The following is a 48,926-nucleotide window of genomic DNA, read 5'->3' as shown; positions in this document are numbered from 1 at the left end:
GTAGCGAGCTGCATGTCAACCGGCTTGGGCGTAACGATGCTCTCGATCATGACCAGCGACTTCTGTTGCCCAGGCCTTATGTGTAGTATAGCCTTCTTGACTATCGGCTGAAACTCGATAGCAATCACGTTGGTATACTGGGGCTGCGATGCCGGCTGGTACAACTTCTCAAAGACTCCGTGCATGCTTCTTGGCATAGATTAGACCTTCCACTGCCACTGGCAGCGTGTGTAATATGCCTTACTCTATTAAATAGATTATTCCTTTGAAGGGATGCACCCACCCACCGAGGGCGGGCAGCCCCCAAGTTCTTATTACCCTAGCGATATCGCTATTATGGCCAGTATGTAGATCATGGCCAAGCCGATATACATTCCAGCCCAGGTAATGTTGTTCTCCAGGTACTTGGTGGTTCGGAACATTCCTATGCAGTTAAGCACGGCCACCGGTACCAATAGGAATAGCAGGAGGAACGTGACCTGTACTAGCTCGAGCTCATACATCACCCAGAGGAATGCGAACGGAATCGGAGACAGGTACACCATGTACCTGGCTGCCCGCTTAGCACCGTACTTAACCGGCAAGGTCTTGATTTGGTAGGCTCTATCCGCTTCAACATCCGGAAAGTCCTTGGCGGCCTGCCAGTTTATAACCCAAAGTGTAGTGAATGTCCCGAGTATCCAGGGCAGTGGATCTGCTATATCCCCGAACAACGACCAGGTGGCCAAGAACGGCAGTACACCGCGTGAGGTAGCCATCCACATTAGGTTCCAGGGGAACCAGCGCTTCGCACGTATGGGTTCTAAATTGTAGAATATAGCCATGAACAGGATCACAGACACAATCGCCCCGAACATTGCCCCTAACGTCAATGCCCTACCCACTGCTATCAATGTCAGTGCTAACCCCAACCCCATGGCTTCATTGACGCTTACACGACCATTGGCAACTGGACGATACGGCTTGGACATCTTGTCTGGGCCAACATCAGCTGCATTATTGAATATTTGACCGACTGCCTGGCCTAGCATCAGAGTGATACCGACATAAACGATAGTGGCCCACTCTGTGAGTATTCTGTCTGCAGTCCCATCCCATGCCAGCTGGATCATCACGCCGAAGCAGCCAGCTATGAATGCCGGCAAGATTGTGAAAGGTCTTGTCAGCATTACATAATCTACTAACCGGCCAAAGTATTTTCTAGCAAGCGGGTACCCGCTCTTTATGCCTGGATCATCCATGTACACACCTCAGCGGAATGGTGAGGCGGCGGGAACGGATTACTTTCTATTAAGTATCCGCTCACCAGGAGTCCAGGTTTTGAACTCGTCTATGACCTTGGGAAGGATCTGGGGTCGGCGCCGTTCGATACCGTCGATAACGGAATTCACTATTGTACCGCTACCAAGCAATGGCTCCTCCTGCGGCTCCGACATCTTCCGTTTTAACTTTGTGCCCACATAGGCACCGACCCTTCTTCCTGGCATGTACCCGCCTCAGTTAGTAGCGGCGCTTGTAGCCGCCGCCGATCTTGCTCCTTACGGCGGCCCCCATCCCACGGATTGTCCTGCGGACATCCGAGACGATCCGGTCACCTGCTGTGAATGGACCGATCGGGGTCGTGACAACTGCGACTACGTCATTCCCGACTTTCTTGGCTCCGTCTACCGCCGTATCTATTATGCTGCCCATGTCAGTACACCTAGTAAGTATAAGCGCTGACCCGATATTTATACCTTCGCGGTGTGCAGGTCAGTGCTTGAGCCGTCGCAGGCCTACTTCTCCCCCTCTTTCTTCTGCTCAGTCGATGGTTCACCGAGTAGGGCTCTCTTAGCTAGGTTCATGAATGGCCCATCCCAATGGGCTATACCATCGGAGATGGTATCCTTGACGGCACCACCAACCTGACCTATGAGCTTGCCCCGCTCGAGGTCTTTTTTGGTGATTCCAAAGGACTCGTACAGTATCTCTGGGTGAGCTAGCACCGTGGCCAACTCCACCATCTCATCTCTGGTGAGCTTCGTCCAATCGATGCTTGTCTTGAAGAACTTGTTGAGCATCGAGGATATCTCTTCCTTAGTAGGACTATCAGCCATGTTTACCCTCCAACAACTTCCTGATCTGCACAGTCTCGTGCTCGATTACTTTGAGGTGCTGGTCCATCTCTTTGGCTACCGTGGAAAACGCTGCCACATCTCGACCGAAGGTACCCAGCATATCATTCATCGCCTTCATCTGCTCTATCACTGGGCCTACCTTACTCTCCACCTCTTTCATCACTTGATCTTTGAAACCGTCTAGTACTCCCATCGTATCACAACCAGTTGCCTAGCGTGCTCCCGTACTTGTCACGCACTTCGTTCATGATCTCTGGGTTGCTAAAGACGTTGTTGAACAGATGCACCGCCTTCGGCATCTGCCCTTCGCCCTTGACGTAGACATCGCCGTTCAGCCAGAAGTCTACAGGATCGCACATCCGTAAACCATCCGCGGTCTTCTTCTGCCCCATGATCATCCTGGCAAGTGTCCGGTAGCTGATATATATTTCATACCCACTTTGTGGATAGGGCTTCTTCAGTACTTTAACTTCGCCCCCTGTAATCCTAATGGCGAATGTCACTAGCTCGACAGTCTTGGTCTCGTCCAAGATGTGGAACACAACCGGTTGCGCCTCCGTAAACCCGGTGCTCTGAACGATCTTACTCACGGGCAAGTTGCGATTGATAGCCTTGAGTATGTAGCCTATCACCTTTACCATGTCTTCGCGGATGCCTTCCATGATCTTCGCCTTGAACTTGTTGAGGAAACCGGGTCTGACTTTCTCCATCATCTCCATACGGTTGATGGCCTTATTGAGAGTATCCAACCCACTACCTTCAATCCAAGGAGTGCCGGACAGTAACTTCTCACCCATCAACAAGTCCAACGGTATACCGCCCAAGTTCGGTACGTTGAACTTGGCTGATAGTTTATCGCCTATTGGTATGCCGAACGGAGCATAAGAGGAGCCGCAGTGGCCACAAGTGAGAGCGTGCATGTTCTCTATTATGCCAACTACGGGCACGTCGAAATATTGATGTAGGTTGAGTACTCTGTTGGCAGCATCCCACATAGACGGCTGGATCACGATGAGGTTACCAACTAGGTCGTCCGCGAAGACTTGAACGGAGGCTTTAAACACATCGCCACCGCCGCCAGGAAGATCTACGATTAAGTAATCTACATTCCAGCTCGACTTGTGTGCTATGTCCGAGACAAATTGCCAATACTGCTCTGCCGGCATCGAGACAGCTTTCTCTCTACCAGCTATCAGTGACATCGAGAACACCGATATGCCATCCCAGTTGTATAAGGTGAACCCTTCGACAGGATCGGCCTCCACCTTGCCGTCAATCTGAGTGAACTGGGCGAAGTTGGCGTTATCGAAGTCCGCATCCAGCAGACCTACTTTGTAGTTACGCGCCTTGAGCAACCTCGCTATGTTAAGCGAGATCATCGTCTTGCCCACACCGCCTTTGACGGCACTTACACAGATTACCTTCACTGGTTCTCCCCCATCTGTTCCTGTAGCATGTCTGTCACGTCTGCATCTGGAAGGATCTTCGGTGCAGGCGGTTTCTGCGGGGCGACCGCGTTGTTCTTGAGGATTACCTCAGCTATCTTCTCGACCGGTCTACGGTCAGCGATCGTGTCTGCAACCTTGTCCATGCCCTTCGATAGCAGGATGGACTCATCCTTCTGCAGTTGCCCCGGTACGGCATCTCTCCTGGCGAGCTCAAGCTGCTTTAGTAGCTCGTTACGTTCGTTGGACAGGCGATCGTTGTTAGATTGTAGCTGCGCCATCACCAGCTGGTTCATCTGCTTCATCATGTCTAGCTGATTCTGCATAGCGGTCTTGTCTGCCTCAGACCTCTGCTGGCTGAGCATCAACTGGATCTGCTCTATCGTTACCCCCTGCTGCACCTGTGCGGGTTTGGTTGATTCCCGTATGGCCTCGAGAGTACCCTGTGCCAGCTCCTGGATGCTCGACTTCATCTCGTTGCGTATGTTGATTATGTCCTCCCGCATCTGCTGGGCTTCTCGTTCGCGGCGATCCGCCTCCATGGCCTCTTGCATCATCTGGAATATCTGCTGAGGTGACATCTGTGGGTTCTGCTCAATCGCCCCGGCTAGCCGGTTGCTCATATCTCTAGGGTCGAACCCTCTGCTCCGCGCCTGGCCTGGTACGTTAGGCATCTGCTGCGGTATGGGTCGACCCCACTGATCGACACTCGGGACATGCGGGTACATACCACGGCTCTGTTCTTCGGCCTGTTGTATCCGCAGGTCCATCAGGCCCTGGTTGTAATCGCCTACGATATACTCTGCTTGAGCCTTCGATGTCATACCGGACTTTAGATCTTTGAGCATGCTCATGAACTCCATCGGCTGTAGACCATCCTGCAGTGCCATGGACTTTCTGGCCGCATATTGGATGAACTGCTCATTCAGACCGTGCAATGTGCACACTTCAACCAGCACATCGGTTGGAGTGCGTGGGGTCTTGAACAGTGTTTGCACACCAGGGCGGTCATCGACCGGTTCTTGATATGCTGTCTGCGGCTGTGCTACCTGCGGTGTGTCGACCGGCCTGGCTTTGGACAATAACTTTTGTACACTGCCGGCGGCGAACCCCTGCGGTAACGAAGGGGCTGGGTTCGATACAACCGGCTGCCCCGGTGTTCCCTTACGCTTGCGCTTCGGTTCTTGTACTTCCACGGGGAAGTTGTCCGGCATTAGCTCTTTCCTAATCGAAATACCGCAATACGGGCAAGACCGCCCCCATGACTTACCGTACTGCACAACATGGTCCAGAACCTTAGCGCAATTCGGACAGACTACAGGTCCCTCATTCTCGGGATCAGTCGGGGCCTGCATCTCAAACGGATTCTCCGGTTCACCTTCTAGGTCAAACTCATTCGAGCCCATTAGCACACCTCCTACTCCTTCATGTACTTCTTTAGAGCCTCAGCACCTGCAGGAGTGACTTGCCACCTACCCCACATAGGGGCGTGGACCAAACCTTCTCTTCGCATAGTTCCTAACAACTTTCCGACGGAGCCCCTCTTCTTGCCGAGTCGGCTCATGATATCGCGTAATGCGGCACATCGGAACTGGTCGTTAGCCGACAGCTCTGAAATAACCTGAAGAGCGTGCAACCGTCCTTCACTTAATCGTACTTCTGCCATCGTGCACCTCTATTGACCGTTATATTATATAAAGTCGTCTGCTATTAACTCGACAGTTGCCTACGGTAAGTATTTATACCCCCCTGTGGTTATATCTTAGTGGACCTATTATGGTATGATCGAGGTGACTTGAAGAATGATAGATGTTTTCAGCATAGTCTTACTGGCCTTCGTGCTAGAGCTAATAGATAACGGACTGGGCGGGGGATTTGGTACCATCTTATCTCCTGTGCTAATATTGTTCGGGTATTCGCCTTTAGTGGTAGTCCCGGCAATATTGTTGAGTGAGACTGTAAGTGGTCTATGGGGCGGTGGATGGCACGCGAAGTACAAGAATGTAGACTACAGAATGGTCGGGCTAACATTGGTCGGTGCTGTGTGTGGTATGCTAGCAGCTTCTGTTCTCTTGGGTGCGTACTTACCAGCTACGTATGTCAAGTGGTACATATCGATCGTGGCTATCGGGATGGGTATATTCGTCGTGATCCGCAGCTACCGTAAACTGTCCATCAACCCGGACAAGAAGTACTCGAAGCCGCTGACCATCGGGTTGGGGCTCTTGACCGGATTCAATAAGGGTGGCACAGGTGGCGGTTACGGCCCCCTGAGCGTTTCAGGGTATATGTGCCTTGGTATGTCGGCAGCCGTGGCGATCGGTACTACCACTGTAGCAGAAGGTATAGCTGCTGTCGTAGGAGTCGGGTATCACCTGGCAACCCTCAACGACTTCATATACCTGGCTATCCCGTTGGCATTCGGTGCCGCGATTGCTGATCCGATAGGCAGCTACATCAACAACCGGCTGAAGATAAGCCTGGAGCCTCCGTTCCACGGGCGGTTGATCGGGGTGGCTATGTTAGGGCTAGGCACACTCACGATAGTGAAGCTACTGGGGTGGATGTGACCATGCGCAACTGGCTCCGATTATTCAGGGCACAAACAGGAGTGGCCACCCTGCTCCTCCTGCTTGTACCATTCTTGTGCGACAGCTCGGTAGGACTGCTGGAGGTGGTGGCGGTGGCAGTGTTCGCACTGCTAGTACACTACGCGAGTTTCGGACACAATAGCCTGATGGACTTCGTGGGTGGATACGACAAGACAGACCCCGGCAAAGTGCACCACCCACTGAACACAGGTGTAATACAAATCGGCACCGCGCACCTGGTGATTCACTGGATGCTGATCCTCTCGGCTGTAGTAGCGGTCGGTCTGGTCTTCTGGATGTCGCCGGCTCCTGTCTACGCGCTGGTATTCATGATAGGGTGGCTGGCATTGGGGTTCGCGTACAACGACGGGTTGAGCAAACAATCCCGAACCGGTTGTTTCGCGATAACCGGAAGTATGGTGTCGGTAGCAGGCTTCGCGTGGTTTCTGTCTCATGAATCCATGACGGCAGTAGGCGCCCTGTTCCTCACGTACACGTATTTCGCAATCATGTACCAGATCGCCTGGAGTGGATTCATCAAAGAAATGGCTCAGTGGGAACCGTCGAACGTCCTGCACTGGATGGGTGCCCGACTGAAACGAACGGACGACGAACTGCTCCTGCTACTAGGTCCCGCTGCTGGTTTCGGCGCCTACTTGAAGTTCTTCGGGGTCGCAACCGGAATGATCTTGGTGGCGACAGTCTGGTCCCCCGTAGAAGGGACAATCGCGGCCATCTTGGCAGTTGTCGCGCTGTACCTCCTGTCGGGAACCATCCAGGATCGCAAGTATGAACGGCAACGCGAACTGCAGACGATGTCCCTCATGGAAATCGCGACTATTTTCCTGCCAATCCTGCCTCTACTGGGTCTCGCGAAAGGATCAGTGTTGATGTTGGCGACTCTCGCGTACTTCGTCCTGATGAACCGCCTACTTTGGGGAGGCTGGTACCCCAAAGTGTAAAACCCACATTCACCCCATCTTGAAACCCTATATTATACTATATATTATACATAGTAGTAGTAGGGCGCGCGTGGCGAGGCCAGGACCCTATGCTATGTTTTGTCCAACTGTGTGATTAACCCGACTAGTTAACCTGTTGTTTTCCAAATTCGGAGTCTTACCCCTCTCCCGGTAGCCCGCTGGTTTCGAAAAAAACATCGTGAAATAACCGCTTAGTCTAATCTACCTAATACCACCCCCCGAGCTTAACTGAGCCAGCGGTCCACTTACCATCACGTTATATGGTGGGTTGGGTCTTGTCGTGACCGTCGGTGACCGGTGGACCGGGCGGACCACCGGTGGAGGATTGAGGCTACCGCTATAAATCGACGAGGTTATTGCACGCTGTTCATCGGAACTATTCGGCGATTCATCAGAGACCTTTATATGCTCGATAGGCAGTGTTATTACGTGGTACTATGCCAACATTTCCGATTCTTGAGCGCGTAAGATCAAGGGGTCGTGTGTTCGGTCGAATAACCGAATGCATGGATGGAGACTCATGGTGCGATACCAGTAGTGGCAGGAAGTACGAGTGTTTAGGCGGGCGAGCTATCGATGTTGGTAGTTGTGCTACTAATACAATACAACCGATAGTATCGGTATCCCTATCCGCCGCCTCTGTAGCGCAGGGAGTACCGTTGACGGCCAAAGCTAAGGTCATGACAGCCGGTTTAGTCGCGATCCCCGGTATAGTCGTGAGCTGGCGCTACACAGGTGCCAGTGGATCGGTCGTAAGCCTTGACAACAAGACTACCGATTCGAATGGTGAGTGCAGCGTAACAATCCCGGCGCAGAGCGTATCTGGTGAGTACACTGTGTATGCGACGGTCCCGGAACAGACCCTTAACGGGGCCCCGGTCACAACTAACTGGAACTCAAAAGCATTCACGGTGACCTCGCCCGACCCCATAAGTACTAGCCTGACCATAAGCGCCAACCAGGCCGAAGTGTCTGTAGGCGGCCATGCCACCTTGACCGGTGTACTTAAGCAGGCCGGTGGTACTGGGTTATCGGGAAAGACAGTAAAGGTATACCAGTCCAGCGGGGCATCCACCGGCGGTACCTTACTGGGAAGTGCTACTACATCGTCTACGGGCAGTTGGAACTATAACCTATCCTCGGCTGTATTCAGCTCTGTAGGGACTAGGAAGTTCTACGCTGTGTACGAAGGACAGACCATAAGCGGTGTTACCTACAATGCCTGTACCAGCCCGTGCGCATCGATCAAAGTGATCTCGGCCACACAGAACATAACGACCACTCTTACGCTGAACACACCGGCTTCAAACCCGGTAGCTGGTGTGGCAGCTGGAATGAGTGCTCATATCGCAACCGGTTCGACCAGCTTAGGCGGACTGACCATACAGTTGCTCAATAACGCTGATGGAGCTGTGCTCGGTTCAGGAGTATCAGATGGATATGGAAATGTAGTCTTCAGCGTCAAGTTCACGGCAGCGGGTACGTATTCGTTGAAGGCAAAATTCGCCGGGGCTACCATAGATAACTATGTGTATACTCCATCAGAATCCATCAAAAGCGTAACGGTGAATGAGCCCGCGCCGACTACGTTATCAACATCAATACACGTTGAGCCCTATCAGGCGCCCGCCATTCAAGGCGTGCTCAAGGTGGCTGGGTGGTTCTTCACAGGGGAAGGTGCAGTTCCCAGTGGGTTCAAATTGGTATACGAGCTGATTGCGCCCAACAAGACGTACAAAGAATCGGTAGAGACCAACGCATCCGGTAGTTTCGGATTCACCGTTCCGCCTGCATACATAGCAATACCGGGCGAGTACACATTGAAGATCTACATGTACCCTACCAGCCAGACGATCAACAACAAGACCTACGTCAGGGCATCTAACGGTATAGCTACCGGGTCTTTCAGCGTACCCTCTGAATGTCTCAGCGGGCAGGTGGAGACGGAAAGTTGTTTCGACGGATCAACTATTATAAGGAGGAACTGCGTTGACGGTATTTGGGTTGCAACCGACGCCGCTTGCCCCACACCTGAATGCACAGAACCCCTGTATGTGGACTGCATTGACGGGACGAAAGTGATGGTCAAAGACTGCATTACCGGTAAATACTATGAGACAGGATCGGAATGTCCCATAAATGTTGGTGAGAAGTGTACCAAAAACGTCACCGGTACTTGCCCCGATGGGTCCACGATCACAGAATACGAGTGCGTTGACGGTAAATACGTCAAGACCAACGCCACGTGCCCGACAGAAGACGAGTGGTCGTTCGGGTACTACCTCAGGAAGCTGCTTGCAGCTCTAGGAGTGAGTTAGATGGTGGTCAGACCTAATATACTGAAGACTGTAAAGTCAAAGGTTGACTTGGACATACTGGACATAAGTGTCGTTCGTGGCGAGGCTAGTGCCCCGTCAGCTGGATGGACCAGGACAGAATTCGGTACAACCCTGAAGTCTGCTCAAGTCATCGCCGTGGGCGAAGTTCGCAACGCGACGTTCATAGATCGGAGCATCACCCGGTTGGATAACATCAACGTATCGCCGTTGTCGATGTTCAAGAACATATCCATCCCGAACCTGGCAGCGCTGCCAACAGTATCGTTCAGGCCGCTGGAAAGGATCACGAAGCCGGACTTCTACAACGACCTCAAAGCGAAGTTCAAGGCCTCTATGGGTGATTGGGGCGTGTTCAATGCTGTTCGGGATTGCGCAATCGAGCCTGTGGCTAGGACAACCGCCTTCGGCCTGAGCTTAGGGTGGGAGTTCATGATCCAACCATCATTGGACAAGGTTCAAAACTTCGTAGACGGCATAAGGTCTGAGATAGAGAGCAAAGTGAACCTACTCAAGACCACCGTGCAGAGCAACTTTGGTACGTTGACATCAACGATCAACACGCAGGTGAACGAGACCATCAACAACATCCAGTTGGTAATAAACAACGCGGTTGGGGCACTGGACGGTAAGATAACCACGCAAACTACAGCATTGCAGAACCGGGCAAACCAGACCCTTCGCGATCTGTATGACATGTGGGGTCTAACCCCAGGCATAGCGGCTACGCCGATTCACGTTCGGAACATAACGGAGACAGGGTTCGAATGGCTCTCTTTGGGGAACACGAAGATACACTTCATCGCGATCGGTGGCGTGTAGGACAGTTACTAGACTGGATCCGAAATGGGGGTAATTCCCTATCAGGAGCAGTTGTTAGTAGACGTACTACCGAAACGACCGTAGGGCTGTCGGAGGTATGGGTAAGCTACATGGGTGGGCCTCACCACCGGCAGGATGCGGCTAATCGGATACAGGCAAGCATGGTCCGGACCAACGGCGGAGCACCCATTACTAGATTCATCAGTCTGTTGGCATTCCAGGGGGAAGGGCTTGTGATGGAGGCAGACTACAAAGGTGGATTCAGAATTCATCACTACGACTACAAGCCCATCTGGTGTATGGGGTACAGCACCGGCGAACTAGTAATACTTACGGAGGGAGTACATTGAAGATGTCTGGTGTTATAAGCGACGTGTACCAAGGCGTGACTAAGTTGGTTTATAATCACTTCGCTCAGACCGTGGTACTGTATAGCGGCGACAAGCCTGCAAAAGATCCTATCAAGGTCAAGCACCTGATGAGCAGGGCAGGATTCCAGGCTGCTGCTGTGGATATGGTAGGTATGACTACCACCGTCTCATTCTTCAGGCCAACTACGGTAGAAGTGTTCAGGGAGGAGCTAGCATGGTAGGAGAGAGACTTAAGCGCCTTCTGGGTGGTAGCTACGGCCAGGTCACCCCGGACTCGTTTAGCGATGAACGGCTTATCAGCTCGATCCGTGGCGACCAACGCATGCGCCGGGCTGCATCAGACTTGTTAGGCGCGGTCAGGCTACGGCTGGCAGAATACGCCAAGGGTGAGGACCCGCCCCGTGTTGCCAGTGCGATCCGTAACAGTCAGGGATATCCGCCAGCGGCGAAGTGGTTGGCTGATCTGGAGTGGCAGTTGAGCGCAATAGCCGACGGCGATGTAGACGAGATCATCTATACCTATGGACGTGAGTGACATGGTAGGCAGCAGAGTGGTTAATGCGATACAGAACTTGAACAACGGTATGGCCCCGATCTACATCAAGACCATACTGGAGAACATGAGCGTGGACAGGGTGATCGCCGATGTAGTATCCACGCTGACACCGAAGCTTGTTCATATCAGTGGGTGGACCGACAAAGGGGTCCACGGTGAGTCATACGACTATGCCTACATCAGGACTAATTCTGGCGACGGGCGCGGTGACATGGATGCTTGGGTGACGATCGGTCACTCGGAAGGGGAGGATACTGTCACCGTTGGCATATATGGTAGTGGGCTGCAGGTAGTATACAACGGAGTCCTATTACAGAAAGGCATCTCCGGCCTGTACCTCTTCAAAGTGGAGTATACGGGGTGATACAATGGTAGGCAGACGTTTGATAGGGGTATTAGGCATTCGCTCGGCCAGGACTGCTGGCCGGGAGAGTATCATGGAAAGTTACAACCAATACGGTAACCCGTATGGCGGCCAGCTAGCCGTAGTTCACGATGAGGCCGTACGCATCATAGCAGAGGCCATTCGCCAGTGCAGAGATGTAGGCGTGAACGGTATACTGTTTCAGGACGAGATAGTCTCCGAGCAAGGGTACATGTTTTGCGCTGGACGGTCGGGTGTAGTTGCTATCCCCTCTGGCAACATATCGGCTATACCGATTGGTATTGACTGGGGGGACGAAATCCTTATGGCCGCTCAGTTCCTTAGGGAGGGCGGCATAAGCTTAGACTTCGTTGTGGATTACCTGGAGCGGACTCGCGGTGTGGGTGCCCTTACGAATCAGCAGCTACAAACAGCTACCAGGTTCTGCATACCGATCGTCAGCGCTAAAGACATTGCCATTCTGGGGGTTGAACCCTGTCAAAGGAGGTATTGAATACTATGTTCGAACGAGTTAAGAAACTAGCTGACATACGGCATACGCCGTATGCGGAGGTAAGCGACGACGTAGCGGAGTTGCTGGTCGAGCGAGTTGGTGATCCCGGAGCCAGTATGTCGGATACACTGGTCACGATCACTAAGTACGATGGCTCCAGCAGAACCGTTCGGGCGATCGGTGTCGAAGTGTACGGCCCGTGTTGGGTTAGCAGCCACAGGAGCGGCGGGTGCATAATCATGAACACCGAAGGTGAAGGCCCGCGGAAACTCGAGGTAGACCGGAGCGGCGGAGAGCCGATCGTTAGGGTCTGGCCGTAGGGGAGTACAATGGTAGGAGAACTGGCTAAGCAGTTGAAGGGCGAGATGGGCAAGCGCATAGTCAATATGCAGTGGAAGCCAGGATCTATGCTCACCGCCGCCATCCAGCAGACCATGAGCCAGTTCATGTTCCAAGGCCTGTCCAAAGCCATGACCAACGTGGGCAAGCGATTTAAGAGGGAGTAATCATGGCAACTATCAAGTGCGGGGCCGGCCCAGATGGTGCAAACGTGTACTACTGCACTTCTGCACCAGCTGGACTGTCTGGCAAAGCGTGCATGGTAACGCTCAAAGGCGACGTTAAGGTGAGAAGTATCAAAGCCAAGTACAACATACCCAGCGCTGGTAGGTTAGAGATCGCTGGTTACACCGGACAGTTGGGAGACCTCAAGACAAAGCTCGCCCTTCACCCGGCTGTTGAGGCCGGAAGTGGTATCTATGTCGTTGAAACTTCGGAGACTCTCCGCTGGGTAAGCTTGTCGGCCATAGTAGGGAAGAGCGTTATACCCTTAGAAGGGCAAATCAGAACCGCGGAGTGGGCGCCCGGTGACGTGCTCAAGGACTTACTCTACATCTGACAACCTATAAATAAGGCAGAGACTATATTACATGGGAGGACTGGGTTATGAATATAGAAGACGTCGAAGGCATATTGGGCAGCTGCCACTTATTAGCGATGCTGGCACCGGATCATGTGTTCATAACTGACGAACAAGTTCGTCAGGTCCACGGATCCATGACCTACAGAGGACTGGCCCCGAAGAAGAAACGCGGAGTTATCTTCTTAAGTGGTGCGGCCAACTTCTCGACGGTCCCTCATGAGGTTATGCACTCGGCGATCGGTATGGGTGAGGTAGGAGCATACCCTCTGGGATTTATCATGGGATTACGAGCGCAGCTTGGTCAGACTCTGGGGTTGGTGAAACCTGGTGGGGATCGCCGGCCGAGCTACAAAGAGGTCGATCCGCCTAAGGGATACGGCGGCAGGGTCAAGCATTACGTAAAGGTAGGGTGATGAAACATGGGAAGATTAATAAACGCCGCAAAGGCGCTTAGGGCAGGAATCAGGAACGCCAGGATCGCCCTGCTGCCCAGCACAAGTGGGCAGGGCTGTGTCCGGTGCAGGTACCACGGCCAGGCTGCCGTGAGCAAAGAGTACGACACCGGGCTGAGCATTGGCGACGTCGATGTCGACCGGGGTTGAGTATAAATAGACGGTAGGATATACAAGCACAGGAGGAACTAACTATGTACATGCCAGTAGTTGAGGCCGCTAAGGGTAGGGCCCAGGAAGTCGCCACGAAAGTGAGGACGCAGGTCCGGATGCAGACCGGCTACCACGGGGCCATGTCTGTTGGGAACGGACAGTTGATCACCAAGGCCAAGTCCAAAGTGTCCGGTATCCTTGGTACCGGCTCCACTTCGAGCCAGGTGATCGTCACTCCGCCGGTGAGGAAGACCGGTGCGGTCCTGAACGCTCAGCAGGCCCCTAGGGCTTACGTGAAAGAGACGATCGCAATCTCGCAGTAAACAACGTCTGTGCTTAGACAGACGTTACCCCCCGCGGCAGGTAACCCCTGCCGTCACCGGGTACACGATACGTCGACTGCAGGTTGCTCGTGCTCTAACCCTTTAATCAAGAGCTTCTCAATAGCTCGAGATCTGTTATTATCGCACTTGACTTTTGCATAAGCCTCTACCCGCTTGAGGACCTTCGTATCAATACTATGGGAAACTATGGTTCGCATACTTATCATAAGTTGATAGATACTATATAAACTCCCCTTGCGTTATAGTACCCGAGGAACTACAATGGTTAACGTAGCCGAAGTTAGAGACATGGAGGGCGACATCAACGCCACGGCAGATGGCCTGGGGCTCCAGATCGACGAGCTCACTGATGTCGAGGTAACCCGGCTGCTTCGATCGTTCGAGAGGCAGTTCGTGGTTGAGGGAACCCAGAGGGCCCTCATCGATATCTACAGGCGCCACTTGCCTGAGATCGTCCTCGGAGCAAAGGTCGCGAAGAAGCAGATGTCCGCTGAGATCGGTGGGCAAGAGCCCGGTCCGGGTAAGATCGGTGGACCCATCCCCATAAGGGCAGGGTTCTTCGGGATCGGAGACGACTGGACTGACATCCGCGGTATATATTCCGCAGCCCAGGATGCCTGGACTACGGGTGCACCGCAGGACTGGATACACTCCGGTACCACCATGATGGGCGGTGTCGACGGCAACCCGGTCAAGATCGGGGCCAATGGTGTCCACGTGGTCTTCGGTGTGGGTAGCCTACACCCGAACCCGAAGCTTGAGTCTGTCAAGTTCACCATCAACGGACGCGAGAAGCCGGTATACAACACCTGGTTCCAGCAGAAGGTCAACTCCACCCTCAAGGTCGCGGAGTTCGACAAGGCCTTCTTGTTCGCCAAGGGCGACACCGTGCTGGCAGAAGTGTTCTACTCCGCGGCTATCGGGGGAGCGGTTGCTCTGTCCGGGGACTACCCGTTCCTGATGGGCGCCTCCTTCGTGAAAGAGCCTCAGATGAGGCTGCAGGATCCCGCAGACCTGGATGGCACGACTCAGGACCTCATCATGGTTGTGTGAGGTGATTTGAGATGGGAGAGACTATCATCGGGCAGCTGGCAGACGGGAGGATTCTGGTCGAGGTCAGCCAGGAAGGGCCTAACCCCTACGCCACAGGCGGCATAACGATCAATGTTGCCTCCGTGGGCAAGATTGACGCTGTGCTGTCCGTGCGGAACGAGGATGGGTACAAGACCGACCCGGATGAGGCCACCATCAGCAACAACAGCATCCTCCAGCCGGTCAGGTTCCACGGGTACGCCTGTACTGGTGCTCCGAACAGCACCAGGGGGTACGAGGTACTCAACGGGGCGAACCTCAGTGCCACAACGTTCAAAGCGATCGTGCTGGGACACTAAACTCCTTCTTTTACCCTCTTTTTATCCGGCGACAGGTTTATATATTTGAGTAGACTATTACATTACCAGGTGTAACCTTTGGGATGGTTGATTGTCATAAAAGAGGGAGAGATCGTACGCGGGCTCATAGAGCTGGACTATACAAAACCGGTAGACATCTGGGATCCAGTTGGAATGCGTACCTCAATCGACATCGCGGACGGGGTTGACATACAGATATTAGAGTCGGTGCCCGATGGACTTAAAGTAGCCGACAAAGTACTCAAGTTGCCATCCGAAGATTCGGTGACGTACTCAAAGTCGTATGCGCCATCAAAAGCGAAGAATGTACCTGCTAAGGTGAACCTAATAACAACGGTTGGGGTCAAATGCGGTATCGCTACCTATAGCAAGTTCTTGGGAGAGGCTGTGCGTAAGAAGTTCCCCGTTGCAATACACAGGAACGTCATGGATGCCAACAGCTCCGGTATTATACATGTCCAGCACGAGTTCGGGATCTTCCCCCATGTCGATGAGCTGCTAACAAGGCAGCTGGAGACCTGTTACGGGATCGTGACATGGCATACTGTCTTCCGGGACCCCGGTCCGCAGCTTGGGGTATACCAGGCTATAGATGCAATTTACGATGGGCACATAGTGCATAGCGTCCTAGCCAAGAAGTGGTTATCACGATACGTCAGCAAGCCCATATACGTCATCCCGCATGGCAGCAGTGAGATCCAGCCAATATCGCAAGCAGCGGCAAGACGTATATTAGGCATATCACCTGATGGTCCGCTCGTGTTCATGTTCGGCTTTGCGGCTGACTCAAAAGGGTTCGCCGAGGTAGCCGAAGTGGCCGGCAGAGCACCGAACTTTGAATTCTATATATCCGGTGCAGTACACGGTGTCGTCGAAGAGCACAGCGAAGATTCAAGAGCTAAGTTGCTAGCGGCGGCACCGGACAATGTGATGCTTTTAGGTAGATACTTGACGGAGGAGGAGATCGACACGTGGGCCTGCGCTGCCGATATATTCCTGTTTAACTATAACACACCGCCGGGTATATCGTCTGCTTCCGGGGCGCTGCACCGTATACTTTGGGCAGGCAGGCCTGTTATTTGCACAAGCGATAATAGGATGTCTGACCTCGAAGATGGGTCGCAATGCTTGAAGTACGAACATTTCGATTATGATGAGATGCTCCGGCTTCTACGGTTAGTAGCATCTGACAAGCAGCTGGCCGTCCAACTGGGTCAGGCGGCCAAGGCGTTTGCCCAGAAGACAAGCTGGGATGCGGTAGCGCAGCTGCACTTGGATGCTTACGGAGCTATCATGGGGCAGGTGTACGGTCCGGCCTACTATGACGAAGAGTACTTCGTCGGCTCTGGTGGCGGGAAGGTGCATACACCCGATCAGGATAACGGACGATGGTCCTACTATAACACCACCGGAGAATGGTTGGGAGCGGAGGACGTCATGCTGGCTATCAGGGACGTGCTAACCCCTGATAGAGTGCTCGACGTCGGTTGCGGGCGGGGGACGTTCGTAGGATGGGGCTCCAAGCTAGGAATGGCTATCCGAGGTATAGACTTCAGTCCGTGGGCGGTGCAGCACCCCTACCCAGGCGCTACTGGATTGGTAGAATACGGAAACGCGGTAGACATACCATACCCCAGTAAGTCCGTTGACTTAGTATTAGCGTTTGACCTGCTAGAGCATATTTACGAAGACGAGCTGGCTACCGTGATCGGTGAGCTGGAGCGTGTTAGCAGTAAATACGTAATGTACAACATCGCCGTGTGTGAAGCAGGCCAGGAATACTCATTACGGAAAGATCAACTACCAGACAAGGAGCAGATGGTCACCGCGGTACCCGGGCACGTACACATGGAGACCCAAGAGTACTGGGAACGGGTACTGACCGCTTCTGGCGGTAAGTTACGGTATGACTTAGTCGAGCGGTTCCGGGGAATGGTGCCACCGGAAGTGCTAGGTAATTGGAAGTGCATCATCGTGGTGGAGCATGCGAAAGGAGACTAAAGTGGTATTGGTACTCATCGCCTGGTTGGCGGCGTGGGGCCTATTCACAATATGGATGATAATATGCTAAGCATAGTAACGAGTACAGCTAGACCAGACCACCCTATGGTCGATTACAACGCCTTCATCTACGAACCTACCATTCGCGGGCTTAATCATCAGAAAGAGGATTTCGAGTGGATCGTGGTAGACGGTTGTTGGAGTGAAGATCGCCGGCGGTACATAGCAAACCGGGCTAACTTCCCATTCAAGTACGTTGGTGCTAAGGGCAGCCGTTACCTGGATGCTGGTATGGTAGCCTTAGGCGGAATGAGGAACCGCGGCATAGCACTGGCCAAAGGCGATCACATTATGCTACTTGACGATTGCACCGAACCGCGCCCGGGTTGGATAAAGCGGATCGAAGATTACTGGGCACAGGGCAAGTCGGCGTTTAGCCTGACCTATTACTTCGAAGGCAATAAGCCGAAGATAATAGACCAGGGCATCCGTATAACGGAAGAACTATACGGGCGGGTTATAGATCACCAGGCTAGTTGGGAACAGATCATACCGCCCGGTCATTGGGTCCGAGACTCTAGGGCGAAGTTCGTCGATCAAGGCCTCAGAGTACCGTACCCGGAGTGGTTCTACAGTGGGTGCAGCTTCCCCACAGATTTGGCTTGGGCGATCAACGGGTTCGACGAGGCCTTAGATGGCAAGAAGGGACTGGAGGACGTAGACTTCGGGTACAGGATGCACAAGACCGGTAACTTACACGGAGTCCTTGACCCGGAGCTGTGGCACATAGAGCATCGTCATGGTCCGGTTGCTCCTGGACTGTTTACATACGTGGGCCCTACAACAGTATGCAATTACGGTCTGATGCAACTAAGCGAGAAAGAGGGTCGGTTGGTTGCCAATCAGACAATTATCGATCGTGATGCGCTAGAACGAGGCCGCGAGCTCTGTAAGAGCTGCAACAACTACGAACGATGTAAAGGCGAAGAGCTTGGTGGGAACTTCTATATAGAGTCACCGGGGTTAGAGACATGGCTAAAGTTACAAAAGAAGACGACGCTGGACATGTACACGACTGGGATGGTGTAGGCCGTCCGTGGGAGCCGCGAGAGCAGCTGACCTGCCTATCTTGCGGTGCACACTTCAAGGACATGGAGCACTACATCATAGCTCAGACCAAGAACATGCACGTTGCGAGCGTGATTGACTGTGGGTGCGGGCTGAAGGGTATAGTTGGACAAGCCTGGTGGAACTACCGTAACATAGACCGCGGTTGGGGTTGCGACATTTGGGTCGTAGGGCCGACGCAACGCAAGTGGCAGCCTCTGAAGATGGATGCATTGGACCTGTGGATGCTATTCGAGCCTAAGTCAGTCGATGTGGTACAAGCATTCGGATTCCTCGAACACCTGACCAAAGAGGACGGTCTCGCATTCCTAGAGATGGCGGAGACCATAGCATCGAAGCTGGTGATCGTGTCCGCGGCAACAGAAGTTCATGGGGTTGATGAGCTCGGTAACCCGGATCCACTTTACAAGGTCAAGAGGGATGGTAACCCCTATCACGCCTACAAATCCGAGTGGTTATGGGCGGAGTTCGAGTACATGGGGTATCAATCCAACTGGGATGATCACCTGGCAGGTACCTCTTTCGAAAATGAGGCAGTCGCCTGGAAACGCCTGGACGAAGTCTAGTTTCCCCAGGCTCTTATAACCTTCAACAATACATGTAATATCAGGCGCAGTGCCTGTTAACCCAGCACCCTATACTAAGTACTGGGTAAGTTCATCGCTGCGTATAACTTTTTACGTGGGTCTTGGATATTAATATTCGGGCGGTATGTGATCCTATTGAGTTGGGCGATTACAAGTTCCGGGTACTGGCCTGCCCGGCTGGAATATAATCTGCTCATTAGCAGTATATTTATACCGCCATAAGCCTACTTGTACATAAGACAACAGGTGGTGAAATGTTACCAGAGAACCGTATAGCGGACCGGTTCCTCTACCCCAACTACTTATTCGCGTTGGAGGGGGATGAAGGATTCCTGTTCGGTCGAGTGGTCAAAAGGAGAATTTGTGAGTACAGGCCCTACCCGCTCATAGATGCCGCTGGCACAGCTGTCAGTATAGCTCCAGGCGGGCATCAGCCCGAGCTAAGGTTTAGGGACCCGCGGAACACTCAGAACGACATCTTGTACCTGGACGGGACTACGAATACCGGGTACCCGTGGTTCATGCACGGAGCCATAGGGCTAAAGCCTCAACAGATCAGGATGTACGTCCGTAGCCCCGAGGGCAAAGACATCAACGGGAAGTTCCCCAACTTGGACCCGATACAGCCCACGGTTGGAGACGACTTCGGGTATGTGGATGAAGTCATCAGCCCGTACCTAGAACCGACTGACAGGGCTGAAGTTGTCATCCCGCCGTTGCAGCACATAGGTGCTGAGTATTACAACGACGATGCCGAGAAGACTATTCAGCCGGTACTGAACCTTTCGTTCGCGGTCTACTGGGCGGACTTCTTCCAAGTGGGCCACGACGATGAGATCATAAGGCGCATAGCCAGGAGGGAGATACCCGCTACTTACTTGAGGATCGGGTACGGGAACGACCCACTTGAGTTCGGCGATTCGCTACTCAGGGACTGGAAAGTCGAGGCTAAACTTCTGTCGGAGGTGATGTAAGTGCCTATCAGAGAGTTCGATGCTGACCTGATATCAGAGAAGCAGGCATTCCTGAGCCAGGAGATACCGGCAGCGGCGGCCGACGTATTCGCCACGGATGTGCCTGATGACAGGCAGAGGATGATCTACGGCTTCATCATTTCGGGGGACGCTGCAAACCCGGCGCTCCTGAACCTGCGTAAGCTGGAGGCCGACGGTGTTACCCTGACCGACTACGCTCTCGGTATCGCAATAGCAGCTGGCAGTAGCCAGTTCTGGCCTACGCAACCGGACCCGATGAAACCAATCTTAGTGCTCGAGGGTGGCACGAACCTTCAGTCCGATGACAGTATGGGCGCTGGCGCAGCTGCTCACTTGACGGTACTGTACTGGGACCGGTAGGGTGGTTCCGATGGTACTGGAGAATGCCCGTAGGAAGACGGGGGGGGTACGACAGGCAGCAACCGATCGGGTAGGAGCCCGCAAGGAGGATCTCCATGAGCTATTCGATGACAGACTGCCGTCGGCTCCCGCCGTACTATCAGTCGCGGAAAAAGCGAAACGACCGATGTACGGTGAGGAGCGATCGGCCGCTGCGACGGCTGCGGAGATTCGGGATGCAGTGCGGGTTTTACCAGTACAACTGCACGGTAAGCCCTCTACAGGGCATGCTGTCGTGACTACGGAACCTACGAAGATCCTGAAGGCCAACCCCCTACGATTATCCTTCACGCTGGTCAACATCGGGGCTCGTGACGCCTACATCGGGTTCAATGAATCTGTTTGTACTCCCGCCCAAGGCAATTCGGGTCACTGTATACCGGCTGGCGGGGCGTTTGACGAGGACAAGTACGCCGGGGAGATCTGGGGGGTCACTGCCGTAGGGAGTACCACTATAACTTTCTGGGAGGTTTAAGCTTGGGGCGGACTAGCGTAATGCCGATGTTCTCCAAGTGGGGTCTGCACGCCGACCTTTGGGAAGACGGGCAGGACCCCATGGACCCAGACCCAAATAAGCCGTACCGCTTCGGGCCGGGTATGCAGTTCGAGAACGATTGTAATTGTGCCGCCTACACCGGGTTCTTCGCACCACAGAAGATACTGAAGCCTGCCAAAGAGGGGGTCGACCTTACCATTAAGCTATGGCATTGGGAGAGTCGAAACGATTGGGACCCCACCAAGGTCGGGTGGTGCTTGGGGATGATGAACCTTTACGGCGATGATTGGAAGTCCGTCTTTGGCGGTGTTGCCCTTAGTGGTGCGGGCGGAATGTTCGACAACACCTTAGCGGGAGTTGATCCGCAGATAGCCTCGGTAAATTCTGATGGGCGGATCAGCTGGAAGCTCTGGGATGACTTCATGGGTGAGTACATAACATTCGAGCCAGACGCATTACAGTTCGCTATGGCATACCAGAGTGTAATTGCCCCGCCGCCAACCGCCACTACCATCTGGCAGGCGTTCGACCTCATGAGGACCGATTTCAGGCACGTATACTACAAGAACGGCGCAATCGCCACGGACGGCGGGGCCAGCCTCCGAGACTTTTATGATACTGAGCGTGACACCCCGCAGGGCATAATGATGTGCATCTGGAGGATGCGGGCCGGAGGTGGTGGCGTTCTATTGGATGGCGGAGCAGATTGGGATGGGGATGGGGTCGCAGATTTCGATACGATGGATGGAATGTTTGACCCCATATTCTTGGGCACGGAGATGGAGTTCCTCTGATCTGGAGAAGTGAGAACATGGACAACGGAGAGCTAGTAATGGCTTTGGGAGTCGTGATCGGCGCGATAACCATGATGCTTGGGCAGTTCCAAGCATACCTGGCTAAACTGGAGGCGGAGGGGAAGCCCCTGCCGAAGTTCAGCCTGAAGTACCTGGTGTCGGCACTGCTGTCCATCATCGTAGCGGTGATGGCTATACTGTTCGTCATAGCAGGACTTCCAGAGCCCAGTGGCGCAGAAGAGTGGATAAGCCTACTGCTTACCGGCTTCGTGGCTGGACTGGCCGTAGACTTCGTCTTCAACAAGCCGATGGATTGGCTGAACGCGAAGAGTGCAGGAAAAGCCAATCCATAAACCATTTCCGTTATTCTTTTATACGCTGATAATACCAAAGATGAAGCCTATGACTGTACAGGCTAGGGCTATGATCGTTATCCATTGCTTAAGCTTATCGTTATCGTGCTCGCGAATGTCTCTAACAGCTGCTTTGAAAGTGACGTTGATCTCTCCCACAACAGTATCGAGTTTGGTGTCTAACTCCTTCTGAGCGGTCTTGAGCTCGTCGAGAGAGTCGGCGACGGTATCGAATTGTGCCTCGTTCTGTATGCAGGCTACCTCAGTGTGTTGGAGCCGGTCCTCTACCTTAGCGTTGAACTCCGCCTGTCTGTGCTCTGCCTCCCGCTGGGCAACCACCAACTGATCAACTTTTGTAGACACTGATGAGATGTTGGAGGAGTTCTGGACCAGTAGGGAATACCAATCTTCCCGCTCAGCTCCCATGTATGTGAGTAGGGGTTCTAACGTATATTAATCTTACTTCGGCGGATACAATGGGGCCTAGCCGGAGAGGTGTGAGAGCCGGCAGGAAGGACGTGGTCTTCTTTTCGGCCTTGGATCTACAACCATCCCATAGGTATATTATGGTTTCCCGGTGGACAGTTTGAACCCGAGCAGATCACCCGCTACCTCTACCAGGTCCGCAAGTAATGATGGGGATACTTCTACTTCATAGGCATGGAACTCGTCCACGGTTAGCTTTATGGCACCATCATCTACTATAGCACGCCATCGACCGTCGAAGACCACCTCGAGGTCGTACTCCGTGGCTATTGCCCTCGCCACGTCCTGGGCCCTGGTCCCCAGAGGATCACAGATGGCGGGTGTACCTTCGAGATCGTGTATCAAGGAGTTCAAGGCCCTGATACACTTGTTGTACCCATCGATCAAAGCTCGGAGCTCGTTGCTTATCCACTGGTTCCCCGCGTTAGCAGCGGCCCAGAATATGTCGTCTACGGTTGGTTCTCCTGTCATTTTCTCACCACTTTCACATCATCGCCAGCATGGACTTGTTTACTAGAGTCTAATACACTATTGGCTATAAAAGGATCGTTCGCGTCGACCATGATTATCGCCCATCCAGTTGGTACGATCACCCCGGTGAGGTCCACCACGGCGCTACTCCTCAATTTGTTCGTGTAGAGCAGGTTGACCGACACCGGCGATTCTGTTACGTTCATGTTCATACCTCACTAGGTTCTCGTCTGCTATGGCTTGTGCGGATGACAGATATGTTAGGCGCTGGGTAGCGGCATAGTCACTTAGGAAATACTCGGCTTTTCCACCACGACGATAGTTCCTCACGACGTACTTTCTGTCACCCTCGGTGTTCTCCATTATTTCACAGAACACCCCGCACCTATCATCCAGCCTGAACTGACCCACGCGGGCGAACCCGCGGAGCTCTTCTTTGGCTTTGGTGAAGTCTTCATCGGTTAACCATTCCATGCTTACACCCCGATCGCTTTGACTACGAACTCGACAAGATGATCCAGGTCGTCTCTTGCGTCCAAACAGACCCAGGGGCCACCTAAGTTGGTTGCTGCCATCCACCTGTATACACGGTCACAGTGGTCCTGGACCTCTTCTACTTCGTACTTGCTTGTGCTGTGACGACTCGATACTCGTGATGCGGCCAGATCAATAGGTATGTCCAATAGGAATGTACACTCTGGCTCGAGGGATCCTAGCGACGCTATGTCGGTTATAGCATGCACCCCGCTCCAGGGCCGCTTGAAGTAACCAGCTTTGGCTAGAACGAAGCTCTGGTAGGCGATCGTTGAATAGTAGTATCTGTCGCACAGAACGATTTTACCGTCCCAGATGTCTTTCGCCATCTCCCTAGTATGCCTAAGCCGGTCCTGCATGAAGATTAGCATAGACTCTACCGGGTTGCAGATGTCTGGGTCGGCCAGCCGCTTTGACCCTTCGTCTGTAGGTTCTTTTGTGTAGGTGCAGCGAACATCACGCTTAGTCAGCTCTGCCTGCACCGCTTTGGCTAGAGTGGTCTTACCAGATCCATCGATGCCTTCGAACACGTATAACTTTCCTATCAATCGTATCCCTCCTGGGCCCAGCCCTTGAACTGGTTATACGCCTTCTGGATATTGTTCCAGCGCGGGTCGAACTCGGTACCCGGTGGTAGTTTGTAATACCGGCAGGCCCAGGGCTTGTTGGCCGGCCCAGCAGTACCAGCGACACGCCTGCTGTAGACTATCATCTTCATCTTGATCAGGGGTTCCCAATAGTTACAGAGGAAGTTACTGTAGCTGGTAACGGCTCGCTTACCCCTCTTACGCTCTCCGGGCTTATGTACCCTGACTGATTGTTCTCTTGCTATTTTCAGCTGCCGCCAGATCTCTTGGGCATATCCGTCTTTGTGCTCCGACAGATACTTGAAGATGAACCGACCTGTGCTGATTGTTGATGGATCGTCCCAACCTGGACCAGTCCGCACTCCAGTCATAGTATCATACTAGTGCAGGCGGATTAAGGTATATAAACGATCCTTAAGATCATACGACAATACCGAAACATAGGCCCAATAGGGGTATACCTGCCTATTACTACTTGAGTACCTTCAATATTCTATGATCTTTATATACTGATACAATTAACTGGTTAATTACATGTACGATACTGGGACAAGTAACAATAAAGTTACTTGTCTGTATTGAGTTCAGTATTCTAGCCATACGTTACTCTAGCTAAACTTTAGTTCGCAGTTGTACGCTAGGTACAACCTACCTAGATAAAAATACGATAGCCCCTAAGATGCTTATGTCTGGCGGTTTCGGGCCTGTGACCCGGGGATCAGGCGTAACCATAAGGGCGATACTGTGGGTACTTCTTCCAAATCTCCGAGTCGATCGGTGCTAGCTTCAGAGCCTTTAACCAACGATCTTTCTTAGTTGTGTCCGACAGGTACGAGCAGCACCTTAAGGGGTCCTTAAGATGATCCATCCTCAAGTGAACGTAGGTGGCCTTCATCCCCGGAAACTTCCATCCAGCGAACCGGTCTATGTCCATGTCGTTTGCGAAGTACGGTGCTACTTCAGTTAGGCGAGTATGGCGCCACTCATGCGGGTGGAACCCATGTTCCTTACAGATCTGCCAGCACCGGGTAGTGGTGATCGGGAAGAGCAGACCACTCTTGACCGTATGAACATACTTCGCTACCGGCTCCATGAACTCGTCACAGAGCGGTACTGGGATCAGGCGGTGGATGTCTTTCTCCTGGCGCTTTTCCGTCAGTAGGTTGACCATCATGAAGTCCTCCTCTCTACGCAGATCTTCTCGGGTTAGGGCGAGGACTTCACCATCACGACCGCCAGTCAAATGAAGCATAGCTACCATCGCCGCATTGCGGACGTTAAGTGATTCGATGATTTCCCAAGTAGTTTGGCGCGGTATGACCCTCTTAGTAGACTTCTGCCCAAGCGCTCTACTCATGATCATAGTAGGGGGTATTTTGTATATATAGATCACCGTTTTCAAAGGCTGTTGCAGCTGCAGCGCAATAAATCCGACCTATAGGCTCTTCATAATCTATAGTAGTAAATGAAATACAAATAACAAGCTTGTTACTTATGGAAAACAATGATTGTTCGAAAAAGTCGAATGAAAAAGCGAAAAGCTTTATATATCACATGTGAATAAGTCAACGAGCATCCGGTGGGCGGGTAAGGCAAAGGGCATAGCCCATACCCATAACACCACCCGGTGCCTGGAGTAGATAGACATGGAGAAAGACAACATAGAGGAGCCGATGGTACCCCTGCCGTACGTTACGGAGAAGTACCCTAAGGTGCAGACGATCGAGCTCCGGCCCGTAAAGACAGACGATGATACCATCGGGTTGGAGGCTACGCTAGTCTTCTATACAGGAGGTAAGACCAAAGTACACGTGGGAGAGGTGATACCCAGTAACGGCGCCAGAATAAGCGAGTCTGGTGGAGTGATCATTATCATACCTCCAGTCGACTGTGATGAGTTCGACCACGTGATACGAGACGATGCTACCGACTACCCCGTGCTGCTAGTGAAGGGTGAGTGAGATGGACACACCTGCCGTATGTAGATGTGGTCACCTAGGCGATCGAGACCGTAGCGACCACGAGAACACAGTCCAACCGGGCCACGGGGCCTGCGTGGAAGAAGGGTGCCAGTGCGAGAAGTTCACCTACATGGCACCCACGACGATCGTCTATCTCTCCGAGGCTGAGAGACAGTTCCTCGCTTACTACCTTAACGGAGCGGGCGAGGAAATGGCGATGGAGTGTGCCAGAGACTACGGTGAGAAGCGCGACTTTCAGACAATGCTCAGTACACTTGCCCAGAGGATGGGAGTATGGTAGACGATCTGAGAGACGAGTTGGTGTTCTGCCCCAGGTGTGGGGCACACACCGAGGTAGTAGCATCGCTACCGAGACCTAGTATGCACGGGGGGAAGATAATCGATCAGTACGCCGTTGAGTGCTCAGCGTGCGGAGGGATGTTCCTCGTCACACCAACAGACGACGACGAGGTAACGGAGATGGTGGATAATGATGAGTAAGCGAGAGGTATTGGACTACCTGAGCGACCTACAATTCGCTCTGGGAGGGTGCAAGGACGACATAGAGCGAGCCCGCCTCCAGGCTAAAGTGGAGGCAGTACTACACATAGTGAGGGGAGGACATGGACGCAACTGAGTTCCAGAAAGAGTACTACGCAGGGAAGACCTGGGGGGACGCCAGCAAGCTAGTGGACAAGATGAGCGACGAGAACGTCAGGGAGCTTAAGGACGCCATGATAGTGGTGCAGAAGTACACCGGACTAGACATGCGCCAGGAGTTCTTCCTGGGAATGCTCCGAGCAGAGGAGAAGAACAGGGAGGAGAAGGCCGATGGAAACTAACGAGGTGGGGTATCACATCCAACGGCTCCTGGATAACCAACGGTTCATCCAAGAGACCGGGGAGGCTATCATCAAGGAGCTAACACAGCGTAAGGACCCCTCCCCGGTCTACCTGAACGAGAAGTTGCTAACGCTGGACAACTTAGTCCGGGGCGCAATCTGGAGGGTAGATCAGGCCCGTAAGGCTCTCGACCCCGGTGTGGTAGCGATCGTCTTGGATGACCCCTCTAAGGCGGAGGCTGTGCACAATCTTCTGGAGGATATATTCGGGGACCACTAGGCCGTAGCGGCCGACAGGCCGCCTCATAACCCCTTTCGCATGGGAGGTCCCTGGCGATCGTTTGGGGGGTATTTTAGTTCGGAAAAGCCGAACTACTTCTGTGGGGCCTTTATATACTGCTTATAGAGTGAGTACGCGTGATGACTGCTGGGCGTTTAGCCCCACCCGCCGTCCGAGGGGGGTCTACCACCACCATTGGGGGTGGCCCTGAATTAGTTCGACTTATTCGAACGAACGGGTGGTTGACTTTAAATACCCTGGTGCAGTTGTAGTAGCGTGGCCCGAAGGGTCACCTAGAGGTGTAAGCAATGGCTGAAGAGATAGAGGCAGAGACGACCAAGCCGGAGGTTCAGGCCCTCGACATGGTCGCATGGGTCGGAACGAAGAACTACCCAACGCCCGAGGCGTTCATCGAAGAGGCGTTGGCTATGGGCGTGAGCAAGAGGTTCGGGGGCGGACTCCCGGCAGGGATAATCCCCAACAAGACCAAGGTCTTCCTGGCTCACGAGGTCAGGCCCGGAGCAGAGAAGGACGAGGAACCCGACCCCGACGTTGCGGGGTACATATTCGCGGAGTTCACCATCGCGGGGATACTCACTGTGGGGGACGTTTCCGTGAACCTAGGGTCGACGGACCTGCCCATCCAGAAGATAAAGCTCGGAGAGATCGGCGACTTCCCCCAGAGGGGATGCGGCTACCTCGTACCGGGTGGAACCTACCTGGTGTCCGAGCCCGACATGAGGTCCTTCGTAGCAAGGGAGGACAAGACCGAAGTGACCGGCGCAATCAGCGTGTTCGAGGATCCTATCCCGCTCTCTCAGGACTTTGGGAAGTACCGTGGATACAGGTACATCAACGGGGTCAAGCTGCTCGAGGGAGCGTCTGAGGAGGAGTGGATGGAGGTCGACAAGATCAAGAAGGCCAACGCCAAGGTACGCAAGGGCGAGCCGGTCGGCCCGAAGAACACCGTCAAGCAGGCGGTCATAGACCTCCTCGAGGCCAACAAAGGCGAGATGGAGCTGGGTGAGCTCATCGACGCGGTCAGGGAGAAAGTCCCATCCGAGTCGAACAGGGCCCGGGTCATGGTCAGGACCATGATCGGCAAGATGGACAAGGCCGGGATGATCCAGCTGGCCAAGGTCGAGACCGTCACCCTCCTCAAGAAGGAGTAAACAATTTAGGCGGCCATGAACGAGGCTATGAGCGCTGAGCTCCTGGCCGCCCTCGGTAACCGATACCTTGACTCATACGAGTGCCATGTGGGGCACATGTATGGCGAGCGGGGGGATTCTATTGCTGTCTGGGGGGAGGTGAGCGGCTACACCGTCTACATCAACCCCGACGAGGCGACGTGCAGCTGCCCCGACTTCATCACGAGGAAGAGGCTCTGCAAGCACCTGATCGCAGCAGTGGTGTCGGGTAACCTGAAGGGGGCACTCAGCGAGATGGAGGTGTGCACGCTCCTACTGAACCGGAAGGACGTGGCCTAACCCGTACCGTCACCCCGGTACGGGCCCAACTTTTTCTAGACGATGGTTCGAACAATCCGAGCTATCGTCACTATTCTTTATATACGTAGATGCCCATGGATGGCCGAGGGTATGGCGCCGGACATAGAAGACGACTATGGGTGGCAGACTATCGCTTATTCCAAGTGGATAGAGACGGGCTGCCGTGGCATTATCAAGGCTGTGCCAGGCGCCGGCAAAACGTTGGCTGGGGTCCGGGTGATCGAACATTATGTTGATGAACACCCGGGTGCCTCCGTCATGATATGCGCTCCCACAGATGCAATCAAGGACCAGTGGCGTAGGGAACTAACTGGCATAGGTCTATGCCGGCTGAACATCGTCACTTATTTCACTGGAGTCAAATTGTTATCCGAGGGCCTACACGTGGACCTACTCGTGGCTGATGAGTGTCATGCATCCCAGACCCCTGTACAGGGGCAGATACTCCGCTTCGGGGTCAAACACGTGCTAGGTCTATCGGCTACGCCAGAGGACTCCAGCGAACTTATCGGACCAGTGTTCATTGACATCTCCTGGGCCGAAGCCAACGTTGCACCCTTCATGGTCGTATACATGCTCTTCCCCATGACCGGGCAAGAACTTGCCGAGTACAAGGCACTGAGCAACCAGGTCAAGCAGGTACTGCGCGATGAGGAGGAAGGAAAGAAGGTCCCCCACAAGATGGCAGTCATCATGAAGAGACGATCGTATGTATACATGCTCAAGAGGAGGGTAGACCTCACCGTAGAGCTTATCATGGCCAACCCCGACGAGCGTATCATGGTCTTCTCGGAGCGGGTCGATCAGATTAAACAGATAGCGTTACGCCTACAGGAGGTAGGTATTCCTTTTGCTCAGCGTGTAGGTTCGAAGGACAGCCTGGGGCTCTACACTTCAGGCCAAGTATCGGTCTGTCTGTCTGTCAAGATGCTAAAGGAGGGATTCAATGACCCCACCACGACTATGGGCATCGTGGTTTCATCGGCATTGACAGAGAGGAACCAGATTCAGACTATGGGTCGCATGGTAAGGTTCAGGCCGGGCAAAACGGCTAAGGTATACTGGTTATTGGCTGAGCACACTAGCGATCATGACCTGGTCAATACAGGCATAAGGGGCGAGTTAGTTCGCTTCACTGACGACTGGTTTACTAGTTCTACGGCCACCTTGGATAATATTGGGCCCGCCACGCCTACTCCGGATCGACCGAAGTTAGAGTTCGGCCAGCGGTGTATCATCAGACTATCCGGTTGGCCCTTCTCGGTGGATCACAATGGTAATGTCTTCTTCCACACCCCAAGCGGTAGGAAGTACGTCAACGTTCCCGATGCAGAGCTGAACGCTGCACAAAGGTGGGTGGCAGAGAAGAAGGGCGGGGGTACAGTGTACCTCACCCAGTCGGGCCAACTGCTGACCAAGATGGGGTTCGATACTATTTACTTAGGGTCACTGAATCCGGTGACCGTTGAGCGGCTGGGTAAGCTGCGTAAGGACTCTAAATCAACTACGGAGCTGGAAGAGCCCGACGCTGCGATACTAGCACCTTGGATTGGCGATGAACAACAAAGCCTGGGGCACCGAGATGGGAGAGGGGGGACGGTGCCCCAGGCGGATAGGAGGTAACATGGACGACGATGAGGGCACAATATGCCCATTCTTAACTACTGTCGAGAGCACGGGCCTCGATGAGGTAGAGATAATAGAGGTGGACTGTATAGGCCCACGATGCAAGTTATGGAGGCTGTGTACGTACGGCCTCATAACACAGAGGTGAACGAAAATGGATCTATCCACGCAACAGCAAGCGGTAGTAGAAGCTGTGGCTAGGAACGACTGTGACGTTCGCGTTACAGCCAGAGCCGGCTGTGGTAAGACGACGACCATCCTACATGCCTGCGGGCCAGCCAAAGGCCGTGTAGGGTTTATAGCCTTCAACAAGGCGATCGTCAAGGACCTTGCCACTAAGGCACCGCCACACGTGAGAGTGCAGACGCTCCATAGCTTGGGGGCAGCATGTCTGAGTTCAGCGTTAGGCTACAGGCCTGACCTGGACCCGGACAAGGTGTACCTATTAGCTAAGGCGCATCTGAACGAGAAGGAGAAGGACCTGATATCGCCTATCATCAAACTGGTAGGGCTGATCAAGAACAACCTGGCAGACCCGTCGGACGAAGTGATGATAGAGCTCTGCTATGTATTCGGTATAGACATACCGGATGATTCGGAACGCCTGTACGACGTAGTCCGTGAGGTCCTGACAGACTGTATACCAGTGCCTGGGAGGACTTGCACCATCGACTTCGATGACATGATCTGGTTACCGGTGGTCATGAACCTCGACAGGTACCCACAGTACGACTGGTTGTTCGTCGACGAATCTCAGGACCTGAACGCCTGTCAGATGGAACTGGTACAGCGGTGTGCACGACATGGGCACGTCTGCTTCGTAGGAGACCCGGCACAAGCGATCTACGCATTCAGGGGTGCGGACAGTACTGCCATGGATACGATGGAGGCACATCTCACATCGACTGGTCGTAAGGTCTTAGAGCTCCCACTGAACAAGACGTACCGTTGCCCTAAGAAGATCGTCGCCCTGGCCAAGAGGATAGTGCCTGATTTCGAAGCACTACCACAAGCCCCAGAGGGGTTGGTCAAAGAGATATCGGGGCGAGACTTCAAAGCATCACCCGGTGACATGGTACTGTGTAGGACCAACGCCCCACTGGTCTCGATTGCGTATGTCTTCATCAGGGCAGGTACACCAGTCAAGATACAGGGGCGTGACATCGGTTCTGGCCTGATAGCACTGATCAACAAGCTCAAGCCCCTCAGCATTGACGACCTACTTGATAAGGTCTCCTCCTACCGGGAGCGCGAGCTGAAGAAGATAGAAGTGCAGTACCGGGACAAGCCCAGCAGGCGTATGACAGCGGAGGGAGTAATTAACGACAAGGTCGACACGATCAAGGAGTTGGCCTGTGAGCACTCCACCGTGGAGGAGCTGATAACGTCTATCCACTCTATCTTCAGCGACATCAGGGACACAGCGGGAGTGGTCCTACTATCCACAATACACAAGGCTAAGGGTCTTGAGGCTAGGCGGGTAGTGTGGCTGATACTGCCTAAGGGGTTCCAGGGTGAGCAGGAGCGTAACCTGGAGTACGTCGCCATGACCAGGGCAAAGGAAGAGCTGGTCATGTGCTACATGGAGTGATAGGCATGAGTAGACCCAAGATCGGTAGAGCCACCGATGGACATAAGAGAGTTAGACCAACGAAGAGGGCTGCTTATGTCCTGGATGGTGAGGACTGCGATTGGTTCGTCGTACTTGCCCCTCCGGGCAAAGAAGATGCTATACGCCTAGCATACTTCAAGGCTGTCGAGGCCGAAGAGGTGCTAAGCATCAAGGCAGCACATCACGAACCAGGTGGGCAGTACATGAGTGCCGAAGGGTTCGTAACGCTGCTGACTCGAGAGCTAGAGCACATGGGCATCCAAGCCACTGTCTATTGGGCCGATACTGTGGACCTGACAGACCTAGAGCTCTGCCCGACGTGTGCCGATGCAGTTGTCAAGAAAGGTAAGGCATGCAGGTCATGCCAGAGGAACATCAACAGGGCGGAGGCCATGAGGCGATAGAAATGACAAGACAAGAGGCAGATGCGATCATGAAGGTCGCGGGGGGCGTAATCACGAACACCAACACGCTGATTGAACTGGGTCAGCTACTAGCGGGGGCAGTAAATGACTGACTGCCCTAATGCTCCGGCCCGCGGTTGGTGGATATTCAAGCACAGGGACCACGAACTGCTCACCACGATGACCTTACCCAGCAGCACACATTCTGTGTGTATCTACTGCGGCGGAGGGAGGGTGGAACAGTTCTTGAGTCCGCATTTGCCGAAGGACGAGTTCGTGTCTCCAGAGGAGAACCTGGCCGTACACGAAGAGGCTGGGTACCGGTTCGACTGGGACAAGGGGCGGATCACCAAGATCGCTGCACCCAACGGTGACTCGGCCCTGATAGAATATGACGCCGGCGGTCACGCCAGCGTACGGGAAGGACCTAAGGAGGGACCACAGAAGTGATATATCCGACAGGAGTTAAAGCCTTGGACGAGCTGTTTGGCGGCTATGAGACCAAGGTCCTACACCTGTTCTACGGGCAGACGGCGGCAGGGAAGACAACCCTGACCGCTCACATCCCGATAGGACTCATAGCCAAGGCGAAGCCACTCGCTCATAACGAGTACTTCTATGTGATCGACGGTGATGGTGGGTTCGACTTCGACCGTGCAGCACAGATATGGACAGCGATGGGACTAGACCCGGAGGAGATCAGGAAGCACCTAATGTATTGGAACCCCTCCACGTTCGATGAGCAGCATAAGGCCATCATGGGACTGGAAGACAGCCTCAAAAAGAAGGGGCACAAGTGCCTTCTGGTAGCTGCGGACGCTATGACTGCCATCTATCGGGGGATAGTCATACGTGCGGACGCTCGTGACAAGTTACTAACTCTATCTGAGTACACGGGCAAATTGGACCAGGAACTACTAGCTCTGAGGCGGTTGTCCATCCAGTATGACTGTGTGGCCACGGCGAGTAGTTGGCCGGCATCGGTAATCCAGTCCTCAATGGGCACGAAGTCAGAGACACCGACGATCGGTGGTAGGGCGTTCGGATACATACCTAAGATCATCATCGAGATTACCATACCAGCGACCGACAGACCAGTGAGAGAGGCATTCCTCCGTAAGCACAGGGCGAAAGAGTCCGGCGGGAGTGTCATGTTCAAGCTGGCCAACTGTGGAGCGGCGGACTTGACGCCGCAGGACCTGTGAGGCGATAATATGGCAAGAGAGCGATGGAACCCTCCGAACTCCGGTTCGGAGTTAACTAAGGAGCGAGGAGCGATCGTGCATAAGGACCACATCATCCTCAGAGGCAAGTACGGGAACACTACCATCTCCTACAAGAGGAAGAACAACCCGTGTGGGGGTGACCCGCACAAGTTCTTCGTGCAATGTCTCACTTCCATGGGATACACGCCTGCACCGAAAGGAGCAGAACGCCCATGGCCGAAGCCGTGGTAGACGGGGGGAGTATGGCAGAACTGCAAGTACCTAAGACTCACGACGAAGCAACGGCAAGAGGATTGCTGGTGCTGCGGACTGAGTGGGGTGTCCTGGTTATTGACCCCAACAAGGCGGCTATAACCAAGGACGGTCACATCCGCCCCCATGCTGCCGGAATTTGGGCTGATGAAACACTACGAACGAACATCCGTAGGATACGGAGGGGTGTACGTGAACAGAAAAGATAGACAAATACTCAATGAGGTGCAAGAGAGCATAGATAACGCAAATAGCAACATCGATCAGATGCTGGAAGACCAGCTGTGCAGCAAAGAGATGCTGGACAGTACGGACTCGGCCCTATCCGAGGCCATGGACAAGCTCAGGGAGTTGTCGGGGGAACTGGAGGATCGATCAGGCAATGTTGCCAACCTGACACAGCAGGAGGAGCTAGCTGAGCAGGCCAGCAACCTAAGTGATGCTGCGGATTCTCTTGAGGGGGCTAAAGAGGACTTGGGCGAGCTGGTCGATAAATCCGAGTTCGATGAACTGTCCGAGGAGGCACTGGACCACGCCAAGGAGAAGCTCGAAGACGCGGAGGGCTCCTTCTCCGAGTATCTCTGAACTATATATACTTCCAAGGCTGTACGTAATACGGAGGGAACCATGAACAAGGTACTGATAGACCTGCCGAGGCCGGACCTGGTAAGTAGCTCCCCCGTATTCGTTTGTCACGACTGCGGTGTGGTCGTGGCAAAGGGGTGGCAATACGATGGGGTCATATTGTGCGAAGAGTGCTACATTGAAGCCCAGCCGTACTGGAAGCGCCTAGCCTGGAAGGGGAGGAGACATGAAAATACATTGCCCCGGTTGCGGGCAGCTAAACGAGCTGTCGAAGAGAGACTGGCAAGGCGACATTAACAAAACCATCTACGAAGGTGGTTGTGTTGAGTGTGGCCTTCCAATAGAGGTGGAGGTGCGGCATAGGACTAAGCAACGTCCGCGCTTCAAGATCATACAGTTGGAGGAGTAAGATGGACGACAAGATAGCAGTTGATCGATTGATCAACGAGAACATATCAGGCCTATACGGACACCTGTACGCGGGGGTAGTCACACACGTGATCATCACCCCGGGTGAACCCAGGGCTGAACCCCAATCCGCCGATACCGAAGGGTGCGATACCATAGACGTCGTATTAATATACGACGCACACCCCGAAGGCAGACATCCCGATCTACAGGTCGAGAACTTCAATGTTACCAGCATTGAATTAGTTGGGCTCGACGGTGTTATGGGGCCTATGGTCGACTACGAACTACCAGACGGAGAGGTCATTCACGGGTTCATACTAGAGCTCGACAGTGGTGACGATAACGACCAGATTGGGCTAGCCGAGATAGAAGTGTTCAACGGCTGGTGTAGGGCTCTAGTCATCACTGGTCGGGCCAGGGATGATACGGATGTCATGATACTCGAATGCGGTAGAGCCCCATCGGAGCAACCGGCTGATCTGGAAGTAGTCTCCGACGTCATAGAACGTACCGGGGAGAATGGAAGTGCTCGCACCTACAACTTCAACATGGTCGCCGCGGAGCACATTGAGACATTGATCGAAGCCCTGGAGAAGAGCACACACCCTCGGTGGATCATATTCACGGAGGTCAGTCGCGACATATATCTCGACGAAGTCGCACTCGACAACCTATCAGAGCTGGAGCCGGAGAAGATCATCAAGCTCACCGAGCTGCCATCCACCGCTATCAAGGCCCTCAAACGTATACCAACAGGCGATCAGAACACCATATTCGAAGCCCTGATCGACTCCCTGGGAAAGACTGCAACCCTGCGTGAAATGCTCGTCGAAGAGCAGGGTATACCCAAAATGATAGGGGCAGCTAATGAAGCTCCAGCCGGCTTCATGGTAGATGATGTAATGTACTACGCATACAAACTCTCTTAGGCCAGCACCTAGATAGTTCGTAATCATCGAACTATCTATGGTACCCTTTTATATACCGATATCCGCATCTCTTGGTACATAGTATAATAGGAGGACAACAATGAGCGGGGATGCAGCATATAGGAAACCGGCGTTAGTAAATACCAACATCCCGGGTGGTATTGAGTTCTGTCCGTTCTGTCATAAACCGGCGAGGCTCTTAGGCAAGGCTCGTAGTCCGGAAAACGGTAAGCCCATGGCTAAGTACCGTTGCGAGAACCCACTGTGTAGTATGTTACACTACACCAGGATGATAGGACCGGGAGGTAAGTGACATGGTTTTAATCGCATTTGAAGGACCATCTGGCGTTGGTAAATCAACCTTAATATCATTAGTTGCAGAGCGTACGGGTATCCCGGCGATCACCAGGGACCCTGTTGTTCGTAAGTTCAGAGTTACCGCGGGGCACCACGACATCTTTGTCCTGGAGCAAATGAGCATACTGAACAAGGTGCCATTCGATAGGATAGACATGCTCATCGATCGTATGCCCGTCGTGAGTCAGTGGGCATACGACGAGCTGTTGTGTCGCACAGGAGAAGTGCCTCGACGAGATTGGGCGATGGTACCTAAAGATACTGCATTCGTCTGGCTAGAGCGGGACTGGGAAGACAAGCATAAGCAAGAGCAGCAAAAGGAGTACGATCGCCTAGTGGACTATGCGAGTACACACTATCCTATCTTGCGTATCAAGACAGACCAATACAGTATTTATCAGTGTGTGAAGGCGATATGCGACTGGATACCCTCGGTGATCAACGATGTCAAGCACTAAGGGTAAGTACATCCTAGGCGGCGGGATAACCGGGTTGGCTGCCGCATACTACTTTGAAGACTACCAGGTCATATCCACACCCCCACACATTCCAAGTCTATCTGAAGGTCCGTACTACCTTCACGTCTCAGCGTTGTCCTCGGAGCTGCTGGCCAGTTTAGGCCTTCAGATAGGCACCAGGACTATTCAATATGGGTACCTCAAGGGTAAGCGGGTAGAGCCGCCGACCACTGCGGTACTATCAGAATATCACCAACGGACGTACAATAGGGACATGAGTCCAGAATACGCCGCCAAGCATGCGGATGGTAGTCACCAGATATACGAGGTGACTATGGAGCAGTTGTATCAGTCATTACATGCCTGGTGTGGCGATAGGATAATCGGGGACGAGGTATTAGGAATCAGCGAAGATCGTGTTAGGTGTAGATTCGCAACATACAAAGCCAGCACGATCATCAGCACTCTACCAGCCCCACTTATGAGTAAGCTCCGGTGCAAGCCGTTGAGCTACCAATACAAGCCAATACACATAGCTAAAGCCCCGGCGGACTTGTTCCCGGTTAACATATATGATACAGACTACGAGTATCTGTACCTTCTAGACTGTAAGGCCCATAGGATAACTAAGTGGATGGAACCCTGGGTAGTGGTCGAGTCCTACCTCCCCCTAGACTTACCAGGGGAAAAGATCTTCCAGTATGGTAAGCTAGTGTCCGCACCAGTACCGTGGGAAGGAATACCACGGGTTGGTAGGTGGGCCAAGTGGGAGAATGGGTACTTATTCAAGGATGCTCTGAAAGACATACGGGAGCTTGGTGCTCGTGGCTATTGATAAAGGCGACCGTAGAAGGCCGATAGGCGCACCCACCAGGTGTGGGCACCGGTGGGGACGTTGTGCCAAGAACACCAATCTCGAATCGACAACTCATTTCTGTAATGGTAAACCCAATCACAGAGGACCCCACCTGTGCTATTACTGTGGGGCTATAGAACCGGTGGAGGGAGGAACACGGATACACTCAAAGAAATGTGGAAAAGGCAGGTAGAGTTCAATAGGAAGTTCATCGATCCTAACGACACTGCCAAAGTGATACCACATGCTAAAGACATGGTCTTGAGCATGTTCACAGAGAACACTGAACTATTGGATGCCATGGGAGACTGGCGGGCATTCAGGTTCAACAAGCCCGAACCCTCGAAGTCTGGCATACTCGAGGAGGGAGTTGATATTTTTAAGTTCCTAATCAACACCCTAGACTCTTTCGGCATCACATCCTCTGACTTTTTCGAGTACTTCATCCTCAAGTCCGAGGTGGTTGAGCAACGATATATGTGGGAGCAGAAGCTAGCTCTCTGGAAGACTGACCCCGCAGTTAGAATCGTTGCCGTTGACCTTGATGGGGTACTAGCAAACTACCCAGATAACTGGATAAGTTATGTCAATAACAGGCTGGGTACATCGTTCACGATAAGGGACTTCGTCGGTACACTGCCAGGCGGGCTACCTATCAGCCAGGAAGACCACATCAGACTGAAGCACGAGTTCAGGGATGGTGGCTACGAGTGTATGTGGGCTGAACCAACCCCGTATGCCAAGCCGTTCCTGGAGCAGTTGAAAAACAGAGGGTACAGAATCGTGATCATGTCCGCCCGGCCATACAAAGAGTACAAACGGACACAAGCTGATGCCATAGAGTGGATGGCCGATCACGAACTCCCATACGATGCGTTCCTTTGGGGCAGGGATAAGGCCCTGAAGCTACACCAGGAGGCTCCTAGAGCAATAGCCCTGGTAGATGATGATCCTATCGCGATTAACAACGCAGCTGCGAATGGCATACAGGGGTATCTGGTTGACAGGCCTTACAACAAGTGGCTAGACCTTCACTCCGGCGCCATCCGAGTATTAGGGCTTGAGCGCTTGATACAGAAGTACCTCGGGTGATCTTATGGCACGCATAGACGGGGTAGGCAAGAGCACCAAGACAATGAACTTCATACGAAGATTCTCCAGCGAGGTACGGTTGTATGAGGATGTTGAGTACCTGCTGATAATACGGTATGGTGGGTTCCTGGTCGAACAGCAGTACGAAGTACCACTAGCAACGCCTCGTAGTCTAGGAAGGGTAGCTGCTAGGAAGCTCGGTAGGAAACAGCTCATGAAGTGGTGCAGAGAATGGCGGGCATCAAACCCGATCGGGGCAAAGATCACGGTCAGAGGTAGCCTGGTGATGACGGCTACTAAGTTCATCCAGCTCGACGACAACTCCGCCTGGTCGGGCGGACAAGGGATCGAGTACTGGGCTTACGGTCCTTACAACATTCGAGGACACAAGAGGGAGGACAACAATGAACCCAAGCATTAAAGTGGTTGGGGAGGATGGTAACATCTTTTCCATAATGGGGCGGGCTAGCCGAGCATTGAAAGATTCCGGCCAGCCCGAGAGAGCGACTGAGATGTGTGACGCTGTACAACAGTGTCATTCGTACGATGAGGCACTCGCCAAGATCAGCGAGTACGTCGACATGGAGTAGATACTATGAAGCCAGAAGTAAAGAGACCGACTGACCCACACGGTATAGGTGGGTTGGTCAGAGCTGCCAGGAAGGCGCTCGAAGATGCCGGACAACAGATCGAATCGAGGGAGATGGCCCGAAGGTGCTTCAACGCCAAGAAGCGCGATGAGGTCATCAAGATCGTAGAGGAGTATGTGACGCTCGTCTAATACAGGTGTTATGATGAGCGTACCCCCTAGAGACCATAAGAACTTTCACATCCCTAAGGTCGACGTGACTGGCCCATACAAGGATAGGATCGTGCAGGGCTACAGGGGCGGACGATACTTGGGGGCTGTGCATCGTGTAGATGTGACATGCCCCAAGACTCAAAGGGCTCCGTGGGTATGGCCGGAGCACCAGTCAACCTACATGAACCGCGTGCACGTCTGCTATGCTGACGAGTTCGGGGAAATGTTAGAGAACTCCGAAGGAGTACCGTCAGATGACTTCGTTGTCATCGACGTACTAATAGAAGGACTGGCGCTTCGGACAGGCAACTACGGAGACGATGGTGAGCTCGGGTTCTACTTCGACTACATGGGCATACCGCAACACGCCTATGCAGAGCTAGCAGAAGACGAGCACGGGCAGCTGTGGTTGATAATAACACCACATGATGCAGACCCAGGAGACTGAGTAGATGGACAGAAAAAAAGAGATCGATTCAATGCGGACCATGATGGGGACCATGCCCACCATGAACCCGGAGCGATCGGACATCATACATACAGACCTATCACACATAAAGGTCCGTATGGTAGGATATCCGGACAACCCGTACAGGCCTATATACGAAGTGGCCTCCGCAACATGGGGTAGCAGAGAAGGGTGGGGGGACAGGTGGAAACAAGCCACCCCCGAAGGGCGGCTGATAGTGGTGGATGCTGCCTTATCACGCAACACCTTACCATCAGCCCTGGAGGCGATCAACTTTACCTTCGCCGTAGAAGGGTGTTCTCGTTCATCCTTCGACCAGATAGCTAGGCATAGAGCAATGGCATTCGGGTCTGTAGGCATGAGGGACAATAACCACTTGGACGCAGCGTTGCTCCTGCCAGAAGACATGGGCGAATACCACGAGGAGGTCTACCACATCTTCCGTCAGACCAAAGACCTGTACGAGAAGATGATCAAGGAAGGCAACCACAACTGGCAGAACGCCAGGGCGATCATGCCCATGGGGGTTGAGTGGAGGTTCACGATGTCTGGTAACTACAGAGCCTTCCAGGACTTCTGCTCCCAGCGCCTATCGTTCCACGAGCAGGCTGACACAGTAGCCGTCGCGTGGTTGATACGTCAGCGGATCAAGGACATGTTCCCTCTGTTAGGTGCCTATATGCGCCCGGCCTGTGACTTCTCTAAGAAGTGTCTGTACGCTAAGAGCTACAGTATCTCGGAATGCTTCGGTTGCCTGTTCAAGTCTTGCGGTAGGTGGCCCCGGACAGACGAGTACGAGTACGCCACGTGGAACACCAGCTGTACCACACCTGAACGGCTACGTGCTCAACTGGGGGTAGACATACCCAACCCAGACGAATGGGACGAAGTAGTCCAACGCGCCAAGCAGTCAGATCGGAGGTGGTTCCAATGACAGTCGACATAGGCAGTACCGGCGGTTATAGGACCCTACTAGAGTACGTAAGTGCTCGGGGTGTGTTACAGACCATCCGCGGTCAGCAGTACCTGGCCATCGTACCGGACACTTTCTACTCGGAGTACAAGGACCCAGCGTTCTTCCAGTGCTTCAGGCAGTTCAATGAGTACCTCGGTAAGGCCAGAGTGGACTACATACAGTCCAACTTCAAGGCAAAGGCACTGAGGCACTTCCTCCGCACAATGGAGGACGAGCCTTGTAGTCGGCAGGAGATCTTCTACAAGCCGGATTGGTGGTGGGATGGAGCGAGCGGGCACGTCAACTGTGTACTAGCGTACCAGCCCATGATCCAGGATGAAAGGATGGACCTGCATGTGTTCATGCGATCGTCCGACCTATGGAACGCATTCCCGTTCGACTGGTATGCCCAAAACGAGCACCTGCGCTTCTTCCAAGGTCTCTACAACGCTAAGATTAAGCGGGGAGAGATAAGCACTATCCAGGACGTGTACAAGGCCGCTACAGACCCAAAGGGCATCAGTGCTGGTAGGGTATACTGGCATACCAGTAACCTGCACGTACGACAGGCAGACCTAGAAGCCATACTGGACTTCATGAAGGAGTTTAGGTTCTGATGGCGTTGCCCCAACGTTGGCTCGACGCAGAAGCGATCACCACCGGTACCGGTGACGGTCGGAAGACCATGTTGAAATACATGGCTGAAGACAAGAGCATACGCATCGTCGATCCACCCTTTCAACCTTATTTCTTTGCACCAGCTGAGCACCTAGGGTACATACAGAGCGGACTGAAACAATTCCACGCTGACGTAGAGAAGGGACCCTACCTGTCTACCACCGGGGTGAGGCTGGTCAAGATCAGTTGCCAATCAATAGAGGATATCGGTCGCAGGGACCAACCGGGGTTCAGAGACTACCTGGAAGATATGCGAATACAGACCTTCGAGTCCGATGTCCCATTCGTCGATCGAGTTATGCTCGATTGTAACATAAAGCAGTGCCCCATAAAGGACAGGGCCTACTTAGATATAGAAGTCGAAGCTCTGCACGGGTTTCCGGACGAGACCAAGGCAGAGCACCAAATCCTATCCGCCGCCGTGGTAGGTAATGATGGTAAAGAGTACTTCTTCTGTCATGATAACGAGCTGATGGTCCTAGGGGACATCCAAAGGTTATTCAAGCAGAAGTATCACATGGTCACCGGGTGGAACTTGAAGAAGTTCGACTGGACGTATATGCGTAACAGAGCCAGGAAGCTCAACGCTCGGTTCAGTACCTTCGGTATACAAGAGATAGACGCCATGATGAATTACAGGAAGATCGCCATTCTCGGGTACGGTGGCGAAGGGTATAGCCTAGAGGCCGTCGCTAAGCAGCACTTCGGAGTTGATGTGGAGTCAAATAAGATTCCGATGACCCCGCAGGAGATGTGGGAGAGTTTCAAAGGCGATCGGGTCAAGCTACGCGAGTATAATATGCAAGACTCGAAGCTTGTGCTGAAGCTGGACTCCCTACTGAATCTATGTGCGCCTTATGTTCAAATATGTGAGCGGACACCCATCCTCCTCCGAGACACCCCTCTAATGACTAAAGTGTGGGAGCACATGCTGATGAGAGGCGTGTTGGCACACGCACCCCGGTTAGTATTCCCCCGTAGGACCAAGAAGGAGGCCAATCTCATAGGCGGGTTCACGTACGAACCAACTGCAGGAGTATACGATAACGTCCTCGTAATGGACTATTCGGGTCTGTATCCGAGCATCATGAGATCGTTCGAACTCTCCCCCGAGCTTGTGAGCCTGTATCAGGCATGGAAAAGGTCGAAGCTGGATTTAAATACGTGGATAAACCTTACGTTCTTGGGGGACAACGATGGCTAACGATGTAAATTTGGACACACTACTTCCACTAGATATGCGGGAGTACATCGGGTTCGTCCATACGTTATTACAACGAGAGTTAGTAGCACCCCCTATCTATGCCGGTCTTCTGCAAGAGTTGGGCGAACAACGGTCCAAGCTCCGCAAGGAGATGAAGCAACTCAATCCTTCATCTGCAGAATACATGGCTCGCAACACTCAACAGGGCTCCAACAAACTGCTAATGGTGTCTGCTTATGGGGTGTCAGGGTATGAGTCAACTCGATTCTTTAATGAGCAGTTCTTCAACTCCGTGTCAGGCATGGGGCAGTACCTGATCAACACTACGTTCGCTTTAGCTAGGGAGATGGGTTACGAGATCGTCTACTCAGATACAGACTCGGTGTTCATGTACTCCAAGACACCGGTTGACGCATTCCGATTATGTCTAGACTTCCCGAGCATAGCAGACGGGCTTACTAATGCAATTTACAACTATTGTGGTATTAAGTGGGGGGTAGACCCAGATAAATATTGTATGGTACTTGATGCAGAGAAGGTCTATGCCAAGTGCCTGTTCACATCATCCAAAAAGAAGTACCGAGGGGAACGGATCTGGAAGGACGGGGAGTTCGGTCAGGAGACCGAACTAGTAGGGTTCGAGGCTAAGCGCGGCGATGCTTCAGAAGTGGTGAAGCAATGCCAGCTAAAAGTGCAAGAGATACTTATCGCATCTGGTGATGAGTCAGAGATCACTACCTACGTTAATCAGCTGATCCAAGACATGTATGCGGGTCAACTGGACAAGGATCTAGTACTGGCTAAGGCCATAAACAAGGCCCGGTTAGAAGATTACCCCACTGAACCCCCGCACGTCAAAGCAGCGAAAATGTTACAGGAGCGAGCGGGGTTCAGGTCCGGGGATACCGTCCGCTTCGTTATATCCGGCATCGGCAAGGATCACAAGCCTATAGTAATACCGATAGACCCCGCTCACCCGGACGTGATACCCCCCATACAGAAGAGCGGTTATGATTATTACGCTCAGAAACTATTGGACATGATCGAACGACTTCTTGGTCGACCGCTCAAAGGGATTACACCCGGGGTTGACCGTAACCAAACAACTTTGTTATCATTCGGAAGTGTTGACTATGACGGAGTCAGTAGCGAGAGCATTAGAGAGCCACCTGCGGTTCCAGACGATACCGGAGCAGTTCCCGAGGGATATACAGAAACCCCGATCGAGGGCGACGTCCAAGGAGCAGTACCTGGACTTTATGATCCGGAACAGGAATAGAGTAGACTGCTTTACTTCGGTCTATTGTGACAGGCAGATAGACAGTAAGCTGGTCGACACTATCTTCGTTGAAATAGACGCTTCCGACTTCGGTGAGGCTAACCGCAGGGCCTGCATACTTGAATCGCATTTACGCGACCGGCATATCGACTACCGTAAGTACTTCAGTGGCCGACGCGGGTTTCACTACTACTTAGACATGCCCCCCGTAAAGCTATCATCACCTGGTACGGCTGTTGGAATGTTCATCAAGTCTTTACCACAAGTGATAGACGCCAATGTAATGTCCGGGCCCAGGCAGATGGCGAGAACACCATACACCAGGCACTCGAAGACATTGCTATGGTGCGTCCCAGTCAACCCAGGGTTTACATTACAACAGTCTATCTGCCCGTTCTATCAGGAGTGCGATCTGGCAGAAAACCCGGATTTACCGAATATACTTAAGGAGTTCGACAGGGTGGCTCCACGGCCAGCACCAACTCAGCGTATATATAACCAGCTATGGCCTGCTTGTATAACGAATGCGTTGAGTGAGTTGCAGGAGACAGGCGAACTAGATCACCGGCAACGCCTGCACATGGTAGCCTTTCTATTAAGGTCCGGGTACTCACCGGATAGTATAGATGCGGTCTTCGCCCAAAATGCTAAAGACTACAAGGCGGGCATAACGAGGCAGCAGATCACACACATGGTCCGTACCGGAATGGCTTGCTACACCTGCATGAATGTACAGGGTATGGACCTATGCCCGTATGATCCAACAAAACAGAGATTCTGTGAGTTCTACCCCTCCATCAACTATCAAGTTAAGTACGACAATCTCGAATGAAATACGACGACATTTATATACCAATTAAAGAGTGAAGAGGTGTAAGAGGTGCCAGACGTGAATATATTGGAGGCTCGGCCACATGTGCTCGACGTACTGCGCCGAGAACATCATGCGCTACAAACGAGGACTGCCCTATTAGGCGGGGAGCTAGACTGTCTACGAGCTCAAGAAGGTGCGCCTGCCGGAGACATAGCCATAGCACAAGGTAAATTGACCGAGGCCCAGACCAAGAGGGATGCCATCCGCGTGTTCTTAGACTATGTAGAAGCCATGGGCATGGCAATGGACATGATGGAGAAATAAGAATGCCGGGCGAGACAGTCTTATTATCACAACAGGTTACAGCCGATGATTTAGATCGTCTCATGCGCCTGTTTACTTTCGACGCAGTCCTACGGCAAGGGGAACTGCAGCAGGCACAACAGTACTTAAACTATATTAAGCTAGAGGGATCAGACTCGGCATTGGATCTGTCTTCAACGGCGAAGAGGATAGAGGAGGTCACCGAGCAAGTTAACTTCGACCTTAAGTGGATCGGAGTCATCCAGGAGTTACAGTCATCTATTACTAAGTGATGACAGAGGTGAAACCGTGGACATATACCAAAAGGCAGGCGTCAAAAAGGAAGACGTGCAGGCGTGGGCACATAAGACGTACCCACAGTTTGAGAACAACGAGAAGGTAGTCCTACAGCTATACCTGAAGCAGGTCAAGCGAGTGGAAGTACCTATGACCTCCATCCTGGGGATCAAGGGGACACCAGCAACGATCGCTGACATTCAGGTAGGGAAGTTCATCGTATTGGAGGGTATCGTGGGCCCTCTGATGCAAGACTTCAGCTACGAGGGATGCCCTCAGTGCAGTAAGAAAGTAGATGGTGGTCAGTGCAGAGAGCATGGTCCAGTCATACCAGTACAGCTGACGTTCCACCGGTATGTCTTCGGAGACAACACCGGGGATATAGAGATATCGCTCGGCCCCAAGCTCGTACAGGAGCATGGTAACCTCGAAGGTGCCACGGTGAAGCTGAACGGTAAGCAGAAAGAGGACGGGTCATTCACTGTCTCAAACCTTGAAAAGGTTGAGACGCCCGATACCCTGGTACCCAAGCAGCAGACCGACAACCTAGCCAGGGAAGTAGCTCAGCTACAGACCATGGCAGCGCAGTTCAAAGAGCTGGATCTACAGTCTCTGCAGTTGTGGCATCAGACCAACAAGCTGCAGACCCCGCTCGGACAGCTGATCACCGCGGCAGGAGTCAAGCTCGCACCAGACGCAGCACCTGCTCCGGCACCTGCTCCGGCAAAGGCACCCGAACTTCCTGTAGCGAAGGCACCGACCGACGCCAAGGAGAAGGGCGAGCTTGAGCAGATGAAGAAGATGTTCAAAGATGGCGTCAAGCTCGTGGACCTGCAAGAGTGGCATTCCAGGAAGAAGCTGAAGACCCCACTGGAGGACCTGCTAGCAGCCGTCGGAGGCCGGATAGAGAACGGCATCGTACTCTGGTCGTGATTGAATGGCGTACTGTAGTGACGCCTGCCACATCGGGGAGGAGGCAGTCTACGAGGCCTTCTTCCGGGCGTGGCATCACGAAGATCGTAGTGGCGAGGTACACGTTACCGACCTTGTAGGATATTGTCTCAGGCAGTCCTACCTCCAGAAGTACCACCCAGAGCTGTTCAAGCCGGAGACCGTCTTCAGGATGCTAACGGGAACTCTATTGCACACAATACCTCTGTTCCCGCACCTACCAAACAGTCACGAAATAAAAGTCGACGGGTTGGGGGTTAAAGGCACCATAGACGAGTTCGCCAACGGGATCATATACGACAAGAAGATGAGCTTCACTGAGCACACCGGCGCCAGCGACTACGTCAAGAAGCAGCTCAACTTCTATGCCGTGCTAGCCCGACAAAAGGGCATGGACGTCAAAGGCGCCGTCGTCCTGTACGTGAACCCCTCTGATGGGAAGATCAGGTCGTTCGATGTCAAGCTAGGGCCTGAAGACATTGTGATGGCAGAGCTGATAGACAAGGCCACCACGATGCAGCAGCACATCAGCTTAGACATACCTCCGCCGCGGACTGTAGGTTGGTGGTGCAAGGACTGCCCCGCGGCTGTGATGTGCTTCGTCGGCGGATCCACGCAGCCCCCATTGGACCCGGAGGATGTCGCATGATCATCATCGACATCAACGAGGCAACCAACCACGCTGACCTGGCGCCGAGGTTGGAGGAGGCCGAGATAGAAGTTGAAGTACGAGCACTCGGGGCAGGAGACTTCATAGTAGTCGGTCCCGAGCAGAAACTCCTTATAGAGCGCAAGACCGCCAAGAACTTCGTAACATCCTTAGAGTCTAAGCAGTTGTTCGCCCAACTCGAAAAGATGAAAGCATCTGAGGACGTCCGCCCACGAGTACTAATCGAGGGTGCTCTATCAGGGGCACTAGAGGATACTAGTATACCCTTACAGGCACTCCTAGGTACGGTGGGTAGCGTAATAGACTCTTGGGGCGTGCCGGTCTACTGGACAGACAGTTGGAGCGAGACTATAGCAATGCTCAAGCAGCTCCACCGGGCGGTGAACCGAGACAACAAGAAAGTCGAGTTCACCCTCCGGGTCCACAAAAAGAACAGGGATCCAGAAGAGACCGTCCGGTATGTTCTCGAAGGCCTAGATGGCATCGGTCCGAAACTATCAGGCATGCTCTTAGAGCGGTTCGGATCATTGCGTGGCATACTCGATGCGCCTATATCCCAGCTACGCCAGGTACCCGGTATCGGCAAGTCTACAGCCACTAAAATATATGAGGTGCTCCACTATGGAGAAACTGGATGTACTGAGGTCAAAGCCCCTGCTAATCGAAGAGCTCCGTAAGATCGCATCCTACGAAGCTAAGGAGCAGGCCCGAGTCGATAAGAGCTCATTTGGCGGAGGGTACAGAGTATCGTGGCAGCTGTTAGACGTACCGACTGAATACCACCCGGTCAAGCAGCTGGTACTAGAGGGGTTCGTGAAGAAGGTCGGACGGAAGAGTTACCAACTGATAGACCCCGAGGAGACGCAGTCATTACTGAAGCGGCTAGACGAAGAACGGTCTACCAGCGAGCAGACCATGAACGCCCTACTGTCGGGTAATAACCTAAAAGGCTTATTCAACTCGATAGTAGGGTACGATGACCTCAAGGGACTGTTCATCCGATCGCTATCGGCATCTAAACCGGTGCACATCCTCATGATCGGTCCACCAGGAACCGCTAAGTCTCTGTTCCTACTAGCGCTAGAGACGCTAGGGGCGACAGTAATCACAGCGGGTAGTGCGACAAAAGCAGGTATTCGCGAGGTACTTACTGAAACGCCGCGAATACTGATCATAGACGAGTTGGACAAGATCAACTCCAGCAAAGAACTGTCTGCATTGCTAACCTGGATGGAGAGCGGTAAGGTACATGTGACGCAGCATAGTCTGACACAAACGTTCTCTGGTATGGGTTGGGTATTCGCCGCTGCCAATACTACAAGAGGATTACCCAAAGAGCTACTAGACCGGTTCATGCCTGTACATCTTACGGCATATACCCCACAGCAATTTGTCCATGTCGTCACGCATTACCTCAAATCTACAGGCGTGGAGCCAGAGCTTGCTGCATATATCGCGACATCCGTTCAGCGGTATTCAAACAGTGTACGAGAGGCGGTGAGGGTAGCCCGATTGTGCGAGAGCAAAGCGGACGTTGATGCCACAATACAGATCATCCGAAAGTATCAGCCTAGAGCTGGCACAGGGCAAGGTTGATCGGTATGCTCACTATTACTACTACCCCTTTAAATAGGGACTCCGGGGTGTGCTACCTAATCGCCAATTGCCGACAGCAACAAATAAATACAAGAGAGCAGCTCTGTACCTACGAGGATAAACATGGCAAGATCTCTACAGGAGATGGCATCCACTGGGGCCTCGAAGCTCCAGAACAGGGCGGGCATCATGGCCAGGAACTACGAAGCTTCCAAGGCCGGAATGATCGAGAACTTCAACGCCAACCCGTTTGGTCCGACCGTCAAGGCCAACTACAGGGAAGGCGTTCAGAG

The 48,926-nt window shown here is 53.1% G+C and carries 77 protein-coding genes; 62 read left to right on the top strand and 15 right to left on the bottom strand.

Annotated features, from left to right (window positions below):
- The 9 genes from PHI12_08155 to PHI12_08115 all read right to left on the bottom strand — a co-directional run.
- Positions 1-197: hypothetical protein (locus PHI12_08155; GenBank protein MDD5510767.1), on the bottom strand; the 197-nt coding region annotated here is incomplete at its 3' end.
- A 117-nt stretch (positions 198-314) separates the two neighbouring features.
- Positions 315-1,241 carry a UbiA prenyltransferase family protein gene (locus PHI12_08150; GenBank protein MDD5510766.1) on the bottom strand — a complete coding sequence of 309 codons (927 nt, stop codon included), beginning with the start codon at positions 1,239-1,241 and terminating at the stop codon, positions 315-317.
- A gap of 39 nt (positions 1,242-1,280) precedes the next feature.
- Positions 1,281-1,487, bottom strand: a complete 207-nt coding sequence (locus PHI12_08145) for a hypothetical protein (GenBank protein ID MDD5510765.1) — start codon at positions 1,485-1,487, stop codon at positions 1,281-1,283.
- 13 nt (positions 1,488-1,500) lie between these two features.
- The gene (locus PHI12_08140; protein ID MDD5510764.1) at positions 1,501-1,692 is read right to left on the bottom strand and encodes a hypothetical protein; all 192 of its coding nucleotides are present in this window, start codon (positions 1,690-1,692) and stop codon (positions 1,501-1,503) included.
- 83 nt (positions 1,693-1,775) lie between these two features.
- On the bottom strand, positions 1,776-2,096 hold the full coding sequence (locus tag PHI12_08135) for a hypothetical protein (GenBank protein MDD5510763.1): 321 nt from the start codon (positions 2,094-2,096) through the stop codon (positions 1,776-1,778).
- Complete coding sequence (locus tag PHI12_08130; GenBank protein ID MDD5510762.1) at positions 2,089-2,310, bottom strand: hypothetical protein; 222 nt, start codon at positions 2,308-2,310, stop codon at positions 2,089-2,091. Before PHI12_08130 ends, PHI12_08135 begins: the two co-directional genes overlap by 8 nt.
- 4 nt (positions 2,311-2,314) lie before the next feature.
- Positions 2,315-3,544 (bottom strand): P-loop NTPase, encoded by a 1,230-nt coding sequence (locus PHI12_08125; protein ID MDD5510761.1) that lies wholly within the window; start codon positions 3,542-3,544, stop codon positions 2,315-2,317.
- Entirely contained in the window at positions 3,541-4,968 is a 1,428-nt protein-coding gene (locus tag PHI12_08120; GenBank protein MDD5510760.1) for a hypothetical protein, read from the bottom strand. The genes PHI12_08125 and PHI12_08120 overlap by 4 nt, the downstream gene beginning before the upstream one ends.
- 11 nt (positions 4,969-4,979) lie before the next feature.
- Positions 4,980-5,228, bottom strand: a complete 249-nt coding sequence (locus PHI12_08115) for a hypothetical protein (GenBank protein ID MDD5510759.1) — start codon at positions 5,226-5,228, stop codon at positions 4,980-4,982.
- Positions 5,229-5,364: 136 nt separating this feature from the next.
- On the opposite strand from PHI12_08115, the gene PHI12_08110 reads away from it, so the two are divergent.
- The 25 genes from PHI12_08110 (at position 5,365) to PHI12_07990 (ending at position 22,135) form a co-directional block, all read left to right on the top strand.
- Positions 5,365-6,132: a sulfite exporter TauE/SafE family protein gene (locus tag PHI12_08110; protein MDD5510758.1), complete on the top strand. Its 768-nt coding sequence runs from the start codon at positions 5,365-5,367 to the stop codon at positions 6,130-6,132.
- Positions 6,133-6,134: 2 nt separating this feature from the next.
- Positions 6,135-7,115 (top strand): hypothetical protein, encoded by a 981-nt coding sequence (locus PHI12_08105; protein ID MDD5510757.1) that lies wholly within the window; start codon positions 6,135-6,137, stop codon positions 7,113-7,115.
- A 503-nt stretch (positions 7,116-7,618) separates the two neighbouring features.
- Positions 7,619-9,454: a hypothetical protein gene (locus tag PHI12_08100; protein ID MDD5510756.1), complete on the top strand. Its 1,836-nt coding sequence runs from the start codon at positions 7,619-7,621 to the stop codon at positions 9,452-9,454.
- Entirely contained in the window at positions 9,455-10,294 is an 840-nt protein-coding gene (locus PHI12_08095) for a hypothetical protein (protein ID MDD5510755.1), read from the top strand.
- Between the two features lie 110 nt (positions 10,295-10,404).
- Positions 10,405-10,644 carry a hypothetical protein gene (locus PHI12_08090; protein MDD5510754.1) on the top strand — a complete coding sequence of 80 codons (240 nt, stop codon included), beginning with the start codon at positions 10,405-10,407 and terminating at the stop codon, positions 10,642-10,644.
- 2 nt (positions 10,645-10,646) lie between these two features.
- Positions 10,647-10,886: a hypothetical protein gene (locus PHI12_08085; protein ID MDD5510753.1), complete on the top strand. Its 240-nt coding sequence runs from the start codon at positions 10,647-10,649 to the stop codon at positions 10,884-10,886.
- A complete protein-coding gene (locus PHI12_08080) occupies positions 10,880-11,200 on the top strand; it encodes a hypothetical protein (GenBank protein MDD5510752.1) in 321 nt (106 codons plus the stop codon). Before PHI12_08085 ends, PHI12_08080 begins: the two co-directional genes overlap by 7 nt.
- 1 nt (position 11,201) lies before the next feature.
- Positions 11,202-11,585 carry a hypothetical protein gene (locus PHI12_08075; GenBank protein ID MDD5510751.1) on the top strand — a complete coding sequence of 128 codons (384 nt, stop codon included), beginning with the start codon at positions 11,202-11,204 and terminating at the stop codon, positions 11,583-11,585.
- 4 nt (positions 11,586-11,589) lie between these two features.
- Positions 11,590-12,099 (top strand): hypothetical protein, encoded by a 510-nt coding sequence (locus PHI12_08070; GenBank protein MDD5510750.1) that lies wholly within the window; start codon positions 11,590-11,592, stop codon positions 12,097-12,099.
- 5 nt (positions 12,100-12,104) lie between these two features.
- Entirely contained in the window at positions 12,105-12,419 is a 315-nt protein-coding gene (locus PHI12_08065; GenBank protein ID MDD5510749.1) for a hypothetical protein, read from the top strand.
- A gap of 9 nt (positions 12,420-12,428) precedes the next feature.
- On the top strand, positions 12,429-12,605 hold the full coding sequence (locus PHI12_08060) for a hypothetical protein (protein MDD5510748.1): 177 nt from the start codon (positions 12,429-12,431) through the stop codon (positions 12,603-12,605).
- 2 nt (positions 12,606-12,607) lie between these two features.
- Complete coding sequence (locus PHI12_08055; protein MDD5510747.1) at positions 12,608-12,997, top strand: hypothetical protein; 390 nt, start codon at positions 12,608-12,610, stop codon at positions 12,995-12,997.
- A gap of 47 nt (positions 12,998-13,044) precedes the next feature.
- The gene (locus PHI12_08050) at positions 13,045-13,434 is read left to right on the top strand and encodes a hypothetical protein (GenBank protein ID MDD5510746.1); all 390 of its coding nucleotides are present in this window, start codon (positions 13,045-13,047) and stop codon (positions 13,432-13,434) included.
- Positions 13,435-13,440: 6 nt separating this feature from the next.
- Positions 13,441-13,623 (top strand): hypothetical protein, encoded by a 183-nt coding sequence (locus PHI12_08045; protein ID MDD5510745.1) that lies wholly within the window; start codon positions 13,441-13,443, stop codon positions 13,621-13,623.
- 44 nt (positions 13,624-13,667) lie between these two features.
- Complete coding sequence (locus PHI12_08040; GenBank protein MDD5510744.1) at positions 13,668-13,949, top strand: hypothetical protein; 282 nt, start codon at positions 13,668-13,670, stop codon at positions 13,947-13,949.
- Between the two features lie 282 nt (positions 13,950-14,231).
- Positions 14,232-15,023 (top strand): hypothetical protein, encoded by a 792-nt coding sequence (locus PHI12_08035; protein ID MDD5510743.1) that lies wholly within the window; start codon positions 14,232-14,234, stop codon positions 15,021-15,023.
- A gap of 11 nt (positions 15,024-15,034) precedes the next feature.
- Positions 15,035-15,361 (top strand): hypothetical protein, encoded by a 327-nt coding sequence (locus tag PHI12_08030; GenBank protein MDD5510742.1) that lies wholly within the window; start codon positions 15,035-15,037, stop codon positions 15,359-15,361.
- A 78-nt stretch (positions 15,362-15,439) separates the two neighbouring features.
- On the top strand, positions 15,440-17,383 hold the full coding sequence (locus tag PHI12_08025; GenBank protein ID MDD5510741.1) for a methyltransferase domain-containing protein: 1,944 nt from the start codon (positions 15,440-15,442) through the stop codon (positions 17,381-17,383).
- A gap of 63 nt (positions 17,384-17,446) precedes the next feature.
- Positions 17,447-18,472: a glycosyltransferase gene (locus tag PHI12_08020; GenBank protein ID MDD5510740.1), complete on the top strand. Its 1,026-nt coding sequence runs from the start codon at positions 17,447-17,449 to the stop codon at positions 18,470-18,472.
- Complete coding sequence (locus tag PHI12_08015; GenBank protein MDD5510739.1) at positions 18,415-19,077, top strand: class I SAM-dependent methyltransferase; 663 nt, start codon at positions 18,415-18,417, stop codon at positions 19,075-19,077. The genes PHI12_08020 and PHI12_08015 overlap by 58 nt, the downstream gene beginning before the upstream one ends.
- 275 nt (positions 19,078-19,352) lie before the next feature.
- Positions 19,353-20,072 (top strand): hypothetical protein, encoded by a 720-nt coding sequence (locus tag PHI12_08010; GenBank protein ID MDD5510738.1) that lies wholly within the window; start codon positions 19,353-19,355, stop codon positions 20,070-20,072.
- Positions 20,073-20,453, top strand: coding sequence for a hypothetical protein (locus PHI12_08005; protein MDD5510737.1), 381 nt, complete (start codon positions 20,073-20,075; stop codon positions 20,451-20,453). It abuts the gene before it with no gap.
- 10 nt (positions 20,454-20,463) lie between these two features.
- Positions 20,464-20,967, top strand: a complete 504-nt coding sequence (locus PHI12_08000) for a hypothetical protein (GenBank protein MDD5510736.1) — start codon at positions 20,464-20,466, stop codon at positions 20,965-20,967.
- 2 nt (positions 20,968-20,969) lie between these two features.
- Complete coding sequence (locus PHI12_07995; protein MDD5510735.1) at positions 20,970-21,782, top strand: hypothetical protein; 813 nt, start codon at positions 20,970-20,972, stop codon at positions 21,780-21,782.
- A gap of 17 nt (positions 21,783-21,799) precedes the next feature.
- Positions 21,800-22,135, top strand: coding sequence for a hypothetical protein (locus PHI12_07990; protein MDD5510734.1), 336 nt, complete (start codon positions 21,800-21,802; stop codon positions 22,133-22,135).
- An 18-nt stretch (positions 22,136-22,153) separates the two neighbouring features.
- On the opposite strand, the gene PHI12_07985 is transcribed toward PHI12_07990, so the two are convergent.
- The 6 genes from PHI12_07985 to PHI12_07960 all read right to left on the bottom strand — a co-directional run bounded on the left by PHI12_07985 (position 22,154) and on the right by PHI12_07960 (position 25,570).
- Positions 22,154-22,498: a hypothetical protein gene (locus PHI12_07985; GenBank protein ID MDD5510733.1), complete on the bottom strand. Its 345-nt coding sequence runs from the start codon at positions 22,496-22,498 to the stop codon at positions 22,154-22,156.
- A 201-nt stretch (positions 22,499-22,699) separates the two neighbouring features.
- The gene (locus tag PHI12_07980; protein ID MDD5510732.1) at positions 22,700-23,092 is read right to left on the bottom strand and encodes a hypothetical protein; all 393 of its coding nucleotides are present in this window, start codon (positions 23,090-23,092) and stop codon (positions 22,700-22,702) included.
- Positions 23,093-23,236: 144 nt separating this feature from the next.
- Positions 23,237-23,566 (bottom strand): hypothetical protein, encoded by a 330-nt coding sequence (locus tag PHI12_07975; protein ID MDD5510731.1) that lies wholly within the window; start codon positions 23,564-23,566, stop codon positions 23,237-23,239.
- A gap of 2 nt (positions 23,567-23,568) precedes the next feature.
- Entirely contained in the window at positions 23,569-24,174 is a 606-nt protein-coding gene (gene tmk / locus PHI12_07970) for a dTMP kinase (protein MDD5510730.1), read from the bottom strand.
- Positions 24,171-24,584 carry a hypothetical protein gene (locus PHI12_07965; protein MDD5510729.1) on the bottom strand — a complete coding sequence of 138 codons (414 nt, stop codon included), beginning with the start codon at positions 24,582-24,584 and terminating at the stop codon, positions 24,171-24,173. The genes tmk and PHI12_07965 overlap by 4 nt, the downstream gene beginning before the upstream one ends.
- Positions 24,585-24,931: 347 nt before the next feature.
- Entirely contained in the window at positions 24,932-25,570 is a 639-nt protein-coding gene (locus PHI12_07960; protein ID MDD5510728.1) for a site-specific integrase, read from the bottom strand.
- A 316-nt stretch (positions 25,571-25,886) separates the two neighbouring features.
- Here PHI12_07960 and PHI12_07955 point away from each other — a divergent pair, with 316 nt between their 5' ends.
- From PHI12_07955 to PHI12_07775, 37 genes are all read left to right on the top strand, one after another.
- A complete protein-coding gene (locus tag PHI12_07955; GenBank protein ID MDD5510727.1) occupies positions 25,887-26,174 on the top strand; it encodes a hypothetical protein in 288 nt (95 codons plus the stop codon).
- Positions 26,175-26,268: 94 nt separating this feature from the next.
- Positions 26,269-26,475: a hypothetical protein gene (locus tag PHI12_07950; GenBank protein ID MDD5510726.1), complete on the top strand. Its 207-nt coding sequence runs from the start codon at positions 26,269-26,271 to the stop codon at positions 26,473-26,475.
- Positions 26,469-26,675 (top strand): hypothetical protein, encoded by a 207-nt coding sequence (locus PHI12_07945; protein ID MDD5510725.1) that lies wholly within the window; start codon positions 26,469-26,471, stop codon positions 26,673-26,675. The genes PHI12_07950 and PHI12_07945 overlap by 7 nt, the downstream gene beginning before the upstream one ends.
- Complete coding sequence (locus PHI12_07940) at positions 26,665-26,811, top strand: hypothetical protein (protein ID MDD5510724.1); 147 nt, start codon at positions 26,665-26,667, stop codon at positions 26,809-26,811. Before PHI12_07945 ends, PHI12_07940 begins: the two co-directional genes overlap by 11 nt.
- A complete protein-coding gene (locus PHI12_07935; GenBank protein ID MDD5510723.1) occupies positions 26,798-27,016 on the top strand; it encodes a hypothetical protein in 219 nt (72 codons plus the stop codon). The genes PHI12_07940 and PHI12_07935 overlap by 14 nt, the downstream gene beginning before the upstream one ends.
- The gene (locus PHI12_07930; GenBank protein MDD5510722.1) at positions 27,006-27,296 is read left to right on the top strand and encodes a hypothetical protein; all 291 of its coding nucleotides are present in this window, start codon (positions 27,006-27,008) and stop codon (positions 27,294-27,296) included. The genes PHI12_07935 and PHI12_07930 overlap by 11 nt, the downstream gene beginning before the upstream one ends.
- A 308-nt stretch (positions 27,297-27,604) precedes the next feature.
- Entirely contained in the window at positions 27,605-28,468 is an 864-nt protein-coding gene (locus PHI12_07925) for a hypothetical protein (protein ID MDD5510721.1), read from the top strand.
- A 15-nt stretch (positions 28,469-28,483) separates the two neighbouring features.
- Positions 28,484-28,786, top strand: a complete 303-nt coding sequence (locus PHI12_07920) for an SWIM zinc finger domain-containing protein (GenBank protein ID MDD5510720.1) — start codon at positions 28,484-28,486, stop codon at positions 28,784-28,786.
- A 111-nt stretch (positions 28,787-28,897) separates the two neighbouring features.
- Positions 28,898-30,430: a DEAD/DEAH box helicase family protein gene (locus PHI12_07915; GenBank protein ID MDD5510719.1), complete on the top strand. Its 1,533-nt coding sequence runs from the start codon at positions 28,898-28,900 to the stop codon at positions 30,428-30,430.
- Between the two features lies 1 nt (position 30,431).
- Positions 30,432-30,581 (top strand): hypothetical protein, encoded by a 150-nt coding sequence (locus PHI12_07910; GenBank protein MDD5510718.1) that lies wholly within the window; start codon positions 30,432-30,434, stop codon positions 30,579-30,581.
- Positions 30,582-30,587: 6 nt separating this feature from the next.
- Positions 30,588-32,024 carry an ATP-dependent helicase gene (locus PHI12_07905; protein ID MDD5510717.1) on the top strand — a complete coding sequence of 479 codons (1,437 nt, stop codon included), beginning with the start codon at positions 30,588-30,590 and terminating at the stop codon, positions 32,022-32,024.
- Between the two features lie 5 nt (positions 32,025-32,029).
- The gene (locus tag PHI12_07900; protein ID MDD5510716.1) at positions 32,030-32,449 is read left to right on the top strand and encodes a hypothetical protein; all 420 of its coding nucleotides are present in this window, start codon (positions 32,030-32,032) and stop codon (positions 32,447-32,449) included.
- 105 nt (positions 32,450-32,554) lie between these two features.
- Positions 32,555-32,899, top strand: coding sequence for a hypothetical protein (locus PHI12_07895; protein ID MDD5510715.1), 345 nt, complete (start codon positions 32,555-32,557; stop codon positions 32,897-32,899).
- Positions 32,896-33,654 carry a hypothetical protein gene (locus PHI12_07890; protein MDD5510714.1) on the top strand — a complete coding sequence of 253 codons (759 nt, stop codon included), beginning with the start codon at positions 32,896-32,898 and terminating at the stop codon, positions 33,652-33,654. The genes PHI12_07895 and PHI12_07890 overlap by 4 nt, the downstream gene beginning before the upstream one ends.
- Before the next feature lie 233 nt (positions 33,655-33,887).
- Positions 33,888-34,136: a hypothetical protein gene (locus PHI12_07885; protein ID MDD5510713.1), complete on the top strand. Its 249-nt coding sequence runs from the start codon at positions 33,888-33,890 to the stop codon at positions 34,134-34,136.
- A complete protein-coding gene (locus PHI12_07880) occupies positions 34,120-34,512 on the top strand; it encodes a hypothetical protein (protein MDD5510712.1) in 393 nt (130 codons plus the stop codon). Before PHI12_07885 ends, PHI12_07880 begins: the two co-directional genes overlap by 17 nt.
- A 42-nt stretch (positions 34,513-34,554) precedes the next feature.
- The gene (locus PHI12_07875) at positions 34,555-34,809 is read left to right on the top strand and encodes a hypothetical protein (protein ID MDD5510711.1); all 255 of its coding nucleotides are present in this window, start codon (positions 34,555-34,557) and stop codon (positions 34,807-34,809) included.
- Between the two features lie 113 nt (positions 34,810-34,922).
- Positions 34,923-35,852: a hypothetical protein gene (locus PHI12_07870; GenBank protein MDD5510710.1), complete on the top strand. Its 930-nt coding sequence runs from the start codon at positions 34,923-34,925 to the stop codon at positions 35,850-35,852.
- Between the two features lie 100 nt (positions 35,853-35,952).
- The gene (locus tag PHI12_07865; protein ID MDD5510709.1) at positions 35,953-36,165 is read left to right on the top strand and encodes a hypothetical protein; all 213 of its coding nucleotides are present in this window, start codon (positions 35,953-35,955) and stop codon (positions 36,163-36,165) included.
- A 1-nt stretch (position 36,166) separates the two neighbouring features.
- Positions 36,167-36,667, top strand: a complete 501-nt coding sequence (locus PHI12_07860; GenBank protein MDD5510708.1) for a hypothetical protein — start codon at positions 36,167-36,169, stop codon at positions 36,665-36,667.
- On the top strand, positions 36,654-37,502 hold the full coding sequence (locus PHI12_07855) for a hypothetical protein (GenBank protein ID MDD5510707.1): 849 nt from the start codon (positions 36,654-36,656) through the stop codon (positions 37,500-37,502). The genes PHI12_07860 and PHI12_07855 overlap by 14 nt, the downstream gene beginning before the upstream one ends.
- Before the next feature lie 135 nt (positions 37,503-37,637).
- Positions 37,638-38,615 (top strand): dUTP diphosphatase, encoded by a 978-nt coding sequence (locus tag PHI12_07850; protein MDD5510706.1) that lies wholly within the window; start codon positions 37,638-37,640, stop codon positions 38,613-38,615.
- A gap of 4 nt (positions 38,616-38,619) precedes the next feature.
- Positions 38,620-39,036, top strand: a complete 417-nt coding sequence (locus tag PHI12_07845; GenBank protein MDD5510705.1) for a hypothetical protein — start codon at positions 38,620-38,622, stop codon at positions 39,034-39,036.
- Positions 39,020-39,205, top strand: coding sequence for a hypothetical protein (locus PHI12_07840; protein MDD5510704.1), 186 nt, complete (start codon positions 39,020-39,022; stop codon positions 39,203-39,205). The genes PHI12_07845 and PHI12_07840 overlap by 17 nt, the downstream gene beginning before the upstream one ends.
- A 5-nt stretch (positions 39,206-39,210) precedes the next feature.
- Positions 39,211-39,396 (top strand): hypothetical protein, encoded by a 186-nt coding sequence (locus PHI12_07835; GenBank protein ID MDD5510703.1) that lies wholly within the window; start codon positions 39,211-39,213, stop codon positions 39,394-39,396.
- A gap of 202 nt (positions 39,397-39,598) precedes the next feature.
- On the top strand, positions 39,599-39,865 hold the full coding sequence (locus tag PHI12_07830; GenBank protein ID MDD5510702.1) for a hypothetical protein: 267 nt from the start codon (positions 39,599-39,601) through the stop codon (positions 39,863-39,865).
- 4 nt (positions 39,866-39,869) lie between these two features.
- Entirely contained in the window at positions 39,870-40,820 is a 951-nt protein-coding gene (locus PHI12_07825; protein MDD5510701.1) for an FAD-dependent thymidylate synthase, read from the top strand.
- A complete protein-coding gene (locus tag PHI12_07820; GenBank protein ID MDD5510700.1) occupies positions 40,817-41,458 on the top strand; it encodes a hypothetical protein in 642 nt (213 codons plus the stop codon). Before PHI12_07825 ends, PHI12_07820 begins: the two co-directional genes overlap by 4 nt.
- On the top strand, positions 41,458-42,723 hold the full coding sequence (locus tag PHI12_07815) for a 3'-5' exonuclease (GenBank protein ID MDD5510699.1): 1,266 nt from the start codon (positions 41,458-41,460) through the stop codon (positions 42,721-42,723). Before PHI12_07820 ends, PHI12_07815 begins: the two co-directional genes overlap by 1 nt.
- Positions 42,716-44,002: a DNA polymerase domain-containing protein gene (locus PHI12_07810; GenBank protein ID MDD5510698.1), complete on the top strand. Its 1,287-nt coding sequence runs from the start codon at positions 42,716-42,718 to the stop codon at positions 44,000-44,002. The genes PHI12_07815 and PHI12_07810 overlap by 8 nt, the downstream gene beginning before the upstream one ends.
- Positions 43,983-44,834, top strand: a complete 852-nt coding sequence (locus PHI12_07805; protein MDD5510697.1) for a hypothetical protein — start codon at positions 43,983-43,985, stop codon at positions 44,832-44,834. The genes PHI12_07810 and PHI12_07805 overlap by 20 nt, the downstream gene beginning before the upstream one ends.
- A 48-nt stretch (positions 44,835-44,882) precedes the next feature.
- The gene (locus PHI12_07800; protein MDD5510696.1) at positions 44,883-45,140 is read left to right on the top strand and encodes a hypothetical protein; all 258 of its coding nucleotides are present in this window, start codon (positions 44,883-44,885) and stop codon (positions 45,138-45,140) included.
- Between the two features lie 2 nt (positions 45,141-45,142).
- Positions 45,143-45,412, top strand: coding sequence for a hypothetical protein (locus PHI12_07795; protein ID MDD5510695.1), 270 nt, complete (start codon positions 45,143-45,145; stop codon positions 45,410-45,412).
- A gap of 16 nt (positions 45,413-45,428) precedes the next feature.
- A complete protein-coding gene (locus PHI12_07790; protein MDD5510694.1) occupies positions 45,429-46,349 on the top strand; it encodes a hypothetical protein in 921 nt (306 codons plus the stop codon).
- A 4-nt stretch (positions 46,350-46,353) separates the two neighbouring features.
- Positions 46,354-47,016: a Dna2/Cas4 domain-containing protein gene (locus PHI12_07785; protein MDD5510693.1), complete on the top strand. Its 663-nt coding sequence runs from the start codon at positions 46,354-46,356 to the stop codon at positions 47,014-47,016.
- Positions 47,013-47,714, top strand: a complete 702-nt coding sequence (locus tag PHI12_07780; protein MDD5510692.1) for an ERCC4 domain-containing protein — start codon at positions 47,013-47,015, stop codon at positions 47,712-47,714. Before PHI12_07785 ends, PHI12_07780 begins: the two co-directional genes overlap by 4 nt.
- Positions 47,659-48,633: an AAA family ATPase gene (locus PHI12_07775; protein MDD5510691.1), complete on the top strand. Its 975-nt coding sequence runs from the start codon at positions 47,659-47,661 to the stop codon at positions 48,631-48,633. Before PHI12_07780 ends, PHI12_07775 begins: the two co-directional genes overlap by 56 nt.
- Positions 48,634-48,926: the final 293 nt, after the last annotated feature.

Source organism: Dehalococcoidales bacterium (assembly GCA_028716225.1).
GTDB lineage: Bacteria > Chloroflexota > Dehalococcoidia > Dehalococcoidales > UBA5760 > UBA5760.
The sequence above is the reverse complement of the archived record's forward strand: the minus strand, read 5'-3'. Positions and strand labels throughout refer to the sequence as shown.

Coding starts and splice junctions, on each gene's coding strand:
- PHI12_08015 (MDD5510739.1), top strand. CDS start 18,415: ATGGCTAAAGTTACAAAAGAAGACGACGCTGGACATGTACACGACTGG.
- PHI12_07935 (MDD5510723.1), top strand. CDS start 26,798: ATGGACGCAACTGAGTTCCAGAAAGAGTACTACGCAGGGAAGACCTGG.
- PHI12_07825 (MDD5510701.1), top strand. CDS start 39,870: ATGGACAGAAAAAAAGAGATCGATTCAATGCGGACCATGATGGGGACC.
- PHI12_08105 (MDD5510757.1), top strand. CDS start 6,135: ATGCGCAACTGGCTCCGATTATTCAGGGCACAAACAGGAGTGGCCACC.
- PHI12_08130 (MDD5510762.1), bottom strand. CDS start 2,310: ATGGGAGTACTAGACGGTTTCAAAGATCAAGTGATGAAAGAGGTGGAG.
- PHI12_07940 (MDD5510724.1), top strand. CDS start 26,665: ATGATGAGTAAGCGAGAGGTATTGGACTACCTGAGCGACCTACAATTC.
- PHI12_07930 (MDD5510722.1), top strand. CDS start 27,006: ATGGAAACTAACGAGGTGGGGTATCACATCCAACGGCTCCTGGATAAC.
- PHI12_07835 (MDD5510703.1), top strand. CDS start 39,211: ATGAAGCCAGAAGTAAAGAGACCGACTGACCCACACGGTATAGGTGGG.
- PHI12_07990 (MDD5510734.1), top strand. CDS start 21,800: ATGGACAACGGAGAGCTAGTAATGGCTTTGGGAGTCGTGATCGGCGCG.
- PHI12_08090 (MDD5510754.1), top strand. CDS start 10,405: ATGGGTGGGCCTCACCACCGGCAGGATGCGGCTAATCGGATACAGGCA.
- PHI12_07820 (MDD5510700.1), top strand. CDS start 40,817: ATGACAGTCGACATAGGCAGTACCGGCGGTTATAGGACCCTACTAGAG.
- PHI12_08055 (MDD5510747.1), top strand. CDS start 12,608: ATGGCAACTATCAAGTGCGGGGCCGGCCCAGATGGTGCAAACGTGTAC.
- PHI12_07910 (MDD5510718.1), top strand. CDS start 30,432: ATGGACGACGATGAGGGCACAATATGCCCATTCTTAACTACTGTCGAG.
- PHI12_08020 (MDD5510740.1), top strand. CDS start 17,447: ATGCTAAGCATAGTAACGAGTACAGCTAGACCAGACCACCCTATGGTC.
- PHI12_07810 (MDD5510698.1), top strand. CDS start 42,716: ATGGCTAACGATGTAAATTTGGACACACTACTTCCACTAGATATGCGG.
- PHI12_08095 (MDD5510755.1), top strand. CDS start 9,455: ATGGTGGTCAGACCTAATATACTGAAGACTGTAAAGTCAAAGGTTGAC.
- PHI12_07925 (MDD5510721.1), top strand. CDS start 27,605: ATGGCTGAAGAGATAGAGGCAGAGACGACCAAGCCGGAGGTTCAGGCC.
- PHI12_07900 (MDD5510716.1), top strand. CDS start 32,030: ATGAGTAGACCCAAGATCGGTAGAGCCACCGATGGACATAAGAGAGTT.
- PHI12_07830 (MDD5510702.1), top strand. CDS start 39,599: ATGAACCGCGTGCACGTCTGCTATGCTGACGAGTTCGGGGAAATGTTA.
- PHI12_08000 (MDD5510736.1), top strand. CDS start 20,464: ATGGTACTGGAGAATGCCCGTAGGAAGACGGGGGGGGTACGACAGGCA.
- PHI12_08145 (MDD5510765.1), bottom strand. CDS start 1,487: ATGCCAGGAAGAAGGGTCGGTGCCTATGTGGGCACAAAGTTAAAACGG.
- PHI12_07780 (MDD5510692.1), top strand. CDS start 47,013: ATGATCATCATCGACATCAACGAGGCAACCAACCACGCTGACCTGGCG.
- PHI12_07980 (MDD5510732.1), bottom strand. CDS start 23,092: ATGACAGGAGAACCAACCGTAGACGACATATTCTGGGCCGCTGCTAAC.
- PHI12_08140 (MDD5510764.1), bottom strand. CDS start 1,692: ATGGGCAGCATAATAGATACGGCGGTAGACGGAGCCAAGAAAGTCGGG.
- PHI12_07915 (MDD5510719.1), top strand. CDS start 28,898: ATGGCGCCGGACATAGAAGACGACTATGGGTGGCAGACTATCGCTTAT.
- PHI12_08035 (MDD5510743.1), top strand. CDS start 14,232: ATGGTTAACGTAGCCGAAGTTAGAGACATGGAGGGCGACATCAACGCC.
- PHI12_07965 (MDD5510729.1), bottom strand. CDS start 24,584: ATGACTGGAGTGCGGACTGGTCCAGGTTGGGACGATCCATCAACAATC.
- PHI12_07870 (MDD5510710.1), top strand. CDS start 34,923: ATGGACGACAAGATAGCAGTTGATCGATTGATCAACGAGAACATATCA.
- PHI12_08080 (MDD5510752.1), top strand. CDS start 10,880: ATGGTAGGAGAGAGACTTAAGCGCCTTCTGGGTGGTAGCTACGGCCAG.
- PHI12_08110 (MDD5510758.1), top strand. CDS start 5,365: ATGATAGATGTTTTCAGCATAGTCTTACTGGCCTTCGTGCTAGAGCTA.
- PHI12_07955 (MDD5510727.1), top strand. CDS start 25,887: ATGGTACCCCTGCCGTACGTTACGGAGAAGTACCCTAAGGTGCAGACG.
- PHI12_07795 (MDD5510695.1), top strand. CDS start 45,143: ATGCCGGGCGAGACAGTCTTATTATCACAACAGGTTACAGCCGATGAT.
- PHI12_08150 (MDD5510766.1), bottom strand. CDS start 1,241: ATGGATGATCCAGGCATAAAGAGCGGGTACCCGCTTGCTAGAAAATAC.
- PHI12_08040 (MDD5510744.1), top strand. CDS start 13,668: ATGTACATGCCAGTAGTTGAGGCCGCTAAGGGTAGGGCCCAGGAAGTC.
- PHI12_07855 (MDD5510707.1), top strand. CDS start 36,654: ATGTCAAGCACTAAGGGTAAGTACATCCTAGGCGGCGGGATAACCGGG.
- PHI12_07960 (MDD5510728.1), bottom strand. CDS start 25,570: ATGAGTAGAGCGCTTGGGCAGAAGTCTACTAAGAGGGTCATACCGCGC.
- PHI12_07875 (MDD5510711.1), top strand. CDS start 34,555: ATGAACAAGGTACTGATAGACCTGCCGAGGCCGGACCTGGTAAGTAGC.
- PHI12_08085 (MDD5510753.1), top strand. CDS start 10,647: ATGTCTGGTGTTATAAGCGACGTGTACCAAGGCGTGACTAAGTTGGTT.
- PHI12_07860 (MDD5510708.1), top strand. CDS start 36,167: ATGGTTTTAATCGCATTTGAAGGACCATCTGGCGTTGGTAAATCAACC.
- PHI12_07840 (MDD5510704.1), top strand. CDS start 39,020: ATGAACCCAAGCATTAAAGTGGTTGGGGAGGATGGTAACATCTTTTCC.
- PHI12_08115 (MDD5510759.1), bottom strand. CDS start 5,228: ATGGCAGAAGTACGATTAAGTGAAGGACGGTTGCACGCTCTTCAGGTT.
- PHI12_07885 (MDD5510713.1), top strand. CDS start 33,888: ATGGCCGAAGCCGTGGTAGACGGGGGGAGTATGGCAGAACTGCAAGTA.
- PHI12_07905 (MDD5510717.1), top strand. CDS start 30,588: ATGGATCTATCCACGCAACAGCAAGCGGTAGTAGAAGCTGTGGCTAGG.
- PHI12_07865 (MDD5510709.1), top strand. CDS start 35,953: ATGAGCGGGGATGCAGCATATAGGAAACCGGCGTTAGTAAATACCAAC.
- PHI12_08030 (MDD5510742.1), top strand. CDS start 15,035: ATGGGAGAGACTATCATCGGGCAGCTGGCAGACGGGAGGATTCTGGTC.
- PHI12_08050 (MDD5510746.1), top strand. CDS start 13,045: ATGAATATAGAAGACGTCGAAGGCATATTGGGCAGCTGCCACTTATTA.
- PHI12_07920 (MDD5510720.1), top strand. CDS start 28,484: ATGAACGAGGCTATGAGCGCTGAGCTCCTGGCCGCCCTCGGTAACCGA.
- PHI12_07895 (MDD5510715.1), top strand. CDS start 32,555: ATGACTGACTGCCCTAATGCTCCGGCCCGCGGTTGGTGGATATTCAAG.
- PHI12_08135 (MDD5510763.1), bottom strand. CDS start 2,096: ATGGCTGATAGTCCTACTAAGGAAGAGATATCCTCGATGCTCAACAAG.
- PHI12_07785 (MDD5510693.1), top strand. CDS start 46,354: ATGGCGTACTGTAGTGACGCCTGCCACATCGGGGAGGAGGCAGTCTAC.
- PHI12_07805 (MDD5510697.1), top strand. CDS start 43,983: ATGATCCGGAACAGGAATAGAGTAGACTGCTTTACTTCGGTCTATTGT.
- PHI12_07975 (MDD5510731.1), bottom strand. CDS start 23,566: ATGGAATGGTTAACCGATGAAGACTTCACCAAAGCCAAAGAAGAGCTC.
- PHI12_08010 (MDD5510738.1), top strand. CDS start 19,353: ATGTTACCAGAGAACCGTATAGCGGACCGGTTCCTCTACCCCAACTAC.
- PHI12_08120 (MDD5510760.1), bottom strand. CDS start 4,968: ATGGGCTCGAATGAGTTTGACCTAGAAGGTGAACCGGAGAATCCGTTT.
- PHI12_07775 (MDD5510691.1), top strand. CDS start 47,659: ATGGAGAAACTGGATGTACTGAGGTCAAAGCCCCTGCTAATCGAAGAG.
- PHI12_08070 (MDD5510750.1), top strand. CDS start 11,590: ATGGTAGGCAGACGTTTGATAGGGGTATTAGGCATTCGCTCGGCCAGG.
- PHI12_07845 (MDD5510705.1), top strand. CDS start 38,620: ATGGCACGCATAGACGGGGTAGGCAAGAGCACCAAGACAATGAACTTC.
- PHI12_08075 (MDD5510751.1), top strand. CDS start 11,202: ATGGTAGGCAGCAGAGTGGTTAATGCGATACAGAACTTGAACAACGGT.
- PHI12_08060 (MDD5510748.1), top strand. CDS start 12,429: ATGGTAGGAGAACTGGCTAAGCAGTTGAAGGGCGAGATGGGCAAGCGC.
- PHI12_08045 (MDD5510745.1), top strand. CDS start 13,441: ATGGGAAGATTAATAAACGCCGCAAAGGCGCTTAGGGCAGGAATCAGG.
- PHI12_07945 (MDD5510725.1), top strand. CDS start 26,469: ATGGTAGACGATCTGAGAGACGAGTTGGTGTTCTGCCCCAGGTGTGGG.
- PHI12_07815 (MDD5510699.1), top strand. CDS start 41,458: ATGGCGTTGCCCCAACGTTGGCTCGACGCAGAAGCGATCACCACCGGT.
- PHI12_08065 (MDD5510749.1), top strand. CDS start 12,105: ATGTTCGAACGAGTTAAGAAACTAGCTGACATACGGCATACGCCGTAT.